Origin of the sequence: Leeuwenhoekiella blandensis MED217 (assembly GCF_000152985.1) — a bacterium.
GTDB classification, from domain to species: domain Bacteria; phylum Bacteroidota; class Bacteroidia; order Flavobacteriales; family Flavobacteriaceae; genus Leeuwenhoekiella; species Leeuwenhoekiella blandensis.
Window position 1 is genome coordinate 3,052,208 of sequence record NZ_CH672395.1, and the last position, 57,671, is coordinate 3,109,878.

At 41.6% G+C, this 57,671-nt stretch carries 37 protein-coding genes (2 of these 37 running past the window's edge); 13 read left to right on the plus strand and 24 right to left on the minus strand.

Features of this window, described 5'->3' with window-relative positions; genetic code table 11:
• From MED217_RS13035 to MED217_RS13075, 9 genes are all read left to right on the plus strand, one after another.
• Positions 1 to 1,913, plus strand: the 3' portion of a protein-coding gene (locus MED217_RS13035; RefSeq protein ID WP_262494763.1) for a SusC/RagA family TonB-linked outer membrane protein. 616 nt of this gene lie to the left of the window's left edge; only the last 1,913 of its 2,529 coding nucleotides appear in the window; the start codon falls outside the window, past its left edge; the stop codon is at positions 1,911 to 1,913.
• 13 nt (positions 1,914 to 1,926) lie between these two features.
• The gene (locus tag MED217_RS13040) at positions 1,927 to 3,807 is read left to right on the plus strand and encodes a RagB/SusD family nutrient uptake outer membrane protein (protein WP_040533594.1); all 1,881 of its coding nucleotides are present in this window, start codon (positions 1,927 to 1,929) and stop codon (positions 3,805 to 3,807) included.
• Between the two features lie 18 nt (positions 3,808 to 3,825).
• Positions 3,826 to 4,515, plus strand: coding sequence for a DUF3823 domain-containing protein (locus tag MED217_RS13045; protein ID WP_009781005.1), 690 nt, complete (start codon positions 3,826 to 3,828; stop codon positions 4,513 to 4,515).
• Between the two features lie 211 nt (positions 4,516 to 4,726).
• A complete protein-coding gene (locus MED217_RS13050; RefSeq protein WP_009781006.1) occupies positions 4,727 to 6,175 on the plus strand; it encodes a Gfo/Idh/MocA family protein in 1,449 nt (482 codons plus the stop codon).
• 191 nt (positions 6,176 to 6,366) lie between these two features.
• Entirely contained in the window at positions 6,367 to 7,341 is a 975-nt protein-coding gene (locus MED217_RS13055; RefSeq protein WP_009781007.1) for a glycoside hydrolase family 43 protein, read from the plus strand.
• 26 nt (positions 7,342 to 7,367) lie between these two features.
• Complete coding sequence (locus MED217_RS13060) at positions 7,368 to 9,539, plus strand: beta-L-arabinofuranosidase domain-containing protein (RefSeq protein WP_009781008.1); 2,172 nt, start codon at positions 7,368 to 7,370, stop codon at positions 9,537 to 9,539.
• Positions 9,540 to 9,572: 33 nt separating this feature from the next.
• Complete coding sequence (locus MED217_RS13065) at positions 9,573 to 11,864, plus strand: GH92 family glycosyl hydrolase (protein ID WP_009781009.1); 2,292 nt, start codon at positions 9,573 to 9,575, stop codon at positions 11,862 to 11,864.
• Between the two features lie 20 nt (positions 11,865 to 11,884).
• Positions 11,885 to 14,200: a GH92 family glycosyl hydrolase gene (locus tag MED217_RS13070; protein WP_009781010.1), complete on the plus strand. Its 2,316-nt coding sequence runs from the start codon at positions 11,885 to 11,887 to the stop codon at positions 14,198 to 14,200.
• Positions 14,201 to 14,204: 4 nt separating this feature from the next.
• Positions 14,205 to 14,897 carry an SGNH/GDSL hydrolase family protein gene (locus MED217_RS13075; RefSeq protein ID WP_009781011.1) on the plus strand — a complete coding sequence of 231 codons (693 nt, stop codon included), beginning with the start codon at positions 14,205 to 14,207 and terminating at the stop codon, positions 14,895 to 14,897.
• Positions 14,898 to 14,966: 69 nt separating this feature from the next.
• On the opposite strand, the gene MED217_RS13080 is transcribed toward MED217_RS13075, so the two are convergent.
• The 8 genes from MED217_RS13080 to MED217_RS13115 form a co-directional block, all read right to left on the minus strand.
• Positions 14,967 to 16,094: an ROK family protein gene (locus MED217_RS13080; RefSeq protein WP_230199273.1), complete on the minus strand. Its 1,128-nt coding sequence runs from the start codon at positions 16,092 to 16,094 to the stop codon at positions 14,967 to 14,969.
• A 149-nt stretch (positions 16,095 to 16,243) separates the two neighbouring features.
• The gene (locus MED217_RS13085) at positions 16,244 to 17,059 is read right to left on the minus strand and encodes an alpha/beta hydrolase (protein WP_009781013.1); all 816 of its coding nucleotides are present in this window, start codon (positions 17,057 to 17,059) and stop codon (positions 16,244 to 16,246) included.
• Between the two features lie 10 nt (positions 17,060 to 17,069).
• A complete protein-coding gene (locus tag MED217_RS13090; RefSeq protein ID WP_009781014.1) occupies positions 17,070 to 19,019 on the minus strand; it encodes a glycoside hydrolase family 97 protein in 1,950 nt (649 codons plus the stop codon).
• A gap of 17 nt (positions 19,020 to 19,036) precedes the next feature.
• On the minus strand, positions 19,037 to 21,220 hold the full coding sequence (locus MED217_RS13095) for a GH92 family glycosyl hydrolase (RefSeq protein ID WP_009781015.1): 2,184 nt from the start codon (positions 21,218 to 21,220) through the stop codon (positions 19,037 to 19,039).
• A 13-nt stretch (positions 21,221 to 21,233) separates the two neighbouring features.
• Positions 21,234 to 22,664 carry a glycoside hydrolase family 125 protein gene (locus tag MED217_RS13100; RefSeq protein ID WP_009781016.1) on the minus strand — a complete coding sequence of 477 codons (1,431 nt, stop codon included), beginning with the start codon at positions 22,662 to 22,664 and terminating at the stop codon, positions 21,234 to 21,236.
• A 277-nt stretch (positions 22,665 to 22,941) separates the two neighbouring features.
• Positions 22,942 to 23,742: a discoidin domain-containing protein gene (locus tag MED217_RS13105; RefSeq protein WP_009781017.1), complete on the minus strand. Its 801-nt coding sequence runs from the start codon at positions 23,740 to 23,742 to the stop codon at positions 22,942 to 22,944.
• Between the two features lie 10 nt (positions 23,743 to 23,752).
• Positions 23,753 to 25,372 carry a RagB/SusD family nutrient uptake outer membrane protein gene (locus tag MED217_RS13110; RefSeq protein WP_040532836.1) on the minus strand — a complete coding sequence of 540 codons (1,620 nt, stop codon included), beginning with the start codon at positions 25,370 to 25,372 and terminating at the stop codon, positions 23,753 to 23,755.
• 10 nt (positions 25,373 to 25,382) lie between these two features.
• Positions 25,383 to 28,397 (minus strand): SusC/RagA family TonB-linked outer membrane protein, encoded by a 3,015-nt coding sequence (locus tag MED217_RS13115; protein ID WP_009781019.1) that lies wholly within the window; start codon positions 28,395 to 28,397, stop codon positions 25,383 to 25,385.
• Positions 28,398 to 28,654: 257 nt separating this feature from the next.
• On the opposite strand from MED217_RS13115, the gene MED217_RS13120 reads away from it, so the two are divergent.
• Both MED217_RS13120 and MED217_RS13125 read left to right on the plus strand, forming a co-directional pair.
• Positions 28,655 to 30,373, plus strand: a complete 1,719-nt coding sequence (locus MED217_RS13120; protein WP_009781020.1) for a GMC family oxidoreductase — start codon at positions 28,655 to 28,657, stop codon at positions 30,371 to 30,373.
• 3 nt (positions 30,374 to 30,376) lie between these two features.
• Positions 30,377 to 31,090 carry a gluconate 2-dehydrogenase subunit 3 family protein gene (locus MED217_RS13125; RefSeq protein ID WP_009781021.1) on the plus strand — a complete coding sequence of 238 codons (714 nt, stop codon included), beginning with the start codon at positions 30,377 to 30,379 and terminating at the stop codon, positions 31,088 to 31,090.
• A 73-nt stretch (positions 31,091 to 31,163) separates the two neighbouring features.
• Here the strand turns inward: MED217_RS13125 and MED217_RS13130 are convergent, their stop codons facing one another.
• The 11 genes from MED217_RS13130 to MED217_RS19255 form a co-directional block, all read right to left on the minus strand.
• Entirely contained in the window at positions 31,164 to 31,463 is a 300-nt protein-coding gene (locus tag MED217_RS13130) for a type II toxin-antitoxin system RelE/ParE family toxin (protein WP_009781022.1), read from the minus strand.
• Complete coding sequence (locus MED217_RS13135) at positions 31,460 to 31,702, minus strand: type II toxin-antitoxin system ParD family antitoxin (protein WP_009781023.1); 243 nt, start codon at positions 31,700 to 31,702, stop codon at positions 31,460 to 31,462. The genes MED217_RS13130 and MED217_RS13135 overlap by 4 nt, the downstream gene beginning before the upstream one ends.
• A 53-nt stretch (positions 31,703 to 31,755) precedes the next feature.
• Complete coding sequence (locus MED217_RS13140; protein WP_009781024.1) at positions 31,756 to 32,943, minus strand: Gfo/Idh/MocA family protein; 1,188 nt, start codon at positions 32,941 to 32,943, stop codon at positions 31,756 to 31,758.
• Positions 32,944 to 32,949: 6 nt separating this feature from the next.
• Positions 32,950 to 34,287 carry a Gfo/Idh/MocA family protein gene (locus tag MED217_RS13145; RefSeq protein WP_009781025.1) on the minus strand — a complete coding sequence of 446 codons (1,338 nt, stop codon included), beginning with the start codon at positions 34,285 to 34,287 and terminating at the stop codon, positions 32,950 to 32,952.
• A 1-nt stretch (position 34,288) separates the two neighbouring features.
• Positions 34,289 to 35,665 (minus strand): 3-keto-disaccharide hydrolase, encoded by a 1,377-nt coding sequence (locus MED217_RS13150; protein ID WP_009781026.1) that lies wholly within the window; start codon positions 35,663 to 35,665, stop codon positions 34,289 to 34,291.
• Positions 35,666 to 35,778: 113 nt separating this feature from the next.
• Positions 35,779 to 37,827, minus strand: coding sequence for a glycoside hydrolase domain-containing protein (locus MED217_RS13155; RefSeq protein WP_009781027.1), 2,049 nt, complete (start codon positions 37,825 to 37,827; stop codon positions 35,779 to 35,781).
• A gap of 46 nt (positions 37,828 to 37,873) precedes the next feature.
• On the minus strand, positions 37,874 to 39,193 hold the full coding sequence (gene fucP, locus MED217_RS13160) for an L-fucose:H+ symporter permease (RefSeq protein ID WP_009781028.1): 1,320 nt from the start codon (positions 39,191 to 39,193) through the stop codon (positions 37,874 to 37,876).
• 236 nt (positions 39,194 to 39,429) lie between these two features.
• Positions 39,430 to 40,245 carry an alpha/beta hydrolase gene (locus MED217_RS13170; RefSeq protein WP_009781030.1) on the minus strand — a complete coding sequence of 272 codons (816 nt, stop codon included), beginning with the start codon at positions 40,243 to 40,245 and terminating at the stop codon, positions 39,430 to 39,432.
• An 18-nt stretch (positions 40,246 to 40,263) separates the two neighbouring features.
• Entirely contained in the window at positions 40,264 to 41,976 is a 1,713-nt protein-coding gene (locus MED217_RS13175; protein ID WP_009781031.1) for an arylsulfatase, read from the minus strand.
• 115 nt (positions 41,977 to 42,091) lie between these two features.
• Complete coding sequence (locus tag MED217_RS13180) at positions 42,092 to 43,348, minus strand: glycoside hydrolase family 2 protein (protein ID WP_009781033.1); 1,257 nt, start codon at positions 43,346 to 43,348, stop codon at positions 42,092 to 42,094.
• Between the two features lie 39 nt (positions 43,349 to 43,387).
• On the minus strand, positions 43,388 to 43,900 hold the full coding sequence (locus MED217_RS19255; protein WP_009781034.1) for a sugar-binding domain-containing protein: 513 nt from the start codon (positions 43,898 to 43,900) through the stop codon (positions 43,388 to 43,390).
• Positions 43,901 to 44,154: 254 nt separating this feature from the next.
• Here MED217_RS19255 and MED217_RS13185 point away from each other — a divergent pair, with 254 nt between their 5' ends.
• The gene (locus tag MED217_RS13185; protein WP_009781035.1) at positions 44,155 to 48,117 is read left to right on the plus strand and encodes a hybrid sensor histidine kinase/response regulator transcription factor; all 3,963 of its coding nucleotides are present in this window, start codon (positions 44,155 to 44,157) and stop codon (positions 48,115 to 48,117) included.
• A 48-nt stretch (positions 48,118 to 48,165) separates the two neighbouring features.
• Here MED217_RS13185 and MED217_RS13190 read toward each other — a convergent pair whose 3' ends face one another.
• From MED217_RS13190 to MED217_RS13210, 5 genes are all read right to left on the minus strand, one after another.
• On the minus strand, positions 48,166 to 49,677 hold the full coding sequence (locus MED217_RS13190; RefSeq protein WP_009781036.1) for a rhamnogalacturonan acetylesterase: 1,512 nt from the start codon (positions 49,675 to 49,677) through the stop codon (positions 48,166 to 48,168).
• 8 nt (positions 49,678 to 49,685) lie between these two features.
• Positions 49,686 to 52,547 (minus strand): glycoside hydrolase family 2 TIM barrel-domain containing protein, encoded by a 2,862-nt coding sequence (locus tag MED217_RS13195; protein WP_009781037.1) that lies wholly within the window; start codon positions 52,545 to 52,547, stop codon positions 49,686 to 49,688.
• 18 nt (positions 52,548 to 52,565) lie between these two features.
• Positions 52,566 to 53,855: a rhamnogalacturonan acetylesterase gene (locus tag MED217_RS13200; protein WP_040532839.1), complete on the minus strand. Its 1,290-nt coding sequence runs from the start codon at positions 53,853 to 53,855 to the stop codon at positions 52,566 to 52,568.
• 3 nt (positions 53,856 to 53,858) lie between these two features.
• Positions 53,859 to 55,373, minus strand: coding sequence for a sialate O-acetylesterase (locus tag MED217_RS13205; protein ID WP_009781039.1), 1,515 nt, complete (start codon positions 55,371 to 55,373; stop codon positions 53,859 to 53,861).
• A gap of 98 nt (positions 55,374 to 55,471) precedes the next feature.
• The gene (locus tag MED217_RS13210) at positions 55,472 to 56,518 is read right to left on the minus strand and encodes a GntR family transcriptional regulator (RefSeq protein WP_009781040.1); all 1,047 of its coding nucleotides are present in this window, start codon (positions 56,516 to 56,518) and stop codon (positions 55,472 to 55,474) included.
• Positions 56,519 to 56,668: 150 nt separating this feature from the next.
• Here MED217_RS13210 and MED217_RS13215 point away from each other — a divergent pair, with 150 nt between their 5' ends.
• A protein-coding gene (locus MED217_RS13215; RefSeq protein ID WP_009781041.1) for a bifunctional rhamnulose-1-phosphate aldolase/short-chain dehydrogenase crosses the window boundary here: on the plus strand, positions 56,669 to 57,671 show its beginning. The gene runs 1,094 nt beyond the window's last position; 1,003 of the gene's 2,097 nt are visible here — the first part of the coding sequence; its start codon is at positions 56,669 to 56,671; the stop codon falls past the right edge of the window.

The following is a 57,671-nucleotide window of genomic DNA, read 5'->3' on the forward strand; positions in this document are numbered from 1 at the left end:
ACCCGGAGTATCTTAATGATATTGGGCATAATGAAACCAACTGGGCATTACACAACTTTGAAACCGGTGGGTATTATGAGGAAAACTGGAGACAGTTGCAAGCCAATTTTACTGCAGAATATCAAATCCCGGGAGTTAAAGGTTTAACCGCAAAAGGAACCTACTCATACTACATCGCAGACCGTTTGCAAGATGGTCACGAGTATACGTATGAAGCGTTCACTTACAATCCCGATACCGATGAGTATAACGTAACCGGTGGTAGTACTAACCCCTTTAGAGAACGTGCAACCCGTAAAGTATTTAGAAACACCTATCAAGGTCAACTACAATGGAAACGCGATTTTGGCGATCACTCTTTTGGAGCGTTGTTTATCGCAGAACGTCAGGAATTCAGATATCTGGGACAATATGTCCACGCAGTACCCAGTACCAATACACTTCCGCTGATCTATTTTTCTGATATGGATCAATACGATGACAGCGATTCTGAAGAAGCACGTATTGGCTATATTGGACAATTCAATTATAACTTCCGCGATAAATATTACCTCGAACTTTCTGCAAGACGGGATGCTTCCTGGAAGTTTGCTCCAGACAAGCGCGTTGGGTATTTCCCCTCGGCTTCTGTAGGTTGGAGAATCACCGAAGAGCAATTCTTTAAAGATCTTATCGGTGAAGAAAGCATTCTGGACAACTTCAAATTCCGTGGTTCTTATGGGGTACTGGGAGATGATAACGTAGGAATTGGTGCTTTTGATTATTTACCCGGTTACAACTACAACGTAAACAATGGAACGCCGGTGATTCTTGATGGGCAAGCGGTGATTCCTGCGCGAGACAAAGGACAACCTATTTCTAACATCTCTTGGTTTAAAAGTAAAATTCTTGACATAGGTGCCGACTTCTATATGTTTGGAAGTAAACTCTCTGGTACCGTTGATTATTTCTACAGAAAACGCACCGGCTTGAGAGGTCGTAAATACGATATTCTGATTCCTAATGAATTGGGCTACGGACTTCCGGATGAAAACGTAAACTCTGATGCACGCTATGGTGTTGATGGTTCGTTATCCTATTCAGATGAAGTTGGCGAGGTTTCTTTTAGTGTTACCACGAGTGGTTCGATCTCCAGAAGTAAATTCTTATCGTCTTATAAGCCTCGTTTTGACAACTCGTATCAACGTTACCGTGCCTCTTCTGAAGACCGTTACAATACGATCTTTTGGGGATACACTACCGTTGGACAATTTCAGTCTCAGGAAGAAATTGACAATTATCCGGTTGATATTGACGGTCGCGGAAACAGCACCCTATTACCGGGTGATTTGATTTACGAGGATGTAAATGGTGACGGTCGTATAGATGGGTATGATGAGACTCCTATTGGGTATAACAACTACAACCCGTTGATCAATTTCGGTTTAAACATTTATGTAGCCTATAAAGGATTTGACTTTACAGCAGACTTCTCAGGAGCTTCAGGATTCTCGTGGAACCAGAGCTGGGAGCAGCGATGGGCGTATCAAAATAACGGTGCTTTAAATAAAATTTTCTTAGACCGTTGGAGACGCGCAGATCCTTTTGATCCTAACAGCGAGTGGATTCCGGGTAAATATCCTGCATTGCGCTTTAACGATGGCGGACACAGTAACTACAACAAGAATTCTACATTCTGGTTACACAACGTGACCTACTTGAGAGCTCGTACGATTGAGTTAGGATATTCATTACCCAAAACCTTCCTAGACAAGATCAACGTACAAAAAGCGCGATTCTACGTAAACGGATACAACCTCTTCTCTATTGATAATGTAGCAGAATACGGCATTGATCCTGAAATCTCAGACGATAACGGGTTGCAGTATCCTCAGAACAAATTCGTCAATGTTGGGGTCAATGTTTCACTATAAAAAAATGCACGCAATGAAAAAATACATATACTTTTTAATGATACCCTTTCTGTTGGGCAGTTGCTCTTCAGACAGCGAATTCTTAGACCGTGAGCCTACCAATGTTCTCAGTCAGGAACAGGCTTTTGGAAGTCCCGATCTTGTAATATCGGTACTGGCTGACCTCTACAACCGCTATTATGATTTTGGTACAGTAGAAGATTGGTCATCCTTAGCGCAATTTAATGTCGCATTCTGGTCTGAAGCCGGAAGGTACTGGTACTTTCAGAACGGCGGATACGGCTACGGCGATTGGGGCACTTGGGACTATGGCTACATCAGAGAGATGAACCTGTTCTTAGAACGTCTTGAGCTTTCTGAAGAATTAGACCCGGAAGAAAAAGCCCGTTTTGCAGCTGAAGGTCGCTTCTTGCGCGCCTCATATTATTTTACGATGGTAAAACGTATGGGAGGAGTTCCGCTAATTTTAGAATCTCAGACTTATGATTTTAGCGGTGACGCTACCTATTTGCAGTTCCCTAGGGAAACCGAAGCTGCACTTTATGACTTTGTAATTAGTGAGGCAGATGCTATTGTTGCAGATCTTCCCGGAGATTCAGGCATAAAAGCACGCGCTACTAAAGCGGCTGCCATGGCGATGAAAGCAAGAGCGGCATTATACGCCGGCTCTATCGCAAAATATGGTGCGAGCACGCCACAAGTTTCACTTCCCGGTGGAGAGGTTGGCATTCCCGCTTCTCGCGCAGATGAATATTATGCAACAGCTTTAGATGCAGCCCAAGCTATCATCAATGGCGAAGTAGGAAGCTATGCCCTTTATGAGAAAAAGCCAGATTTGTCTGAAAACTTTGCAAGCTTATTCTATGATAAGTCTAATAATTCTGAAGCGATCTTTGTAGAAGATTTTATGCTTCAAACGCAGAAAACCCACGGCTTTACGATTGCCAATCAACCGCGATATGGTGCCGAAGAAGAAGAAGGTGGCCGTATCAATCCGGCACTGAGTTTGGTGCAGTCTTTTGAAACTTTAGATGGAACCTATGCGCCTTTACCCATAGAAGATGCTTCTGGAGATCCCATACATTACGATACACCAGAAGCTTTATTTGCCAATAGAGATGCGCGACTTATGGGTACTGTGATCGTACCTGGAGCTTCTTTTAAAGGTCGTGAGGTAGATATTTTTGCAGGTGTTCAACTTTCTGACGGAACGGTCATAAGCGGAGATTCTCGTGGTCAACAAAAAGAAGTATTAGGCAATGACATTCAGGTTGTAGGTTTTGACGGTCCCATTGACGGATTAGAATTTACCGCACAAACCGGTTTTTATATTCGTAAATACCAAGACCCTAAAGCAGGCTCCGGACAGCGTGGGACGCGTAGTGACGTGTGGTTCATTCGCTATCGCTATGCAGAAGTTTTATTGAATGCTGCAGAAGCGGCTTTTGAACTCAATCAAAATGAAGTTGCTGCAGGCTATCTCAATCAGGTACGTCGCCGTGCAGGAATCACTACAGATCTGGCTGCCGCAGAGGTAACCTTTGATCGTATCGCTCACGAGCGTTTTGTAGAATTTGCTTTTGAAGGACTACACTTCTTCGATTTAAAACGCTGGAGAATTGCACACGAAGTCCTTGATGGCACTCCAATGGATGCTACATCTATTACTGAAAACATTGGAGATGCAACTAAGAGGTTAACGCAACCCTTTGGTCTTTGGCCCTACAAATATTACAATCCGGGTGGACCCAACGACGGTACCTATATCTACAAAATTGTGAAGCCAAACCGAGTAACCGGGGCAGATCGCTTTCAGTTTGGAAATTACTACTCAGAGATTGGAGCAGGTATTTTAAACAATAACCCATTGATCGTTAGAAACCCTAACCAATAATTTTAAAAGCCTAAGATTATGAAAATCACAAATTATATATACCTAGCAGCGATAGCATTGCTTTTTGCATCCTGCGAAATTGACAATTATGAGGAGCCAGAATCCTTCTTTACCGGAAACATCGTATACAATGGTGAACCTATTGAAGTGGGTGCACGCGAAGTGCGTTTTCAACTTTTTCAGCCGGGTTTTGGAGCTTTAGCCCCCTTAGATGTTCACCTAGATCTGGATGGTTCGTTTAGTGGCCGCTTTTTTGACGGAGACTACAAATTGAAATTCATCAATGGTCAGGGACCGTTTAAAGCCTATGAAGTAAACGAGCAACAGGGCGATACGATCTTTATTTCGCTACGCGGAAATACCAATTTAGATATTGAAGTACTTCCCTATTATATGTTGCGCAATGAAGCTTTTAATGCGGGTACTGCTGCGGTCGACGCTTCAGCAAGTTACGAGCAGATCATCACGGGTGCCGATGCGCGTAATATCGAGTTCGCCAGATTATACCTCAACGATACCGAACAAGTCTCTAACAATGGAGATTATCACATGGTATGGAGCGATATGACCGTAGGTGACGGGACCCTTAACGGAAGCACAGCTTTACCTGATGGGTATTCCAAACCATACGTTTTTGCCCGAATTGCCTTAAAAATAGCAGGCGTTGAAGATATGCTCTTCAGTCCGGTTCAAAAATTAGATTTATAAAGAGCGTTTTAGTTGAATTTGTAGTAAAAGTCCGGTGATTGTAGTTGCCGGGCTTTTCTTTTGAAGAAAAAAAATTCAGTAAAATCTAAGCTAAGTAAAACGTTTTATCTATATTGAACCTAAATTTTACTTCAAACGTTATAGTTTCTCTTTTAAAAGTTTATAAATTTCCATAGTGAGAACCTTTAACGCACTTAACACCATCAGAAACATGAAAGAAAAACAGAATTCCCATTCTTCTAAACGAAGAGATTTTCTCAAAAAAACATCTATTGCTTCTTTAGGTATTTCTATAGTACCCAGACACGTATTAGGCGGTGTAGGCTTTACTGCACCTAGTGACAAACTTGTTGTTGCCGGTATAGGTGTAGGCGGAAAAGGAGAAAGTGATATTAAAAGTTTTGCCGATTCTGGCCTGGCTGAAATTGCATTTTTATGTGATGTTGATGACCGCAGAGCAGCCAATTCAAGAGCACGGTTTCCTAAGGCGAAGTACTACAAAGATTATCGCGAAATGCTAGAGAAAGAAGGCGATAAAATAGATGCGGTTTCTGTTTCTACACCAGACCATAATCACGCAGTACAAGCTATGGCCGCTATGGAAATGGGCAAGCACGTTTATGTACAAAAACCCTTAACTCACGATATTTATGAAGCACGCCAGCTTACCGAAGCAGCAGACAAATACAAAGTGGTGACGCAGATGGGAAACCAAGGCGCTTCTAATAACGGAACACGTTTAATGAGTGAGTGGTTTGATGCCGGTTTGATCGGTGAGATCGAAGAAGTGTATTGCTGGACAGACAGACCCGTATGGCCACAAGGAATTCCTTGGCCACAAACTTCTGAAGCTGTACCTAGCGAATTAGACTGGGATCTTTGGTTGGGTACCGCTCCTTATAAAGAGTATGTAGGTGGCTTAGTACCATTCAACTGGCGTGGCTGGTGGGATTACGGTACCGGCGCACTAGGTGATATGGGGTGTCATCTGGTTGAAGTTCCTGTGCGTGTGCTTAATTTAAAATATCCTAAAGACGTACAATGTAGTGTAGGAAGTGTGTATGTAGACGAATTCAAGCGCGGCTATTTCCCGGAGAGCTGCCCACCTTCAAGTCACGTAACGATGACCTTCCCAAAAACTGATAAAACCAAAGGCGATATTAAATTACATTGGATGGACGGTGGTATTCAACCTACCCGTCCAGAAGAATTGGGTCCTAACGAAGTATTTGGGGATGGAGGCAACGGTGTGCTGTTTGTAGGAACTAAAGGAAAAATGATGTGTGGTACCTATTCTGAAAATCCACAGTTATTGCCTACTTCTAAAACAGAACGCACTAAAGTTGCAGAAAAATATGAGCGTGTACCCGGCGGTGCAGGCGGTCACTATAAGCAATGGGTAGAAGCTGCTCTTGCCGGTTATGGTAAGAAAGAAGTGAGTTCGCCCTTTAGCGTTGCAGGCCCACTTACAGAAACTTTATTGATCGCAAATCTTGCTATCAGAGGTTTTGACATTCGCAAAGAACTTGAGAATGGTAATGTGGAATATCCAGGTCGCTATATCGAAATGCTTTGGGACGCAAAGAATATGCGGGTGACTAATTTTGAAGAAGCAAATCAGTTTGTAAAGCGTAACTACCGAGAAGGTTGGACGCTATAAATGAAGCTAAATTTACAAGCTGATTTTTAAAAACAGAATCTACTTTCTCGATTCCATAATGCAATTAATGGGTCTAGAAAGTAGATTTTTTTTGTTTTCAAGTAGAAACTTAAAAAAATATTAAAATTCTTTAGTTAACTAAAACGTTTTACTGAAAGATATACTTATATTTAAAACCTCAATTTGCAATTATGAAAAAACTCTTTACACTTTTGCTTCTTCCAGCACTTTTCACCAGCTGTGCTCAAAAAAAGGAAGTGGCTAACAACAACCCTGTTTTTCCAGGCTGGTATGCAGATCCTGAAGGGATCATTTTTGACGACACCTACTACATCTACCCTACTTACTCGGCTCCTTATGACAAACAAGTTTTTCTTGATGTGTTCTCTTCTCCCAATCTAACCGATTGGACAAAGCATGAACGCATATTAGATACTTCAGCGATCAAATGGGCCAAACGTGCGATGTGGGCTCCTTCCATCATCAAAAAAGACGATAAATATTATTTGTTCTTTGGTGCAAACGATATTCAAAGTGATGAGGAATTAGGCGGAATTGGCGTTGCTGTAAGTGACTCTCCAGAAGGTCCGTTCAAAGATCATTTGGGTAAACCCTTAATCGATAAATTTCATAATGGCGCGCAGCCTATTGACCAATTCGTGTTTAAAGATAAAGATGGCTCTTATTACCTGTATTATGGAGGTTGGAGACATTGCAACGTCGCCAAATTAAATGATGATTTTACCGGCTTCATTCCTTTTGAAGATGGCACAACCTTTAAAGAGATCACGCCAGAAAGCTATGTAGAAGGTCCGTTCATGTTTATCAAAGACGGTAAATATTATTTCATGTGGTCTGAAGGTGGCTGGACCGGTCCTGATTATAGCGTGGCCTATGCCATTTCAGATTCTCCTTTTGGGCCCTTTAAAAGAGAAGATAAAATCCTTCAACAAGATCCTGAGATCGCTACAGGTGCCGGGCATCACAGTGTGATTCACCCTAAAGATTCTGACGATTACTATATGGTCTATCACCGCAGACCTTTAGACGAGACCGATCAGAACTCACGAGAAACCTGCATTGATAAAATGTACTTTGATGAAGACGGTCGCATTAAAACCGTCAAGATCACCAATGAAGGCGTTGAGGCTCACCCGCTCAACTAACCGGATACCACCAGAAACAGTTAATAATGAAAAAGTGCAATGTATTTGGCATTGTCGCAAGTTGTTTGTTGATTCTTTCCTGCGATGATGCTTCAAAACAAGAAATGACTCTTACTACCGTAGCTAAACCTTCGGTAGCACAGACCAATACCAATTATGTGAGCAACCGCGCACCGCTTGCTCCAAGTGCTTTGATTAAACTTCCGCTAGGTGCCATTAAACCGGGAAGCTGGCTCAAAGAAAGCCTGCAGCGTCAGGCAGAAGGTCTTATGGGTAATTTGGGCGAAATAAGCGCTTGGTTACAAAAAGACGATAATGCCTGGTTGTCTGACGATGGCACCGGTGCCTGGGGCTGGGAAGAAGTCCCTTATTGGTTAAAAGGTTATGCCAATACCGGCTATATTTTGCAAGATTCTTCTATGATCAAAGAATCACAGATCTGGTTTGAAGCTGCGCTTAAAAGTCAGCGGGAAGACGGGAATTTTGGTCCAAAAATGTTTTCTGATCGCGACGGTTCTCAAGACTTCTGGTCTAATATGATTATGCTGTATTGCCTGCAATCCTATTACGAAGCTACAAAGGATGAGCGTGTAATCGACTTGATGACCAAATACTTCAAGTATCAAAACAGTGTACCTGATGATAAAATGCTGTCTGGCGTTCACTACTGGCAAACCTTGCGCGGTGGTGACAACCTCTATAGCGTGATCTGGTTGTACAACCGTACCGGAGATAAATTCCTTTTAGATTTAGTCGAAAAACTACACCGTACCAATGCAGATTGGTCGAAGCGCGACAATACGTTAGACGAAATTCACAACCATAAAGAAACCCGTGAAGGGATGGAATTCCCGGACTGGTTTAGCAAATTGGTAGACTGGCATAATGTAAATATTGCTCAAGGATTTAGAGAACCGGCTCAATATTATCAGCTAAGCAGAAATGAAGCAGATTTGCAGGCTACCTATGACAACTTTAAGATCATAAGAGATTATTTTGGTCAGGTTCCGGGCGGAATGTTTGGTGCTGATGAAAATGCACGTCCCGGTTATAGCGATCCGCGTCAAGGTGTTGAAACCTGCGGAATGGTAGAACAAATGAATAGCGATGAGCATTTACTGCGTATTACCGGTGATATTTTCTGGGCAGACCACGCTGAAGAAGTAGCTTTTAACACCTACCCTGCTGCGTTAATGCCTGATTTTAGATCGCTGCGCTACATCACCAGCCCCAATATGGTATTAAACGATGATGCCAATCACAGTCCGGGGATTGCGAATGCTGGTCCGTTTTTAATGATGAACCCGTTTAGCTCCAGATGCTGTCAACATAATCACGGGCAAGGCTGGGCCTATTTTACCGAAAATCTGTTTATGGCAACTCCAGATAACGGTCTTGCGGCTGTTCTTTATGCAGCAGGTTCGGTTACTGCAAAGGTGAGCGATGGTAAAGAAGTGACGGTAACTAACAACTCAAACTACCCGTTTACTGAACGTTTAGACTTTACCGTAAACACTTCAGAGGCTGTGGAGTTTCCATTATACTTTAGAATTCCGGCGTGGGCTAAGCAAGCTTCGGTAGCTTTAAATGGCGAAGCTCTTGATGCTAACCCTTCAGCAAATACTTATATACGTATTGAGCGTGAATGGAAAGATGGTGACCAAGTTACGTTGACCCTTCCGAAGGAATTAGGTTTAAGAACCTGGGAAGCCAATAACAACAGTGTAAGTCTTGATTATGGCCCGCTTACCTTTTCGCTTAAAATAGAAGAGGAATACCCCACAAAAAACAGTTCGCAAACTGCAGTTTGGGATTCAAAATGGCAAAAAGATGCCGATGTAGAAAAATGGCCTTCTTTTGAGATTCATCCGGCTTCGCCGTGGAATTATGGCTTAATTTTAGACAAAGAGCATCTTGAAGATTCGTTCACCATTGAAACCAAATCGTGGCCTGAAGATAATTATCCATTTACGGTTGATGCAGCACCTATTGTGATCAAAGCAAAAGGAAAGCGCATCCCGCAATGGACGATTGACCAATATGGTCTTGCAGGGGAATTGCAGCCAAGTCCTGTAAAATCTGATGAACCGGCTGAAACTATTGAATTAATTCCTATGGGTGCCGCGCGTTTACGCATCAGTGCCTTTCCGGTGATCGGAGAAGGCGACGCTGCAACCACCTGGAAACCTACTAAATAAACCTTTAAACTTGTTAATCGCAAATTCACACTTATGAGAAAATTACTTTTGGGATTATGTACCGGATTGCTATTTACTGCCACGCAAGCACAAGAAACGCTGGTAGAAACGGTGCACAACCCTGTTGATTATGTAAACCCGTTAATGGGTACCGACTCAAGCCCTGGATTATCTAACGGAAATACCTATCCTGCAGTAGCAGTGCCTTGGGGAATGAACCTCTGGACACCGCAAACCGGACCTATGGGACACGGTTGGGCGTATACGTACAACGCCAATAAAATTCGTGGCTTCAAGCAGACGCATCAGCCTTCTCCTTGGATGAACGATTATGGTCAATTTTCATTAATGCCCGTTACCGGTGGTATGAAATTTAATCAGGATGATCGCGCAAGCTGGTTTTCGCATAAGGCGGAAGAATCTACGCCATACTACTATAAAGTGTACTTAGCAGATCACGATGTAACGGTTGAGCTTACGCCGACTGAGCGCGCTGCACAATTTAAAATGACATTTCCAAAGGCCGACAGTTCGTATGTAGTGATCGACCCTTTTGATAAAGGATCGTATGTAAAAGTGATCCCTGAAGAAAATAAGATCATTGGATATACGACCAAATATGCACGTGGTAGACTTACGAATTTCAAGAATTATTTTGTCATCAAATTTGATACACCTTTTAGCGATGTAAATACTTGGCAAAGCGATACCCTAGCAAAAGGTCAAGCTGAAATGACAGCTGATCACGCCGGAGCGATCGTAGGATTTGACACTAAAAATGGTGCTGTCGTTAATGCTAAAGTCGCTTCTTCTTTCATCAGTTTTGAACAAGCCGAATTGAATTTGGAGCGCGAAATTGGCGATAACGATTTTGAAACTACCAAACAAAATGCACGAGCGCTTTGGAATGAAAAACTAGGCCGCATCGATGTAGGTGGCGGGACTATTGATCAGGTAAGAACGTTTTACTCGTGTTTGTACAGAACCTTATTCTTCCCCAATAAACTTTACGAGATCAATGCTAAAGATGAGATCGTACACTGGAGCCCATATACTGGCGAAATCTTACCCGGATATATGTTTGCCGGTACCGGTTTCTGGGACACGTTTAGAGCGCTTTACCCATTCTTAAACCTGGCTTACCCATCGATCAATAAAGAAATGCAAGCGGGTCTTGCCAATGATTTTAAAGAAGGCGGCTGGTTACCAGAATGGTCAAGCCCGGGATATGCCAATATCATGGTAGGTAATAACTCGGCTTCTGTAGTTGCAGATGCATACATTAAAGGCTTGAGAGGTTATGATACTGAAACGCTTTGGGAAGCATTAGTTAATGGTGCGAATAACGAAGGACCTATGACTGCTGTAGGTCGTGCCGGTGCGCCATACTACAACAAATTGGGCTACGTACCGTACGATGTTGGCGTCAATGAAAGCGCCGCAAGAACGCTAGAATATGCCTATGATGATTTTGCTATTTATCAATTCGGAAAAGCTATCGGAAAACCTAAAAAAGAGATCGAGATCTATAAAGAGCGTAGTATGAACTACAAGAACCTTTTTGATCCTAGCTATGGCTTGATGCGTGGTAAGAATGAAGACGGAAGCTGGCAAGAAGACTTTAACCCGTTCAAATGGGGTAACCCATTCACTGAAGGAAACAGCTGGCATTACAGTTGGTCTGTATTTCACGATGTACAGGGACTTATCGACTTGATTGGCGGCGAAGAAAAGTTTGTTAAGAAATTGGATTCGGTTTTCTCTATGCCTCCTATTTTTGACGAGAGCGTTTATGGGGGTGTGATTCACGAGATCCGTGAAATGCAAATCGCAGATATGGGACAGTATGCACACGGTAATCAGCCTATTCAGCATATGATCTATTTATACAACTATGCCGGTGCTCCGTGGAAAACACAATACTGGGCGCGTGAAACGATGGACAGAATGTATATGGCAACTCCAGATGGTTATTGCGGTGACGAAGACAACGGGCAAACTTCGGCTTGGTATGTATTCTCTGCAATGGGCTTCTACCCTGTTGCCCCTGCTACAGATCAATATGTTCTGGGTGCTCCTTTATTTAAAAAGCTTACGCTGAAGCTCGAAAACGGAAAAGAGCTGGTGATCAATGCACCTAAAAATAGCGATGAAAACCGCTATATTGAATCGATGAAAGTCGATGGTAAAACCTATAATAAAAACTGGTTAAGCCACAAGGCGATAATGGATGGAATGACCATTGATTATGATATGAGTGAAACTCCAAACAAATCACGCGGAACCAAAAAATCGGCGTACCCGTATTCACTTTCTAATGAATAAATACAGAGACCTTTAAATACATGACACGAATTACACTAAAGGGTTTATGCACCGTCGCAAGTATACTTGCGGCTGGTGTTTTTAACACCCAAGCACAAGAAGACCTTGCCAAATATGTAGATCCGATGATCGGGACTGCAAAAATGGGACACACCTATCCCGGTGCAACTGTACCTTTTGGAAGCGTTCAGTTAAGTCCCGATACCGATACCATTCCGTATGCGGTTAACGGGCGCTACAATCCCGACGTTTATAAATACTGCGCCGGTTATCAATATGAAGATTCAACAATTGTTGGATTTAGCCACACGCATTTTAGCGGTACCGGTCACTCTGATTTGGGTGATTTTTTAGTAATGCCAACGGTAGGAAAACTACAACTCAATCCGGGAACAGAGACCAATCCCGACAGCGGTTACCGCTCACGCTTTTCTCACGATGAAGAAACAGCAGAAGCAGGATATTATGCCGTTAACCTAAAAGATTACGGCATCAAAGCCGAAATGACAGCCACCACACGCGTAGGTGTGCATCAATACACATTTCCAAAAAGTGATCAAGCGCATATTATCCTCGATCTTAAATCAGGAATCTACAATTATGATGAGAAGAATGTGTGGACGATCGTGCGTGTAGAGAACGATTCTACCATTACCGGATATCGCCAAACCAGCGGTTGGGCGCGTACGCGTAAGGTGTACTTTGCGATGACCTTCAGCAAAGCTTTTAAGAGTTATGGTCAGGAAAAACAACCCGGACAAGTATATCGCGGATTCTGGGGACGTTTTGATCAGGAGCATAATTTCCCACAAATGGCAGGAAATGACCTGCGACTGTATTTCGATTTTGATACGGAAGCAAATGAAGCGATTCAGGTTAAAATGGCGCTATCTCCGGTAAGTACCGAAGGTGCGCTAAAGAATATGGAAGCTGAAGTTCCGGGTTGGGACTTTAACGCTGTAAAGCAACAAGCGCGCGACACCTGGAATAAAGAATTGCAAAAAGTTACTGTAGAAACTTTAGAAGAATCTGACAAAGTAAATCTGTACACCGCAATGTATCACGCCTTTTTAGGTCCAACCGTTTATATGGACGTAGACGGAAAATATATGGGTCTTGATCGCAATGTGCACGAAGCCGATGGCTTTACCAATTATACCAGCTTTTCGCTTTGGGATACGTATCGTGCGTTGCACCCCTTATTCAATGTATTGCAGCCACAACGCAATCAGGATATGGTGCAATCTATGATGGTGCATCAGGAACAAAGTGTACATCATATGCTTCCTATCTGGTCGCATTATGCTAATGAAAACTGGTGTATGATCGGTTATCATTCAGCTTCAGTAATTGCAGATGCTATTGTAAAAGGCAATGCTGATTTTGATCAAAACGCTGCTTTAGACGCTTGTGTGGAGACGGCGCGCGTTCGTTATTTTGACGGTATTGGGGACTATATCGATATGGGCTATGTACCTGAAGATAAAAGTGGTGCTTCGGTATCTAAAACTTTAGAATATGCCTACGATGACTGGGCGATTGCACAAGCTGCTAAGAAATTAGGTCGTGACGAAATCTACAAAGAGTTCATCGAGCGTTCTACGTATTGGAAAAACGTGTACGATAAATCTATCGGATTTATGCGTCCTAAATTGAGTGACGGAAGCTTTAAAAAAGAGTTTGACGCATTGAACACGCACGGTCAAGGGTTTATTGAAGGAAACAGTTGGAATTATAGTCTTTATGTTCCTCAAGATCCTGCAGGAATGATCGATCTTATGGGCGGAAAAGAGAAATTCAGTACGCACTTAGATTCGTTATTTACGATGGAATTGCCAGATAAGTATTTTGAAAATACCGAAGATATTTCGCGTGAAGGAATCATTGGAAACTATGTACACGGTAACGAACCTTCGCATCACGTGGCTTATTTGTACAACTGGACAGACGATGCTTACAAAGCACAGGACAAGATCAGAATGATCTTAAAAGAGAAATATATGACCGGTTCAGATGGGTTGAGTGGTAATGACGATTTTGGTCAAATGAGTGCCTGGTATCTATTCAGCAGTTTAGGATTTTATCCTGTTGCGCCGGGATCTGTAGATTATGCTTTAGGAAGCCCTGCGGTTAAAGAAGCAACGCTTAACTTAGATAACGGAAATACCTTTAAGGTTGAAGCTAAAAATCAGTCTGAGAAGAATGTATACGTGCGTAAAGTAGAATTGAACGGTCAAGAACTTACCGAGCCATTCATCACGCACGATCAGGTTATGAACGGTGGAACGCTTACTTTTTATATGAGTAGAAAACCTAATAAGAATCTTTATAACTAAGTTTATGAGCAAATTTGTCCAACTTTCGGTATGTATAGTTTTTATGGTTTGGGGTAGTATTTTTAAGTCAACGGCACAAGATTGGCCTAATTTAAAGCGCTATGCCGAAGCCAATGCACAAGTAGATTCAATCTATGCAAAAGAAAACAGAGTGGTCTTTATGGGTAACTCCATTACCGAAGGTTGGGTCAATAGCGATCCTGATTTCTTTACCAAGAATAACTTCATCGGTCGCGGAATTAGCGGTCAGACCACGCCTCAGATGCTGTTGCGTTTTAGACAGGATGTGATCGATCTAAATCCCGTGGCGGTAGTGATCCTTGCCGGAACCAACGATATCGCCGGAAATACCGGCCCGATGACTACAGCCCAGATTTTTGACAATATGGTTTCTATGGTTGAACTGGCAGAAGCAAATGGCATTGTTCCTATTGTTTCTTCTATTCTTCCTGCGTCTAAATATCCGTGGAAGCCTGAAGTGGATTCCGTAGGTCCCATTTTAGAACTGAATATGATGCTGAAGTATTACTCCAAAGGAAAAGGCCTGGTATATCTGGATTATTTTTCTGAAATGGTAAATGAAGCAAACGGTCTTCCGGAAGCACTTTCTTATGATGGCGTGCATCCTACAGATGAAGGCTATAAAGTGATGGAACCGTTGGCATTAGCAGCGATCAAAGAAGCTTTAAAGCGCTAAGGCTTAACTATAAATTGAAACAACAAAGCCTGCTCGATGAGCAGGCTTTGTTTATTTATTAATTATGTTTTATACAGATTCCTTATATAAATTCCTTTTTTCCAAATAATCTAAAGCCAGCGCGTAAGCTCCTAAACAAACCGCCGTACTGGTTCCCAATTTACTTACCCCGATCGCAATACGCTTTTCTTTGGTATAGACTACCTTTTTAGTGCTAAACGGAACCTCAACTTCAAATTCAGAATCGGCTAAAAAGGCTTTCAACTGCTCCTCATCATCAATATTGAACACTTTAGAAATCGCACGCGGCATTCCCTGATCTTCCAGATTATAAATACAACCTGATAGATGCGCTATAATTTTAGGCAGAATAAAGCGTGATGCTCCGGCAATTCCGCCGCCGATAACAATGGGTCCGTCTACGAGTGCCAAGGCATTTGCCAGCGATTCGGCAGCTGCGACGGCCATCTCTTCAAAGGCATTAATTGCAGCCTGTTTATTACCTTCTTGCTCTCCGTTGGCTATTTTGAAAATTTCGCGTGGCGAAATCGCCTCTACCTCTCCAGATTGCTCCGCATAAACACGTTGAATCGCACGTATACTCACACTTTCTTCTACAACCGTCTTGGGCTTTATAAAATTACGGGTAAGCCAAATTTCGCCTGCGGCAGAATTGTCTCCTTGACAGATTTGGTTATTCACCACGATACCGCCTCCAAAGCCGGTTCCCAGAGTAATCCCGATCAAATTCTTATAGGTACGGCTCAAGCCTGCATCAGCAAGGGATTCATTGATAAACGGAAGCATCCCGGCTACAGCTTCGCCATAGGCAAAAAGATCTCCGTCATTATTGATCAAAGTCGGGATTTTAAAAATCTCCTCAAGCATTGGACCTAAAGCTACTCCACCTCTAAATGCAGGTAGATTAACAAGATCTCCTATGATTCCGTTTTTATAATCTGCAGGCCCCGGAAACGCAAAACTTATCGCGTCGGGCTGATTTCCATCTAAGTTTTCTTTAACCTGATTAAAGCCATCAATAATGGTTTTAAGACAAGTATCTAAGTCATCAGAATGCGATGCTAATGTAATAGGCTCTATAATTTCTTTTCCAGATTGTAATGCAGAGAACACAAAATTGGTTCCTCCTGCATCTAGAGTCATAACAATCCGTCGATCAACGTAAATATTCTTCATATTTCGGTTTGTACTCTAAAAACTAATAATAATATCGCCCTGGTGAATCTGCAAAGATACACAACTAAAAGGTTTTACTACACGGAATTCTATTAGATTTGATAATACACGCTTTTTATAATTCCTGTTTTAGAAGTTCTGTTTAAGTTTTATCGCTTTTGTTCTGCTACAAAGTTGAGCAACAGCGGGAAAGCAGGATGTGTCATATTATGACCGTAGCCTTGCATCTCGTATTGTTTGATCTTTTCTTGACCGGCAACCTTCATCATTCGGTAGAAATAGGCATTCTCTTCATATCTTCCCAGCATTTCCAGCTCGCGATCTCCGGTGATCAAAAGCGTTGGCGGTGCGTCATTGCGTACAAAATAAAGCGGCGCAAATGCATCAATTATTGGTTGCTCTCCCGGTATCCCACGCTCTGCCCGAATGGTAAAATGGGTGATCGTGTGACCACTAAACGGAATCAGACCTGCGACCTCGTTAGCATCAATATCGTATTTAGCGAGTCGGCTTTTATCCATCACACTCATCAGTGCCAAATAGCCTCCTGCAGAATGACCGCTCACAAAAATATTGTTAGGATCGCCCTGATATGCCGCTATGTTTTTAAAGGTCCAGGCAATCGCCGCAGTAGCATCTTCAATACAAACCGCAGCTTTGACCTTAGGTGAAAGTCGGTAACCCACTCCTACAACGCAGTAGCCTTTTTCTTTTAAGGCTTGCGGAAGTTCCTTCACTCCACCGGTTAGACCGCCGCCGTGAAACCAGACAATTACCGGAACGTCTTTTTTCCCTTCAGGATAATACACATCTAAGCGGCACTGCTTGTTTCGATATTCGGTTGCTCCTTCAGTATTCTCAGGATAATAAGCAATATTTTGAATGGTTTTATAGGCCGTTTCCTGTGCAAACGCAGGAACACTAAAAATCATTAACGCTAAAAGAAAGTACTTTTTAAATTTCATAATACTGATTTTACTGTGCTTTAGGTTTAAAAACAGCTGCCCAGCCTCCGTTTCTAACCAAAGTAATGGTTAATGAGTCCTCATTTTTAACTGTACCTCCATTCTTTTTGTAATCCATTCCCTGTCGCCCGGCATTGATACCGTCTTCAAAGGAGGTCATTTCATACAAAGCTTCAGCATTGAGAAAGTCTAAGTTGATCTCAAACTCTCGTGTATTCTCGACTCCATTTGTGATCGCACCGGTGTACCACGTATTGCCTTTTCGCTTTGCGATCACTACATACTCACCAATTTTTGCATCGAGTACCACCGTCTCATCCCAGGTTGTGGGCACCTGAGTAATAAAGTTGGTACACTCCTTTTCACGAAAATAATTGGTAGGATTGTCAGCCAGCATTTGCAAACCGCTTTCAAAAACCACAAAAAGTGCCATTTGATAGGCTCGCGTTCCCAGCCCAGCAGAATTTGGTCTACGGCTGTAATACACCTCGGGCTGCATATTGATCATCGCCCCGGGAGTAAAATCCATAGGTCCAACGGCATTGCGCATAAATGGCAAGTACAAACTATTTTCTGTGGTGGCGCGTTCCATTTGTTCGAGACCTAGAACGCCCTCGTACGACAACACATTGGGGTATTTAATCTCGAGTCCCGCAGGTTTAAACGAACCGTGAAAATCTACAAACAACTCATGCTTTGCCGCTTCGGCAGCAACACGCTCGTAGAAATTTACCATCCACTGGTCGCTGCGATCCATAAAATCGATTTTTACACCGGCGATTCCCCAATCCTGAAACTTTTCAAAAAGCTCAAAATTCTTTTCAACGGTAAGCCAGGTAAGCCACAGCACAATTTTTACATCGCGCGCTTTGGCATACTCAATCAATTCAAAAAGATCGATATCGGGATTAGGCGTATAAGGATCGGTCGTCGTTTTTGCCCAACCTTCATCCATAATGATGTACGGAATGTCAAAAGAGGCAGCAAAATCAATAAAATACTTATAGGTTTCTTCGTTAAAACCTGCTTTAAAATCTACGTTGTACGGCGAAGCGCCATTCCACCATTCCCAGCTCACCTGCCCCGGTTTTAACCAATCGGTATTCTTTAAGGTGTTGGGCGTCGCCAATTTGGTGGTTAAAGTATTGGTTAAAATATCGGCATCTTTTGTAGTGATCTGAAAATAGCGCCAAGGAAAATTACGCTTGCCCGAAGTCTTTGCTATGTAATTGGCCTCCTTCAAAATTTTGACACTGCGATCCCCGTCATCCCCAAACTCAAGCGGATATAGCGGAAACACTCCTGAAAGTGTATTCGCCTTTTCAGTATTGAGGAACATCGCGGGATAATCACTTAGATCTGATTCTGAAATAAGAATGTTTACCATATCACTTTCTAGCAACACCGGCAGCGTAGACATCTTATTTCCGTCTTTAAATGCTGAAGTTTTAAGATGCGTATACGGGTATTCATACGAAGTTTTAAAGGAAGGCGTTTGCTGAAGATGCGCTGTAAATTCATCAACCAGATGCACATCAAAAGTTTCTGAAATCACCTCAACATCACCTTTTTTATCGGTAATGAAGCGGTAAGCGAGACCTTCATTAAATACTCTGAATTCTAGCGAAAAATCCTCTCTAAATTCGATTATAATGCCGTTATACTCATACTCGAGCATATTGAATTTAAGCGGTACCGCCGGAGCATTTTGCACCTTAGCCTGTGTAGTTTTTGTAGCCTTTATTTTAGGATTTTGACCTAATGTTTTGTCTTCAAGTTGCAAAGCGGCTTTATTGTTTTGCATTACGACCTGCCCCTTTTTTAAAACGCTGTACGCAATCTCATCCTTTACAGAAATCTGAAGCTCCAAATCGCCTTGAGGCGACATCACTTGATACTCCTGACCATAACTCAAGCCCAGACTGAATCCAAAAATTAATAATGCTACAACCTGCTTCATATTTTAAAATTGTTGTTCTAGTTTGTTTTTAAATTAAGCGTTCCGCCTTGCATCAGTTGCTCTTGATCAATAAAATAACCATCAATCGCTTTGCCATTGTATTGAATTTGCTTCAGGTTTCTTGATGTTCCGGCTTTAGTGATCTCTAAAGAATTTCTACCTAAATTCCATTTTACGCGATCAAAAACGGGAAGACTTACTAGATACTCATTATCTGCCGGTGACAGCGGATACAATCCGGAAGCTGCAAAAACATACCACGCACTCATCTCGCCCGCATCGTCCATTCCGCTAAAGGCCAATCCGGTAGAACCTACCCCATAATAATCTGCTAAAAGCGTATCGATTATGTGCTGGGACTTTTCGGGCTTATCTATAAAATAATAGGCAAAAGGCGCCTCGTGATCGGGCTGATTTCCGTGGCAATATTGACCTAAAAATCCGCTTACATTGCGTGCGATATGTTTTGGGTTCCACGGTAAAGTGAATAACGAATCTAACTTTTGCTCAAACGCTTTTTCACTTGGATATAAAGCTACCAAACCTTCCATATCATGCGGAACAAAGAAAGAAAGCTGCCACGCATTGGCCTCGCGATACATATACTCATAGTACGGATACTCGGCATCAAACGGACTTATAAACGAACCATCAGCCAGCTTACCGCGCATAAAATGTGTTTCGGGATCAAAGACATTCTTATAATTTTTTGCACGCTCAGCAAGTTCTGAAGCGTGATCCTGATCCTGTAAAGCTTTTGCCAACAGCGACAAACTGTGATCATCATAAGCATACTCCAGCGTTTTTGAAACTCCTGCTTTTGCTTTGGTTTCTACATGCGGATTTTCAACATCAGGGTCTGAAATAAAGCCTTTCTCTATATACTCTGCAATATGTGGTCGCGTACCACCTTCTTTATACGCATTGTTTAGAAGAAGTTCGTATGCTTTTTTTACATCAAAATTGGTTATTCCTTTTCCGTAAGCCTGTGTGACAAAAGGCGCGGCGTGATCTCCATGAAAAAAGGTTGGCATAAATCCGCTGTGAGTTCCTTTATCGATTAACGACTGAATGATATCACCGGTAACCTCAGGCGCCAGCAAACTCAATACAACCAATTTGTTGCGATACGTATCCCAAAGCGACGGATTGGTATAATACCGAAATCCTTTATTTTGAACCGTTCCCTGAGCATCTGTAAACTGTCCATTGTAGTCACTGCGCAAAGCCGGCCATTGCATGCTTCGGTATAATGATGAATAAAAAAGCTCTTTTTCTTTTCGGCTTCCGCCGGAAACCTGAATTTTTGACAACACAGCATCCCACGTTTTTTCTGCAGCCAGATGTACTTCTTCAAAGGTTTTATTTCCTATTTCTTGCTGAAGATTTTCACGTGCATTTTCGGCACTTACAAAAGACAAACCGATCTTTAAGCTTACCGGTTTTGGCGAAGCTTTTAAATTTAGAAGCGCATAGCCTTTATCGGTATTTGGATTCACTTGTTCCAGTTCGCTTATCGCCTCACTGAGCTCCACCGAAAAATACACCTTATCACCGCCCGTACGTTGAAAACCTTCGAGTGTTTTACGCCCGGTTTGGCGCAGTTGCCACGCATCAACGTGATGATTTGCGCGTCCCAGATCAAACAGAATATTGTGAGCAGCATCGTCATCAAAAGTATATTTATGAAAACCTGCACGTAAGGTAGTGGTAACCTCAACTTTCACCTTATAATCGTTCAAGTAAACACTGTAATAACCCGCAGAAGCAGTTTCATCTTCCTTATCAAAAGAAGATTTAAAAGGTGCCGAAGCCTTTTCTGCGATTGGCAAAATCGGAATATGACACAAATTCCAGTGGCCTTTATTGGTATGTGTAAAGCCCAGAATTTCTTTGTCTTCATATTCGTAGCCGGCGCCGCTTCCATATTGTGTAATAGGACTCAGTTGTACCATTGCATTGGGCAGGGTTGCACCGGGATAGGTTAGTCCTGCCCAAACACGCCAACCTTCGGGCGGCGTGTACCCTATAAAATCTGGATCTGTAAGCGGTGCTGTACCGTGAAATGGATTGACATAGGCTACAGGATTTTCTACATATGCCTCTTGTTGTTGCGCTGTTAAAACCTGAGGTATGCTCAACAGCATCACTGCAAAACTGAATAGTATTTTCAAACGGAAGGCGCTAGCAAGGTGTTTCATCAACTTCTATAATTTAAATCGAATTGAGTAATTCGGGTTTCTCTTGGTAGGTTTTCCATAGGAGTTCGCCAAACAAAGTATTTGCCCAGGCAAACCAAGAACGGGTAAAATCGGTAGGATCATCTTTATGAAAAGTCTCGTGCATAAATCCTGTCCCGCCGTGTGTATTTTTAAGCATTTTAATACACTCTTTGATCTCTGCATCTGAAGTGCTGGTAAGACCTCGCATCGTAATCGCCATCGGCCAGATCATATTCATACCTACGTGCGGTCCGCCAATACCTTCGGCAGCCGTTCCTTTAAAGAAAAACGGGTTATCTAACGACCAAACAAAATCACGGGTGTTCTGATAAATAGGATCATTTACATCTACCGCATCCAGGTAAGGCAAGGAAAGTAAACTCGGCACATTGGCATCGTCCATCATCAAATGATTGCCAAAACCATCGGTCTCAAAGGCATAAATCTTACCGTATTTTTCGTGTTCGGTCACGCCATATTTAGCGATCGCCTGTTTAACTTCTGTGGCCAAAGCCTTCAGCTCGTTAGCAAGTTTCGTTTCATCCTGAAGTGTTTCAACCATTTCTGCAGCTTGATTCAAACTCACCACCGCAAAAAAGTTAGATGGAATCAAAAAGGAATACACCGTCGAGTCATCACTAGGTCTAAAAGCGCTGCAAATCAGTCCCACCGGTTTTACAGGATAGCCTTTACCACGAAGGAAGCGCGTATCTGTCCCGTTAGAAGTATTTCGACTGAAAGAATACGGGTTAGTGCCATCTTTCTCCTGCTGCTCCTTGAAGGTTTTTAAAATGTTCTTGATCGCCACAAGCCATTGCTTATCAAATGGAGCCGTGTCTCCGGTTGTTTTCCAATAGTTGTATGCGAGACGAATGGGATAGCATAAAGAATCGATCTCATATTTACGCTCATGCACTCCCGGAAGCATATCGGTATTATCAGACGTCCACTCCCCTTTTTTCTCCGGATCGTCATAGAATGCGTTGGCATAAGGATCTTTTAAGATCTGACGTGTTTGCCTATTGATCACACCGGCAATAAGGTTTTTCAGGTCTTTATCTTCGTCTGCAAATTGCATATACGGCCATACTTGAGCCGAACTATCCCGCAACCACATAGCATCAATATCACCAGTGATCACATACGTATCTGGCGCTCCTTTATAGGTTGAATAGGTAACCGTGGTATCTAGCGTATTTGGAAAACAGTTGTTGAATAACCAAGTCAACTCCTCATCATTGACATTTTTTGAGAATTTTTTGATCGCCTTCTCGATGGCTTTACTCTCAAAATTACGCGCACCTTCGGGCACACGTACGGTTGGAAATTTTTTACAAACAGTATTTGCAAAAATACCTGTAGGATTAATCATGGTTAAACCCCCTGCCATCGCAGTATTTTGAATAAACTTTCTTCTTTGCATTTTAGAACTATTAATCTGCTTCGAGGGCTGATTTTACCTAAGTAAACCTGCTCAAAGCGAAAACGTTATCATTTTACACAGTGAAAATAAGTAAAACGTTTTAGTTATTCAAGAAATAATTAAGAATAAATTCATTTTCAAATCGAAAATTTATTTGTGAAAAGTTGAATGAGAAATTAGCTTTAAATAAAAAGCCACCTACTGAAATCACATAGGTGGCTTTGGCTAAATAAAAGACTTTCAAATAAATATCAGGTCTTTGTACTCGTATATTTAGTTAGAACGGAAGCAAAAAGAGTCTCCATTCTGTCATTTGAAACAAACTACTTCCGCCATTACTCGTAATATCGAGGCGATAGTACTTATATGCTGTATTGTTATCAAAATAGAATTCGCGAGTCTGGGTACGGTCTGAAAATCTGTAATCTTCTCTGCTATCAAGCGTGGTCCAGGTTTCACCATCTTGCGAACCTTGAATCTCCCAATCTTGTGGGTCTCGCCCAGGCGCATCATTTCCTGATGTAAATGAGTAATACCCTGCAACAATAGGCTCTTCAAATTCTAGATTGATCCAGAAAGGCGTTACAAAACCAGAAAGATATTTGGTGGTCAAATCACCGTCTATCAGTTTTGTTGAACCTTCACGTCCTTCTGCCCCACCGCTGTATTCGCGGTTTACGCTAATCGTACTTTGATCTGTAATATCAACCGGAGGACCTGCGATCACTTTTACCGGTGCAGTAGCTGTAAGTGAATTGTCATCTGCTGCTGTGATACGCAATAAAGTTTCTCCAGATCCGGTTGCTGTAAGTGTTACCGATTTATCTTCATTCATCTGCAAATCTGCAACGCTGGGATCTTCTACTTCCCAAATATAATCGCGTTGCGGAACCACATTAGGTTCAAAAGTTGCAGTAACATCAAGCGAATTTCCTGATTCTAATAAAATGATATCATAATTATCAAGATTAACGCCGTTCTCTACAATAGCATCAAACTCTCTTCTTCCTTCGCAAGATGAAACTGCTACCAGAAGAAAAAGCAATGCCGGTTTTATATACTTTAAAATTGTTTTCATAATGTTCTATTTAGTATCCAGGATTCTGAACAAGATTAGGATTAGCTTGTAATTGTCTGAAAGGAATAGGATAAAGCGTAAGATTAGGATCTCCTGAAGGATCATGATCCCACCAAGAACCTGTGGTAAATTCACCAAATCGAATAAGGTCTGTACGACGCATACCTTCAAAGATGAACTCTCTACCACGCTCTGCAAGGAGTTCGCTCATAGTGAGCGAAGTTGTGGTATAGGCCTCCTCAGCCCAGTCTTCTTCAGTGAAGTAACGCATTTTACTTTCATTGATAAGGTCTACAGCCTCTTGCGTAGCATTACCTCCGTTTAATCGCATCAAGGCTTCCGCTTTATTAAAATAAAGTTCTGTAAGTCTGTAAACCACATAATCACCTTCTAAATAATTAGGATCATCTTGTGTTCCTGAACGGTATTTATGAAAACGCGCACCACTATTCTCTTCTCCGTCGGTCATAGAACCTTCACCGGTTTGTCCCTCTGTATTTCTACGAATGTTGTTTACATAAACAAAAGGCTGCCCGTTATACTCTTCAGACCCCAAAATAGGCTCGTCTGTTCCTAATTTGTATTGAGGTCCAAACAAGAACCATTCTTGCTTACGAATGTCATTTTCTTTGTAGGCGTTAAATGCTGTAGGAATCACTACAAAAGCATTGTTACCGCTATAATTAACATCTAGCGCTGCGGTCATATTTGAGAATCCCATATAGAAGGATCTCCAGTCATAACCGAAATCATTTTGACGGCTGAATGGAAACTGAAAGATATTCTCAGGAGAATCTTCGTTGGTATTATTAAAAGGTCCTAATGGGTCTTGATCTAAAGCGATCTCACCGGTTAAAGAACCTCCTTCTCCTGAAATAACCTTATCTGCATATGTGATACTTTCTTCCCATCTAGGAGTACCAGACCACACTTCTGCATTTAAGTACAACTCAGATAAAATCGAATATCCAACAGCTCTACTCATACGTCCTATAAGTTGTGGTGAAAGCGGCTGAAGCTTTTCTACATTATCTAACAATTCCTGCTCGATAAAAGCAAAAACTTCTTCTTGAGAAGCAGTCTCCGGATTATTAGGAACCCCCACTGTAGTTACAATAGGCACATTACCCCACATATCCATTATTTTCATATAATGATAGGCGCGCAATACTTTTGCTTCTGCAACAATCGATGCCAGACGCTCTGGAGTTACTCCAATAGTTTCTGCATCTACAGCTTCGATACTTTCTATCGCTGTATTTACAAAGCCGAGACCGGTCCACATCAATCTCCAAGCATTATTTAAACGCCCCTCTTGCGGTGTCCACGTATGATAATGCTGTCGTATATGATCTGCATTATCATAACCGTGACGCCCTTTTTGAGGCCAAGCGGTTTGATCTGCAGACAGCTCGTTATGATAGTAATATCCATTTTGCCCAGACCAAGCCAGCCACGCCTGCATATGCGTAAACGGTCTTAAATTGGCCTGTACCAGTTCTAATTCGGTTTTATAAAAATTTGATTCTGAAAGTTCTGAATATGTAGTTTCTTCAAGATCTGTACATCCGATAGTCAATAACATTCCCATCGCACATGCAGCTTTCTGAAATAAGTTTATCTTCTTCATCTTCTAAATATTAAAAGTTAACATTAACACCTGCAGTTACGGTAACTGTTCTCGGGTAGAAGTTTCTTGTGTCTATCCCCGGATAAAGTCCTGTATCTTGAACTTCTGGATCGCGACCGGTATAACCGGTAAAGGTTGCCAGGTTTCTCGCACTACCAAAGAGGCGCAACGCGCTAAACGGACTGTTCTCTCCCAAATTGAAGTTATAGCCTAAAGTAAGGTTGTCTAACTTTATGAAGTTTCCGTTCTCAAGGTAGTAGTCTGAATATTGTGGCGCTTCGGTAATATTGCTATACTGTCCTAAAGCAGAAGTAAGCACGTTACCCGGCAATAAGCTTGGGTTACCATAAAAAAGGTCAACCGTGTTTAGAATATCGTATTTGAATTTACCACGTAGAAGAATGGTGAGATCAAAGTTCTTGTATTTAAACGTATTGGTTAACGAAGCATAATACTTAGGCAAACCATTACCTATGATCGCCTTATCCTCTTCGGTCATATCGCTTGCGCGACCAATTGTACCGTCTGCTTTATGGAATAACCATTTGCCATCAACAGTAAAACCTACAAAGCGTTTTCCGTAGAAATTTCCTATTGGGCCACCTTCGGTATTTCTAATGGCAGAACCTAGGTTACCTGGGTTTCCAATATTTCCTCCAAACAATTCACTTACCGAGAAGATCTGATTTGAAAGTGTAGTAAGCTCATTGTTTTGATAACTTCCTACAAAATCAACATTCCATTTAAAATCGCCTTCATCAAATACACGGTAGCTAAGCGCAAGTTCTAAACCATTATTGGTAATATTTCCTACGTTAGTATAAATACTTCCTTGAACAAACGGAGGTTGTGGCACGTCATAACTCAACAATAAGTCTTCTGTACGGCGCGTATAGTAATCTATAGATCCGCTTAGTTTATTGAACCAGAAACCAAAATCAAGACCGATGTTAAATTCCTTTTTGGTTTCCCATTTAAGATCTGGATTAGGGTTTTTAACCGGCCCATACGTTTGATAATAGGTAGCACCATCGGCTCCATCTAAAAAGACAGGATATTTACCTCCTGTTCCCAGCGTCACAATAGATTGGTAATTTGGAATCCCTTGATTACCGGTAACACCAAAACCTGCACGCAGCTTAAGGTTGTTTACCCAGCTTGCACCTTCCATAAAGTTTTCGTCAGAAATCAACCAAGCTCCAGAGATCGCAGGGAAACTCGCCCATTTATTATTGGCTCCAAAACGCGAGGAACCTTCGTGACGCACAGATGCCTGTAAGAAGTAACGATCGAGGTAGTTGTAGCTTAAACGTGTAAAGTAGGCAATAAGCGTATTGTCTTCTTTAAAACTAGACATATTTGGCCTTGGTAGATCAATATCGGTGATCGCGTTACCCGCACCAAAATTCCAGTCCTCAAAACCATCTGTGGTGAAACCACTGTTATCCATAGAATAATTCTCGGTAGCCGAATACTGATAACTATACCCACCAAGCAATTCAAAACTGTGCTCCGCAATTTCGGTTGAATACGTAATCGTAGGCTCTACTGTTTGTGTAAAGTCTAAATGACTTCCTTTATAAGCATAACCGGTTCCAAAATATGGGCTACCCGAATTGTATTGCTGGTAATCTTGAGTAGAACGATAGTAACGGTCATCCCAAGAATTTCTCTGATACGAACCAAATACCGAAGCTATCAAGCCCTTAGTAATCTCATAACTCAACTTTGCATCACCAGAAAAGGTAAGTTGTTTACGCTGGTTGAAGCGGTTTGCATATTCAGAAAACGGGTTATAACCATTTTCTGGCTGGTAATAACCATAACGCCCTTCATTATAAAGAACCCCTTCTTCTGAAGTATTGAAAGGTGCAAAAATTGGCGCAGTCGGATTCCAATCGGTTACGATACCAAATTGCCCACCACCTAAAAGGTTGGCGTCATTGATATTTACCACAGCACTTGATGAAAAAGTCAATTTATCATCAAGACCTGTCTGGTTAAAACTTGCTCGTATACCAAACTGCTCGCGACTGTTCTCTAAAGCAATACCTTCTGAGTCTTTATAATATAATGAAGCCCTGTAGTTGCTCGTTTCATTTCCACCAGAAGCAACAAAGTTGTGATATTGTGTAAGATTTGACTCGTTAACCAATGCATCAAAAATATCTGTAGATGCTCCTAGATCATTGTTTTCTCCAATGATTCCATCTGCAATTGCAGCTCTAAACTGTTCTGCAGATAAGAAATCTGGCTTACGGTTAACATAGTCACGTGATACAAAGGATGAATAATTAAAGGTGCTTTTTCCTTTCTTTCCTTTTTTGGTGGTAATTAAAATTACCCCGTTAGTTCCTCGTGTACCATAAATTGCAGCAGCAGCACCATCCTTTAATACATCAAAGGATTCGATATCATTTTGCTGTAACAGATCTAAATTACCTCCCGGTATACCGTCGATAACGATAAGCGGCGAAGTCGAACCTGTAATAGAGGTTACCCCACGAAGTTGAATCGCTGTTCCACCATTTGGATTATTACCTCCGGCACGTGTGATTTGAAGACCGGCTACTTTACCCTGAATCAATTCAACCGGAGAGGACACCTGCCCTTGATTAAAATCTTCTGTCTCTACTTTAGAAACAGCAGTAGATACTGCTTTACGCTCTTGAGAACCATAACCTATTAGAACCACCTCATCCAGTGATTCCTCATTAGATTCCATCGTTATCGTAAATGCATTTTGAGAACCCACAGTTTGTTCAACACTCGTCATCCCTACATAGGAGAATACCAGTACTGCATCGTTTGAAGCAACGTCGATGCTAAAGTTTCCATCAAAATCGGTCGCTACTCCATTGGTAGTTCCTTTCTCTTGAACCGTAACTCCCGGCAGAGGCATTCCTCCGGGATCTGTAACGGTTCCTGTCACCGTTTTTCCACCTTGAGCATAGAGCGTATGTGGTGAGCTCATACCTAGCGCAAGGAAAAAAACCAGAATAAATCTTGTAAATGTTTTGTACATAATTGTTTCTTGTTTCTGGAATTTTAAATTCCCATTAATTGAAGTTTTTAAGTATTAATAATTTTCGCAAACGTTAAAGTAAAACGTTTTAGCAATTATAATAAAACGTTTTACTAAAATTGCATTGAAAGTAAATAATTTTACATAAATTAACATAAATTGCAGTTTTTGTAACCCATTTACAGAATTCTACAGTTTTTAACACCTTTTACACCAGTTAACTGAAAATAATTTAAAAAATTTATCAAGCTTTTTCCATGCAAATAAAAGAATCTTCAAAAATGTATGATGTCATCATCGTGGGCTCTGGTGCCGGCGGCGGTATGGCAACAAAAGTTTTGGCTGATGCCGGACTCAAAGTAGCAGTGGTTGAAGCAGGACCTCATTTTGATCCTGCAGATCCTAAACAGCGTACCCAACTCAAATGGCCCTATGAATCTCCCAGACGTGGTGCCTCTAACCGTAGACCTTTTGGAGATTTTGATAGTGCCTACGGTGGCTGGGAAATTGAAGGCGAACCTTACACTCAAAAAGATGGAACCCAATTCGACTGGTTTCGATCTCGAATGCTAGGCGGGCGTACCAATCACTGGGGACGTATTTCACTGCGTTTTGGTGAGCGCGATTTTAAACATAAAAGCTATGACGGGCACGGCGATGATTGGCCTATAAGCTATGAAGATGTAAAACCTTACTATGATAAGGTAGATAAGCTGATTGGCGTTTTTGGAACTAAAGAAAACATTGAAAACGAGCCTGATGGCTTTTTCTTACCTCCGCCAAAACCCAGATTACACGAACTTTTCTATATCAAAGGAGCGCGTAAATCTAACATTCCTGTAATTCCATCACGTATGTCTATGCTTACCAAAAAGCTCAACGACGATCGTGGTATTTGCTTTTATTGTGGGCAATGTTCCCGTGCCTGTGCGGTGTATGCCGATTTTTCTGCAGGGACTTGTTTGATCTTTCCGGCGCAAAAGAGCGGCGGTCAGGTAGACCTTTTTGTCAACGCAATGGTGCGCGAAGTGACTACAAATGATGAAGGAAAAGCTACCGGAGTTTCATATATCAGTAAAGATGATCGTAAAGAATATAAACTGAAAGGACGCATTGTCGTGCTTGCAGCTTCGGCTTGTAGTTCGGCACGAATTTTATTGAATTCTAAAAGTGAGCAACACCCTAACGGATTAGGAAATAGCAGCGATATGGTAGGCCGTTATCTGCACGATTCTACCGGTGCCAGCAGATCTGCATTCATTCCAGACTTGATGAATCGCGATACGTATAATGAAGATGGTGTAGGCGGAATGCACGTATACACACCGTGGTGGGGCGACAATAAAAAGCTGAATTTCCCGCGTGGTTATCATATTGAAGTTTGGGGTGGTCTTGGAATGCCGAGCTACGGTTTCGGCTTTAACCCTAATGATCTCAACCGTTTCTTCAATCAAAAAGTGGGTGGTTATGGAAACAGTTTACGTTCAGATATTAAAAAATATTACGGTTCTACCATTGGTATGGCAGGTCGCGGTGAGTCTATCGCGATGAAAGGTAATTATTGCGAGATCGACCCAACCACGGTTGATGAGTTTGGGATCCCGGTATTGCGTTTCAACTATAAATGGTCTGAATATGAAGTGAATCAAGCCAAACACATGAATGATACTTTTGAAGAAATTGTGCACAATATGGGTGGAACGATGCTTCAGGATGCACCTTCCAAAGAATCAAATTACGGTCTTGAAAATCCGGGCCGAATCATTCACGAGGTGGGAACAACCCGTATGGGAAGCGATCCTAAAACTTCTGTAGTTAATGAATTTCAGCAGTTACACGATGTAGATAACGTCTTTATCGTAGATGCCGGACCGTTTGTTTCTCAAGCTGATAAAAACCCGACCTGGACCATTCTTGCGCTTTCGTGGAGAGCTTCAGATTATATTATTGAACAATTAAAACAGCAAAACATCTAAACCATGGATAGAAGAGATAGTTTAAAATCGATGTTTTTAGGTTCGTTAGGAACCGGACTTTTACTCACCGGGTGTGATCCTAATCTTGGCGAAAAGGAAGTTGAAATCGCGAAAGCTGCTGAAGATTATTTTGGCCGTACACCTGAAGAACTTGAACTTATTGAAAAGCTACAATCAGAGCAGTTTTTTAGAGAACACGAGATGGACACGTTGAATGTTTTATGTGCGCTTATTTTACCTGCAAATGAGGAATACGGAAGCGCTACAGATGCCGGTGTTCCAGACTTTCTTGAATTTATTGTAAAAGATATGCCGTATTTACAAACGCCCATACGTGGTGGTTTGATGTGGCTGGATCATACTTCTAATTTAGAATACAACACTGAATTTAAAAGTGCTTCGGAAGAAAATCAGAAAGCTATTTTAGATACGATTGCATTTCCTGATCCCGAAAAACCCAGCTGGGAACAACCGGTACAAGTACAGTTCTTTAGCTTGATGCGTAACCTAACGATGACCGGTTATTATACTTCAGAAATGGGAATTAAAGATCTGGACTACAAAGGAAATCAACCCAATATCTGGGATGGCGTTCCTGAAGAAGTTTTGCAGAAACACGGCGTTAGCTACGATCCCGAATGGATCGCAAAATGTGTTGACCAAAGTCAGCGTGGCGTCACCGCCGAATGGGATGACGACGGGAATTTGATTACCTAAAAACAGGCTATAAATCAACAAAAAAACCTCCTAAAAACAGGAGGTTTTTTATTTCTAATTACTTTCGGTAGAATCAAATTCTATCTTTAATATTCATCCTCTGATGTAAAATTCTTACTATTTCAACAGTATTGGTATCATCTTTTCGGTAGAAAATAGTGTGAGATTCGATGACACTTATCCTGTAGTGCTTTCTCAAATGCCCAACAGACTTTCCCGTCATAAAATTAGCAGCAATAAATTCAATGCGATCTATTAAAAAGTTGTAGTAATTATCAGCTTGCTCTTTTGACCATTTATGAAAGGTATGTACCCAGATATGCTCTAAATCTTCAATCGCTTGTTGACTTATACGATATCTGGCCTCACTCATAAATACTTCTTGTGTAAAGCTTCAAGTTTTTTTTCAGAATCAAAATCATCAACAAAACCACTCTGCTCCCCCGCCTCTAAAGCTTTAATCAATTCACGTTCTTTAAGTTCCTCATGTTCAAATAAGCGTAATGCAGATCTGATTACTTCACTTACCGAACTATAGCGCCCCGATTTTACTTCTTCATTTACAAAATCTTCAAAATGACTCCCCAATGAAATTGACGTATTCTTTCCCATTTTTTTGATATTTTAAATAAAAGTACCAACTTTTGGTATCGCAACCAAATGTTCTATATCGAATGCTCAGGGTTCCATTTAACGACTTCATTCTTCAGCATCGAGTCAATAGCCATTTGCACGCAGATTGCGGTATTGGCTCCGGTTTTTAGGTCAGAAATCGGTTTGCTGTTATTTTTGATCGCGTCTCTAAAGTCCATTAAAGCCTGCTTGCTAGGATCTGCGTGGGTAAATTCAAACGGAATTCCCTTTCCTGCTTCCCAAGGTATTGTAGCCCCCGCGACACCATCAACCTCAGCGCGCTTTTTTGTATAATTCCCTTCCGGATAAAACCAGCCATTTACATAGTCTAAAATGATGGTTCCCTTGTCACCCATTACCTTGATCTGATAATCGTCCTTCGCATTGGTCGTTAAACAAGTAAAGGTCGCCTCTACTCCACTGGGATACGAAAATAAATGGTGTACATTATCAAAGGTTTCTCTACCGTCTTTCCAATAATCAATACCGCCGGTACCAAAAACCTGCGAGGGTGTTTCTCCTAAAACCCAATTGGTAAAGTCGATCTGGTGAGAACACAATTCAGCGGTCAATCCGCCGGAATATTCGCGATACATACGCCAGTTGATCATACGCTCCAGCTCTGGTTCGGGGACGGGTCGTCGCCAGTTTCCGCTGCGATTCCATTGACATTCAAAAGCAGTGATCTCGCCTATTTTTCCATCTTTAATCAAATCAACTACGTGCGTATACAAACGCGAACTGTGGTACTGATGTCCGGTTTGAAAAACCAAATTTCCCTGAGCCGCATCAACAACATCCAACACGGCATCATAACCTTTTGCCATTGTTTTTTCGCCATACACGTGCTTTCCGGCGGCAAGCGCATCAAGTTCAATCTGAGCATGTGTGCTGAAAGGCGTAGCCACCAAAACCGCATCAATACTTTTATCTTCGAGCAATTTTCGATAATCGGTATAGGCTTTTGCTGAATCTCCCGCGCGCTTAATTCCGTTAGCTAACCGAAACGGAATAACATCACAACAGGCTGCCACTTCAATCCCTTCAATATCTTTCATCACCGAAATTAAACCGCCACCGCGATCGCCGGTTCCTATCACACCAATGCGTATTGGTGCACTTGAACCCACATATTTATTAATATAAGCAAACCCCGGACTAGCAGAAGATACCGCCGCTGCTGCCAGACTACTCTTGATCACAAAATCTCTACGTTTCATAGTCTCTTAAATTTTTGGTTCCCAATTAGGAGCGTACTCGCGTCCCCAAAGTTGCATCGCTTCCCGATCATAAATGCGACCTGATTTAGCATCAATATCAAAACCGCGCCCTACACGGTACGCCATATTTGCATAATGCACCATCGCCATACTTACCGAAGCATCTTCAATAGGTGCTTTTAAAGTTTCTTTACCGCGAATAGCCTCAAAAAAGTTTACCATATGCGCTGTCGAAGAGTCGCCACCTCCGCCGAGTGCGAGTCCGCTTTCTGCGGTTTCTTCACTTTGTTTGATCACTTTTCCGCTGCGGTCCATAAGCACATAGTTAGAACGATCTACCAAAACCGAACCTTCGGTACCAAAAATCAATGTACCACGACCGCGACCATAGGTATTGTAACCGTTTCGGCTTTTTCCGTCCCAATTGATCACTTTATCATCGTCGAATTTGAACGTGGCATACATCGTATCATACATTTCCCAACCGTCATTCTTGAAATGGCGTTTTTCAGCTTGCACCTCAGCATAATTAGGAAACTCAACGCCCAAAGCCCATCGTGCGATGTCGAGTTCGTGCGTAGCATTATTTCCGGTTTCTGCGGTACCGTAATTCCAGCCGTACCAATGCCAGTTGTAATCCCAGGTTTCGCTGGTATAGGCTCTGCGCGGAGCAGGCCCTTGCCAAAGCTCCCAATCTAATCCGGTAGGTACAGCTGCCTGTTTTTGCACCGGTGTTTCCCCACGTGTATTGGAATAAAAAGCCACCGCTTTGTATACATCGCCAATCACGCCTTTATGAATTTGATCTATGATCTCTATGGTATGCAACGAGGAACGCTGTTGGTTCCCCATCTGCACGCGTTTGTCAAACTTTTTTGCCGCTGCAACCAGGAGTTCATTTTCATTCATATTGTGGCTGCACGGCTTCTCGACATAGACATGTTTACCCGCTTTCAAGGCCATAATAGAACCTGGTGTGTGCCAATGATCTGGTGTGGCATTTACGAGAATATCTACCTCCTTATCTTCGATCACTTTGCGAATATCATTTTCTAATGCCGGTGTGTAATCAATATGTTCTTTAAAATTCTTAAGCGCGTTCAACCGGCTTTTTTCCATCACATCGCAGAGGTAGAGTAATCGTACATTAGACTCCTTGCGGGCGATGGGTGCATAATAGGCGCCCAAACGTCTGCCTAATCCCGCGACCGCAACATTTAGCCGATCATTAGCACCTATGATGTTGCGATAACTGCTGGCAGCCATTCCCATTGTGGTGTTGCTCAAGGCTAAAGCGGTACCGCCCAAAATTGATTTGTTGATAAACGATCTACGTGTTGTCATACTACAATACTTTGATTTTGATGTTTTTAAATGCTACGCGATCTCCGTGATCTTGCAATAGAATATTCCCTTTTTCAAAAGTGCCGAAGCCGGGCCAATCTTTGTATTTACTCTCTTCAACCAATTGTAAAAACGCATCACTGCCTCGGTCATATTCCAATACTTTCACGTCGTTTAAATAATGCTCTACGTGCTTGTTTTTACTAACGATTCGAGCTGTATTCCATTCACCGATAGGATTTACCGGTTTATTAGGATCTGCCTGAATCAGATCGTATAAAGATGCTAGTGTGCGGCTTCCCTCGTGATTGCCCAGCTTGGCATCGGGATGGTGCGCATCGTCAAGAATCTGGTATTCTAAACCTATTGAAGAACCTTCGCCTTTGTTCAATTCGGTATCTACATAATATTTGATCCCGCTGTTGGCGCCTTCTGTAATTTTGAAATCTATTTTAAGTTCAAAATCCTGATACTGCTCTGTGGTCACGATATCGCCACCGGCAGCTGATTCTTCACCTCCGGTGGAAAGCACGATGAGTTCGCCGTCTTCAATGACCCATCCCTTTTCAGGAAAATGATCGAGTTTTCCTCCGCGCCATCCTTCGGTAGTTTTTCCATCCCAAAGCAATTGCCACCCAGATGCTACTTCTGCTTGTGTCAGATTATTTTTAGTATTGAAAGCAGGCAAGCTCATTTGTTTACTGTATTGCTGCGGATTCTCTGTAATGATCTTAATGTTCTTCCATCTAATTTCCTTTCCGGGTTCATCCTCTGCGCCTATCGCGTGCACTTGTAATGCAATAAATCCTGAAGCGGTCTGGTCATCTACCAGATGCGCCGCTTCTACGCCATTGATCCAGGTTTTTAACGTATCACCCAAAGCTTCCACACGGTAATGATTCCATTCATTTTGCTTGAAAGCCTGTTGTGCTTTAGGATTGTTCTCTAATGAATACAACCAACCTCTGCGGGCTTCATCATAAATACCAGCACTCCAAGCACGCTCTGAAGGATCGATTTCTATCTGATAGCCGTGCACGCGTCCATTCCTAAACTTTGGCGTACTAAGGCTGCGTATTTGAATACCGCTATTCATCGAAGGATCAACTTTATAATCCAATTCCATAATAAAATCTCCATAATCCTGTGTCGTTGTAAGAAACGAATTGGGCGTATTCGCCACAGTGGTCCCAACTATTTCATCACCTTCTATGCGATACGCTGCTTTACCATTGAGTTGTTTCCAACCGTCGAGTGAAGTCCCATTAAACAAGCTTTGCCAAGGTTCGTCTGCCGTTTCTGATTCATTTTTACAGCCTGTAAAAACCAGCAAACCTAGTGCTGACAAGACTAAATACTTAAATACTATAGTATTCATAAATACGGTTTATTAATTAACTGTTAGTTATACGTTTAAATATACGCAATCGATATAGCATACGACTAAAAAAATAGCGAGACTTCAATTAAGAAGCCCCGCTATCACACACACTAGTTTAATTCAACTTTTGATATAAACTTATCTTTGGTCCCCCAATCTTCATTGGGCGTAGCTGCTGTTTCGATGATCAAGTTTCCGCCGGAAGTCAACTCTTCATGCGTGAGCCAATTTCGGTTTAAAGCCTTTCCATTAAGGGTCACCGATTTCACATAGAAATGCTCCTTGTTATAATTTTTTACTGAAATACTGAAAGTTTTACCTGGGGCAAGATTCAGTTTTACTTCTTTAAAAATAGGTGCTGTTAGATAGTAAACCGGACTTCCCACATTTGCCACCGAAAGCCCCATACTGTGAAGCACAAACCACGAAGACATCGTTCCTGCATCATCATCCATCGTACGCAAGTAGGCTTTGGGTTTGTTCTGATAAATGCGGCCCACATAAGGATCTATCCCTTTGCTGTTGTCGTTAAAGTAGGTTTGCACCACGGTATCCAAAAGAATTTCTCTAAAGAGCTTTTGTGATTTCCAAGGCTGGCTGGTCGCATTGTACAATCCCGGAACTTGCAAATCTGGCTGATTGGCGTGATTGTAATTAAACTCTTCAAAAAACTGGTCTAATTGGTTCTCAAAAGTTTCGGCACCACCTGCCAATTCTTGTAACCCGTTTACATCCCAAGGCACAAACCAGCGGTATTGCCAGATCGTCCCTTGATACAAGCCACGTGCTTGCATTCGATCTACATCACTTTTTGACAGATCTTTAAAATCTTTATCCCAATAGGCTTTATAATCTAAAGCTTTATCTAGATACTTTTTACTCGCTGTTTGGTCACCTGTCGCTTTGAGGATTTCACTCATCGCCCAGAGATCGTAAGACGACTCTAAAGCTTTATCAGGAGCGCCAAAATCTAAATGATCTGCTTCATAAAGCAGTGAATCTTTGATAGCTTCAAAATCGACGTCATAGCCTTTTTTATAAGCGTCGAGTAACACCACCATCGCGTGTTCTGTGCGTACCGTAGGTGAAGTCTCGTGCTCTGTAGCCCAATTCTTTTTCCCAAAACGGTATAAATTGGCAATACTGGTCGTGATATCCTGATAAACTTCAGGATGCGCTAACGATAAAAACGGCAACTGCTCGCGGTAATTATCCCAAATCGCCCAACCATTATAGACTTTATAATCCTCATTTTGCACAGAACCATCTGTGGCTCTAAACGTGCCGTCTTCTTCGGAAACTAAAAACGGAGATTGCGCAGTTCGATACAACAGCGAGTAGAATAATTGCAGGCGATCTTTTTCACCAGAAACTTCAATGGTGTTCAAATAAGCATTCCAACTTGCGGAAGCCTTTCCTTTTAAAGTCTCAAAATCATCTGAAGTAATGCGTTTTTTAGCGTAGCCTTCATTTACTGAAGAAAAACCTACCTGAACTTCAGCAGCATCCCCCAAACCTTTTACCATCAATTGGTGCTCCCCTACGTTCTGAATCTGAGCTTCTTCCGGTAATTTAATCGCATAATAAATGCGATAGGTTCCGGCGTGGCAGGTAGTTTTGGTGTCCATATATCCTGAGATCAAGTTGCGACGTATCTCGTGTGTTTCAGCAACAAAACGATTACTCAGCGCAAAAGAAAGGTCGATATACAGTCCGCTATTCGCATTAGGAAAGCTGTATTGATGCATCCCTAAATTTTGGGCTACGGTGAGTTTGGCGTCAATTCCATTTTCAAAATTCACATGGTAAAAACCGGGAACTGCATCTTGCGTTTTTTTGATAAGCTTGGTACTTACTTCTGCATTTAAAATGGGTTTAATGAGAATATTACCACCGCTACCTGTACAGCCCACACCTTCCATTCGGGTATGTGTAAAACCGTCAAACTGCTTTGCATAATACTCGTAACCCGTATGTTGATGCGGATTGGTTTGCGGGCCTAAATTCATCATATTGAACGGCGTAGTCGCCGATGGAGACATCTGCCCGTGGTCACCGCTGGTTCCCAAAAACACATTGACATAATCTGTTAATGACTCTTGCGCAACGCTCGTAAAGGCCAATACTAAAGTAAAAAGTACCGCTATATAATTTTTCATTAAGAAGGCTTCAGTGGTTATTCTTTAAAGTTAGGATTTAGCAACATTAAACTGTTTCGGCAATGTTATGTTTTCTATGAATCCAGACTCCGTAGATCGCGATAAGCGTAAAACAAAGCACCGGCAGTAAGAACGAAAGGTTCATTTCAGAAAGGCCTAAAACGGTGATATCGTTAACACCAACGCCACCAAGGTCGATAATCATTCCTTGAAGTTTTGGTAAAAGCGCGCCACCTACAATGGCCATAACCAAACCTGCGGCACCAATTTTTGATTGATCTTCTTTTAAACCCTCTAAAGCGATCCCATAAATCGTAGGGAACATTACCGAAAGGAACAAGGATACCATCACTAAACTATAGAGTCCTACGGTTCCCTCTAAAATCACAGCTCCTAAGGTGAATACCCCACCAAGAGCTGAAAAATAGCTCAGGAGTTTCCCTGAACTCATAAACTTGAGCAAATAGGTACCTATAGCACGCCCCACGGTGAACAAAACAAAAGCTCCTAATTGATAATTTGCAGCGGTAGAACTGGAAATTCCTTTAGACTCGGCATATTGATAAATATAGGTCCAGCAGCCAATTTGTGCGCCCATATACAGCACCAGAGAAAGTACTCCGAGCGTATATTTCTTATTTTTAAAAAGCTCTGCAAAAGTATCTTTAACACTAGGTATTTCCCCATCTCCTTTAGCCTGAGGCATTTTATTTACGGCGATAAGAATCAAGATCGCTAAAACAACCAGACCTAAGATCACGTATGGATTACGAATTACCATAAGATCTGCAGATTTGATCAATAACTTTTGTGCTTCGGGCAGAGCCGAAAAGTTCTCAACATCATCAGACTGCAATAGATCAAGTACAAAAAACTTTGCCGCGAGTAAGCCTACGATCAACCCTACGGGATTAAAAGCCTGTGCTAAGTTCAAACGTTGGGTTGCCGTTTTTTGATCACCCATCGCTAAGATGTAAGGGTTTGCTGTAGTCTCTAAAAATGCCAGACCAAAGGTTAGAATATACAAGCCCAAACAGAAAAACCAGAAAAGTCCTGTAGTTGCTGCGGGATAAAATAATAAGGCGCCGCCGGCGTAGAGCGTGAGACCAACCAGAACTCCAGATTTGTACGAGAACTTACGTACAAATAAAGCGGCCGGAAGCGCCATGCAAAAATATCCTCCGTAAAAAGCCATCTGTACCCAGGCGGCTTGTGAATTGGACAACTCTAACACCTTTTTAAAAGCCTGAACCATAGGATCTGTAACCGCATTTGCAAAACCCCAAAGGGCAAATAACGAGGTCACCAAAATAAAAGGAAGTAGTAATTTTTTAGGTACAACCGGAGTTGCTTGCGTTTTATTCATTATAAACTATTTGAATCTGTGCTTTTTAAAATCATCGCACTACACAATCGTTGTAGTACAAGAATTCTAAATTTTAAAACTTTTTATACTTGTTTGCTTTTTAACGAAAACGATCTCGATATCGTTTTCACTAAAACGTTTTACTTTTGTAAATCTAAACGTTTTTCTTTAAATCAAAAATTAAATGTTGAAGCTTGATTTAAATATGCTGTTCTAAGATCAAAGTTCTATAGTGATCAAGGCTTGAAATAAGCATCAAAAAACAGCAAATGATACTTGATCGCATCCCGCCAAACATCCCACGTATGACCACCGGGCGTAGTTAAAAATCGGTGCGGAATATTCATATACTCCAGTTTGTTATGAAGTTTTACATTGGCATCATAAAAGAAATCTGCCGTCCCGCAACTAATTATGAGTTGTAAGGCATTGGGCGTTAACAATGATGTCATATTGATCACGCTATTGGCTTCCCAACGTTCTTGATGCGCTGCATATGTTCCCAAATATTCTGAAATTTCCCAGTTATTTGGAAAGGGTGTAATGTCTACGCCTCCACTCATACTTCCCACAGCGCCAAAAACATCCTGATGTTTAAAAGCCAGATACAACGCACCGTGACCGCCCATACTCAAGCCGGTAATGGCTCTTCCGGTTCGGTCTTTTATGGTATTGTAGGTCTTGTCTATCCACACCACTAATTCTTCAGCTACATAAGTCTCATATTGACTTTCAGGTTTTATCTCGCTGTCAAAATACCAACTGTTATAATTTCCGTCAGGACTCACAAAAATCATCTGATACGTGTCTGCCAATTCCAGCAATTGTGGAGCTCGCTTTGGCCACTCGGTATAATTTCCGGAATGGCCGTGGAGCAAATAAACCACAGGATATTCTTTTGAGGTATCGTAAGCATCTGGAGTTATAACCATTGCTTTAATGTCTTTATTCATCGCAGCGCTGTGCGTGGTAACCGTTTCTAATTTACCTGCATACGTAAGCGTAGAGATAAGCAAAAACAAAGCTAGAATGACTTCACGTATACTTCTCATACTTTTCAAATTTTCAAATTAATTCGGGAATACATCTGTTGCCTTGGCCATAGTATTCCATTCTTCTTGCATCGCTTTTAAACGCTCAGGATATTTTGCTGCGAGATTATTCATTTCTGTACGATCTTCTTTCAGATTATACAATTCCCAATCTGCATTACCGTCAAGCTTAACGAGTTTCCAATCGCCCTGACGTAAGGCTGCTGCACCAAAATGCTCCCAAAATAGCGTTTCATTAATCGGTGCTTCTTCTGTATTTGTAAAAGCCGAAACCATACTTTCTCCCATATACGGGTCGATCGTATTTCCATTGAATTCCTCCGGATAAGTCGCTCCTGAAAGCTCCAATAAGGTAGGCATAATATCAATAATATGCGCTGCCTGTGATTTCACAATGCCCTGTTCTTTGATTCCTGCCGGCCAGTGTACAATGAAAGGCGAAGTGATTCCACCTTCATAAACGCGGGCCTTCCAGTATCTAAACGGAGTGTTGGCCACATTTGCCCAAACCGGACCAATACCAGACATCACTGTTTCTGGTCCCGGAAGATGTTCTTCACTTTTCTTTACAGGATAGTGAATTTCGCGCCCATCACGTGTTTCTGAAGGACGGTCAAAACCAATGCCGTATTGTGAAGGACGCTCAGAACTTGCCCCATTGTCTGACATAAACATAATTACGGTATTATCAAGTTGGCCGGTTGCTTCCAACTTGTCAATGAGTTTCCCGATGTTTTGATCCATTCGATCAATCATTGCGGCGTGAACCGCCATCGCACGGGAATCCCAGTTTTCATTCTCATTTTCTGCCCACTTCAAGTCGGGAAACATAAACTCAGAAAGTTTGGTTGTGTCTCCTTTAAAAATACCTTTCTCAATAAGTTTTTTATAGCGTTCTTCTCTAATTTTTTGCCAGCCTTCGTCGTAGACCTGCTCATACTTCTTGATTTCTTCCTCGGGTGCCATTAAGGGCCAATGCGGTGCACAATGGGCCACATAAAGAAAAAAGGGCTTTTCTTCTCTTACAAAATGGTCAACATAAGCAACGGCAGAATCGCCGATGGCATCAGTATAGTAGAAATCTTTTGGAACCTCTTTTACCGGCTCTGTACCATTTACCAAAGCAAACGGATCAAAATAATCTACCACTCCCCAAATGTTTCCGTAGTATTTATCAAAACCACGCGCTGTAGGATAGGTATCTAAATCTGAAAACGTTTCCTTTTCTGTCTGATGATTTAACCACTCGAGCTGCTCATTTCCACCCAAATTTTCTGTTGGTGAAACGTGCCACTTCCCCACCATTCCGGTTTGATAGCCGGCAGTTTTTAAAACTTCAGCTAGGGTTACGGTTTGTTCATCAAGTCGACCTCGATATCCCGGAAGGTTACGATCCATCGTCATCTGACCTATCCCCGCCTGATGCGGATATTGCCCGGTGAGTAATGCCGCGCGAGAAGGGCAACATCTCGACGTGTTATAAAAGGCATTGAAGCGTAAGCCATTTTCTGCAAGACCATTCAAGGCCGGAGTATCTACTTCCCCACCGTAACAGCCTAGATCTGAAAAACCTAGATCGTCTGCCATAATTACTACAATATTGGGTTTTTGTGGTGTTTCTAAAGCAGTCTGATTTTCAGAAGCCGAATCATTTTTACAATTGATGAAGAAAAGTGAAAGTGTAGAAAAAAGACAAATCTTTCTACCTAATGGTTGTATCTGGTGTAACATGTTTAAAAAACTAAAACGTTTTACTTTTGTTGTAAATGTATTCTTTTCAAATCAAAAAATCAGGATTCCCGTTTTAGAAAATCCTGATTTCCAATTTTAAATGTTATGCTGAAGCCTATTCATTAAGCGCATTGATCACTTCGGTATTGATCTTATTAACGCGCTTGACATCTAACTTATCTATATCGCGATCGTAAGTCATTAAACCGTTAATCTCTCCTTCTACATCGGTAGTTTGTGTGTAGATCGCTCCAGAGAATCCGGCGCTTACAAGTTCTTTCAGCTTTTCTGCATAAGCTACATATTCATCAGTTACCTCTTTTGAGTTATTGAATTTTACATAACCCCAATTGTTTCCGGTTTTCCAAAGATGTCCTTCCAGTGGAAGTCCGATTCCTCCATACTCTCCTATTACATTCACACGATTGGCATCGTACAAATACATATTAGGCGCAGGATAATGGTGTAAATCCAGAATGTCACCGGTCTGGAAGAAATTACCTCCACTAGCAGAATTTACCAAACGAGAAGGATCATATTCATTGGTCCAATCTGTAATTTCAACAGTCTTGAATTGCCCCCAAGATTCATTAAATGGCACCCAGATCACGATACTTGGATATGAATAGAGATAATCCATTATTTCTTTCCACTCTTTACGGTAGATCGCTTCTGATTGCGCGCTGCGCTCAAACTCGTTTCCTTTATGGTAATCGCGATTTTGCCAGTCGTGCGAATTATCACCGTTAGGCATATCCTGCCAAACTAAAATACCCAAACGATCACAGTGCGTATACCAGCGTGCAGGCTCCACTTTCACGTGTTTACGTATCATATTATAACCGTATTCTTTGGTTTTTACAATATCGTATTTAAGCGCCTCATCAGTTGGTGCGGTGTATAAACCGTCAGGCCACCAACCTTGATCAAGCGGACCAAACTGAAAGTAATCCTTATTATTCAGTTGCATACGCATAATGCCTTTATCATCTCTTTTCTTAGAGATCTTACGCATTGCGAAATAACCCTCAACCGCATCCTGAGTCTTTCCGTGGTCTAGAAGTGTGATTTTAGTATCGTATAAAAACGGAGATTCTGGCGACCATAATTTAGCATCCGGAACAGCCATCACAATAGGTTCACCAACGGCTGCCTTAGTGGTTGCAAGGGTTTTATTTCCGTCAAGAATACTAACCTCAACAACATCACCGTATGTAGTTCCTGCAGCGGCCACTTCAAAAGAGATCGTGCTTTGATCAATATCTGGAGTCGTGTGTACCTCTTCGATATGCTTTTTACTCACAGGCTCTAACCAAACCGTTTGCCAAATCCCGGTTACCGGTGTGTACCAGATTCCGTCAGGATTTTTCACTTGCTTTCCTCTGGGTTGAGGACCGTCGCTGGTAGGATCCTAAACCTTAACGGTGAGCTCTTGTTTTCCGCTCTTTAAAAACGGACTAATATCAAATGAGAATGGCGTAAACCCTCCGGTATGCGAACCTATTTTCACTCCGTTCAACCAAACTTCGGTTTCCCAATCAACCGCACCAAAATGCAATACTACTTCTTTATTCTTCCAATTTGAAGGAACTGTAAATTCTCGGTTATACCATACCTCTTGATCTGCACCCACTTCTTTCATCACGCCAGAAAGACTTGACTCTACCGGAAAGGGTACCAAAATTTCTCCATCAAAACTTTTAGGAGCAGCAGCTCCTTTTTTCTGAATACTATATTCCCAAAGACCATTTAGGTTTTGCCAAGCATCACGCTCCATAATTGGCCGTGGATATTCTGGCAACACGTTATTGACATCAATTTGGGACGCCCATTTGGTTTTGATCTTGTCTCCGGCCGGTTTCCACTGTGCCGTGAGTGTCGATGTAGCAAAAGCCAAAATGGCTAAAACTTTAATTTTTTTCATCTTAAATACTAGGATTAAAATGGACGTCTCTATAAATTACAACGTTGTAATTCTGAAGAACACCATACATTTGTTTTTCAAAGTACGTTATAGAATCACCTAATTTTATCAGGATTTCGTATCAATTTGGTATTAAATTCATTCAAAATCAGCATATTTTTAAATTTCACGGGTATTGTGAGACGATATGTTGAGATGCTGAACTGTATTATTGTTTTGATAGCTGTATCTTTTAACCCATAAATATTCAGGTTTTGAAATACATTATTTATTCGCTTTTTTCACTCCTATTTTCGACGCAACTGCTCTTAGGTCAGGACTACTATTTTGAACATTACACGGTAGAAAACGGTTTGTCGCACAACACCGTTTTGTCTTCCCTTCAGGATTCTAAAGGATTTTTATGGTTTGGGACCAAAGATGGTCTCAATCGCTTTGACGGATATGCCTTCAAACGATTTCAGAATAAACCCAATGATCAAAAGCATTTATTAGGAAATTATGTAGAATCGCTTTTAGAGTACGACGGCAATATTTATGCAGGAACAGATAATGGTTTATTTAGATACGATTATAAACTTGAGAATTTCACTTTATTAGAGGGAACCGAAGACATCATCATTCAAGACCTGGAGTACGATGGCGACGGTAATATCTGGTACATTGGTAATGGTACGCTTTATAAATACGACACAGCAAACCATAAAACCTCAGACTTTCCTACCAGCAATTATTTTGTTGCGACCAAACTCTTAAAAACTCCTGATGATGGCATTATTGTTTCCAGCCTTGACGAGTTGTACCGCTATGACCCGACTGACGCGAGTTTTAAACATTTAGGCTTTCATATAGACAACATCGAGCTTTCGGCATTTAACATCAATAAATTATTGATGCTTGATGAGCGCACCATATTGATGGGTACGCACAATTTTGGAGTACTGGCTTTTGATTTAAAAACCAAAGAATCACGCCCGTTCCTTCCGGTTGAAAATCCGTTTTACATTCACGATCTGGTGCTAAAAAACGATGATGAGCTATGGGTTGCTTCAGAATCAGGAATTCATATTTTCAACATCAAAACTAAAGCTTATACCAATCTCAAAAAAAACATCAGTGACCGTTATGCGCTTTCAGACAATGCAGTCTATACGTTAACTGTAGATAATAATGGTGGCGTTTGGGCGGGAACCTATTTTGGCGGAATTAATTATTTCGCACCTGCGTATCGCTTCTTTAAAAAATACTTTCCAAAACCCGGTCAAAATGCCATCGTAGGTAATGCGGTAAGAGAAATTAAAGAGGACCAAAACGGGATGTTGTGGATAGGTACCGAAGATAACGGAATGAGTAAATACAACCCTAAAACAGACCGTTTTACCAACTTTAAGTCAAAAGAGGATGGCGGTATTTTAACGCATCACAACATACACGCTTTGATGCCTGATGGTGACCGTATTTGGGTAAGCTTTTTTGATAACGGGATTGATGTTATCGACATTAATACCAATCGCGTACTCAAACATTACCAAGTTGGTAATTTAGGGAAAGAGCGCAATAATTTTGTATTCTCCCTCATCAAGAGCAGTAGCGGTCGAATTTACGCGGCAACCGTACGGGGTGTAAAATATTATGACCCTAAAACCGATAGCTTTATCCTTTGTGATCAGTTTCCTGAAAATTATCATTATACCTCTTTTATAGAAGATCATAATGGCGTGTTATGGGCCGGATCCTATTGGGCTGGCTTGTACTACTACAATCCAAAAACCGGAGAAAAAGGCTATTATCAAGAAGAAAATGCACAAGATAAAACCATAAGTCATAATCATATTAACGGAATCTTTGAAGATGATACGCAGCGCCTATGGGTTACTACTGAAAGCGGACTCAATCTATTTAATCCACAAACCGAAACTTTTGAAACCTTCACCACAAAAGATGGATTTCCCAGTAATGTGTTTTATGCCATCGTCGAAGATGATAAGGGTAATTTATGGGCAACCACTGCCAATGGACTCACCGCTTTTGACCCGGAACTTAAAGGCATTAAAACCTTTACCAAAGCTCAGGGGCTTTTAGGAAATCAATTCAATTACAATAGTATTCATAAAGATGAACAAGGTCGCATTTACGCAGGTAGCGTTAATGGAATGATACGCTTTGATCCTGCCAGTTTTATCCAAGATGCTCATAAAGCACCCTTATATTTGACAGGCTTGCAGATCAACAATAAAGAGATCGCTGTGCAAGAAGAAGGTGATATTCTACTTGAGTCTATGGCGAGTCTTGACAAACTTGTTTTAGGGCCAGAGGACTCCTCGTTTAGTATTGATTTTGCTGCGTTAGATTATACAGCGCCAGAAATGACGCGCTATTGGTACAAACTCGATGGCTTGTCTAATGACTGGATCGATCTGGGAAATAACAACACGGTACATTTTACAAAACTGAATCCCGGCAATTACACCTTAAAAGTTAAAGCGCGTAACAGTAACGGTGTCTGGAGCGAAGAAAGCAAACCACTTGCTATAGAGATCCTGCCTCCTTTTTACCTTACCAATCTTGCTTTTGTGTGTTATGTTGTTTTTGCGATTTTAGGCATTGTAGCCGTTTTTAGAGTTTACCATTTATACCTCGCCCGTAAAAATAACCGAAGAATCAAGCAAGCCAACGACAAAAAAGAAAAAGAAGTATACCAGGCTAAAATTGAATTTTTCACCAATATCTCACACGAGATTCGCACACCACTAACGCTTATAAAAAGTCCGTTAGAGAAAATTCTTAAGTACAAAGATGCTTATCCGGAAATCGCCGATAATCTAAAAATCATGAACAAGAATACCAACCGTATTCTTAACCTGGTGAATCAGCTACTCGATTTTAGAAAGACCGAAATTGAAAATATGAGCCTCTCTTTTGTAAAGACCGATGTGAGCCAGTTGGTACACAAAACCCAAAGTCGCTTTACCGAAGCAATAGCTGATAAGGAAATGCAACTTCATCTTGATCTCGCATCTGACGTTAATGCAATTGTTGATCCTGAGGCTCTGAAAAAAATATTGAGTAACCTGATGAGTAACGCAATCAAATATGGTGAAAAGCATATTTATCTTCAACTGGAAAAGACCGAAACAGACTTTAGCATCATTGTAAAAAATGACGGATACTTGATTCCCGAGACGATGAAGCAAAAGATTTTTGAACCTTTTTATCGCTTATCTGAAGGACAAAATCAGGCAGGTACCGGGATTGGTTTGTCTCTGGCACATTCGCTTAGCGAGATGCACGACGGCAGCCTAAAACTTCAAACAAAGAACGATGGCTTAAATACTTTTGTCGTTACGCTTCCGCTGCATCAAAAGAAACATTTTGAACTCTTCGATCCTAAATCAGAAACCGAAGAACCTCTTAAAACTCCCGAAAAACCGGTTAAACCTTCCGCAGAAACAAAACCTGTGGTAATTGTAGCAGAAGATAATCAAGACCTCCGGGAATTTGTGACCAAAGAACTTCAAGAAACCTATCAGGTTTACGCCGCTCCCAATGGTGAAATAGCTTTACAATTGCTTGAAGAGCATAGTGCGCATCTGGTAATTAGTGATATTGCAATGCCTGTAAAAGACGGCTTTACCTTGTGCCGTGAAGTAAAGACCAATATAGAAACCAGTCATATCCCTGTGATTCTACTCACTTCAAAAAATGCGCTTTCGGCTAAAATTGAAGGTCTTGAGTCTGGTGCAGATGCCTATGTAGGCAAACCCTTCTCGGTAGATTTCCTAAAGAAACAAGTGGCGAACCTCATCGAGAATCGCAAGCACATTATGCAGCATTATGCGACTTCTCCTCTAGCGCATATGCGCAGTATGGCCAATACCAAAACAGACGACGCTTTCATCAAAAAACTAGATGAGACTATTGCCAATAATATGGCCGACTCTAATTTGAATGTTGAAACTCTGGCCGAAATCATGCATATGAGTCGTTCTACCTTGTATCGCAAAATTGCCGAAATCACTAATTTAAGTCCGAACGAACTCATCAATATCTCCCGCCTTAAAAAGGCCGCAGAACTGCTCAAAACCGAGAATTACAAGATTTATGAAGTTGCAGAAATCGTAGGTTATAATTCGGCTACGAGTTTTGGTCGTAACTTTCAGAAACAATTTCAAATGACGCCATCAGAATATGTTAACAGCAATCAATCTATTCTATAAAAAAAGCCCGGAAATCCGGGCTTTGTAAATGCTTTTGAGGCTTAATAACTATTCGTCTTTTTTGATAAAAATGTAATCCCGTAACTCCGACTGGCGTAAGCCTTCGATCAATTCTGCTACGGTGAGCGCATTTAATTTTGCTCCGTCGTGACTCGTGTGCGTATGATCATCCGGGAAAAACTCAGCTACTTTTTCTTTACCCATAGCTTCGTATTTCTGAGCTACCGCTTCATTTAGATTTAAGAAATGTCCGCCGGCCTGATCTACTGCTTCTTTAGCCCATTTCACATAGGATTCGGTTGGGCGTTCCACCTTTCCGTTAGGCCATTCGTTACGCGGAATCATACTCAATACGATTGGTGTAGCTCCGGCTGCTTCGGTCTCTTTGATGTATTGTTTCATATACCAGCCGTAGGTATGCACGGTTTCGATACCTGTACTATCGCGCTGGACGTCTTGAGTTTCATCACCCATCCCTTTTAGAGAACCCCGATATTTAGGCTGATCTACACGCCCGCCATCATTATGCCCAAATTGCATCAACACAAAATCTCCGGGTTCTAAACGCTCTTTCACTTCATCCCAAAGCCCTTCGTATCTAAAAGTACGGCTGCTTCTTCCGCCTCGCGCTTTATTATAAACGGTCATTCTGGTCGTGTCTACATGCTGTGAAAAATACACACCCCAACCTACTTTACCGTCCTGGCCGTTGCTGGCCACTGTAGAATCTCCGATGATGAACAAATTGCGCTTTCGCGGAAGCGTGATCTCAGGATTTTCAAGCACATATTCTTTTAACGAATTATCACTTTCCTGAAGTCCTTCTGCGATCAAAGAAGCTGCTAAAACCGCTCCTTTAGCCGAAGTATGCGTGTGGTCCCGCTTGTAAAAAAGGTTTCCGGTTACTGCATCTTCACCTTGAGCTTCCATTGCAGAAGCCATTTTATCATTAAGATTGATGAAAGTTACTCCCTCTTCTTCAGCGATTTGTTTTGCCCAACCGCCATAGCTTTTATCATTACGCGGTACTTGACCATCCTTCCAGTCATTGCGCGGAATTGGCGCCATAACTACAGGAATAGCTCCTTTAGCCTTTGCTTCGGTAACCACTTTACGAATGTACCAGCCATAACTGTGTACAACTTCATGCTCACCGGTAAGCATATTGTCTATTTCTTCAGTTTCTTCGCCGGTTCCTTTGATGGTTCCGCGTGCGCGAGAATCATCATTAAGCGCTCCGCTATCGTTATGTCCAAACTGAATCAACACATAGTCACCTTTTTGTAAACTGTCTAACACCGGCTGCCAAAGCCCTTTGCTTTGAAAGGTACGACTGCTCGTCCCACCCAAAGCGTGATTTGCTACCTTAACTTTTGTGGTATCTAAAAACTGACCAATAAAATCGCCCCAGCCCCAAAGACCGCCATCTCCTTTACCGCTTCCATTTTTAACTGTAGAATCACCCACGCAATACACGGTAGGTTGTTGCGCTTGCGCAGTGTCACAACTCGTAAAAAGTACTGCTGAAAAAAGCACTAAAAATGCTGAAAGTATTCTCATATCTATAATTATTTAAAGTCTACATCTGTTCTAAAGTCAAACCAAAGTTTCATCGAGATCCCGTCGTCACCACTTTTGATCCTAATATTTGAAGGCTGACTGCTAGGACCTTGTTGCGATAAAGGTTTAAAGGCACGTTGCCCCGGAATCTCATACATAAAAGAGATATTCCCCGGAGGAAATGAAGGCTGAAAATGACTGCCTCTAAATCCGTTTTGAGCTTCATCTGGTGTAAATAAACGCAAGAATAATTTATCGCTCTCGCTAAACACCTTAAAGCTATTGTCTCCTGCCTGAAGATTTCCAGCAAGGAAATTTGCATAAAACCCTTTAAACTCCGGGTAAATCATATTTTCAAAACTCTCTCCTGTAATGGTAGTGTTGTATTCTTTTTCCCAGATACCGTACTCAATACCTTGTAAGCGATTACGCCACGTGTGATAAGGCCCGCGACCAAATAGTGTTATGCCTTCAACGCCTTCTTCAGGAAAGTCAAAGGTGATCCCAAATTTGTCGATATCGCCTTCATAAAATGCCCCGTCAAAACCACTGTTGCGACCTGCATTTTTAAGTGCAATCATTTCCATATGTACACGGCCATCAGGATACATCGTCCAGGTAATGTGATCTATCCCACCGTTATAATCTATTCGGCAAACTGCATTCTTATCCTCCTGGGTTAAGGTAACCTTTTCTACTTCAGCTTTCATCCCAATGGGTTTGGGACCGTTTACAAAAGGAATATTCCTTTTTTGGCTGTTTACTTCTGTGATATACCCTGTTTTGGTATTCAGTTTTAAGGTGACTTTTTCACTTTTTAAAGTAACCAGATTTTCTTCTTGTGTAGCTTTCGCCGATTTCTTAACCGCTTCTTGATAGATCAACTTATCAGCAAAATAATCTGCTTTATGTATCGCCCAAGTCCAGGTATAAATCTCACGCCCATGCTGATCTGTTGCTGTAATTTCAAGCCAATCTCCTTTAAAGAAATCCGCTGCTACCGGCATTGTGATCTTTCGGGTTTCTCCGGGTACGGCATCCGGAAGATCGATCGCTCCAGAAGTTACAACCGTCGCCTTGGTATTGGGATTGTACATTGTTTCGGCTCCGGCTTCCATCACCCGATAATCCATTTTCACCGTATTCAGGTTGGTAAATAAATACGCATTGGTGACAAGGAAACTTCCGTCAAAGGTTTCTGTGATTGCTTTCGGTTTAAATTGTACAGGTGCCCAAACTTCTTTCACCGTATAAAAACTGCCTTCTTTCTCCCGATGCGGACCTAAAACACCATCGGAAGCAAGGTTGCCTTTGGAGTCAAATTTCTCTTCGCCGGTCCAGTCGGTTCTCAGCACAGCTTCATCGCTATATACCCACATAAATCCCCCGGCAAACAACGGACTTTCACTATAATGTTCCCAGAAATCTTTGAGTCCCGCTCCTATCCCGTTGTCATAAGTTCCGTGCATAAATTCGGTAGGAAAAAACACATTCTCTCCACTTCCAAAGCGATGCACACCGGTTAGATAGGTTGGATAATGATGCGTGTCCCAACCGTTATAATCAGACCACGGATGGATTACAATTCGGTTTTGCGGGTCGTGTTGTTGAAAGTCGTCGTCCAGTTCGTAGTTCCATCCGCCTTCATTTCCCTGATCCCAAATGATCACCGAAGGATGGTTTACATCACGATCTACCATTTCTTGAACCAATTGCGTTCCTGTTTTGGTATCGTACCCATTCTGCCAACCGGCGAGTTCGTCGAGCACAAAAAGTCCTAAAGAATCACAGGCTGCCAGAAAATGATCATCAGGCGGATAATGGAAACGCACTGCGTTCATATTCATATCCTTGATCAGGTTTACATCCATCACGCTGATGCGTTTACTGGTACTGCGGCCACCTTCCGGCCAAAAGCTGTGACGGTTAATTCCTTTCATCACGATCTTGGTTCCGTTCAGGTAAATACCGTCACGTTTTCTAAAATCTAAGGTTCTAAAACCAATGCGTTCTGAAACTTCATGCACGGTTTTCCCATTTTTTTGTAATTCCAGTTTCAGCGTATATAAATTAGGATTTTCAGGATCCCAAAGTTTTACGTCGCTCCATTGTGTAGCGATGGTTTGCTCTGTTTCGGCAGTTAGGTCAATGGTTTTTACCTCAAAAGTTTCATTCCCTTCTAACGGATGCAACGAGGCAAGGATTTTTAGATTTTCTGAAGGATTCACCAAATCGACAACAGCTTTTAGACTGCCATCCATTTGCGCATCAACTGCAATATGATCAATATGTGTTTGTGGTTTTACCTCGAGCCAAACCGGGCGATAAATCCCGCCAAACAGCCACCAATCGGCCTTTCGCTCTGCGTTATTAACGCTTCCAATTTCTGAGTGTTTCCAAACGTGAACCTCTAAGATATTCTCTTCTCCAAACTTCAGAAACTCTGTAATATCATATTCAAACTCATAGAAACCTCCGTGATGTTTAGGTCCCACGACTTCTCCATTCACTTTCACTTCGGTATCGGTCATCACACCTCCAAAATGAATAGTAACAAGCTGTCCTTTTGCTGAAGCCGGCATTTCAAAATCAAGCTTATAAAAACCTTCTTCTTTACTCGGTTCATCTTGCTCCAATTCTTTATACCACCTACCGTAAGTATACTCACCAAACCCTTGTAATTCCCATTGTGAGGGAACTTCTATGGTAGACCATTTACCGCTGTTATTACCTTCAGAAACTTTAAAATCCCAGGTTTTAGGATGTTCAAAATCGGGACCCGAAAGCATTATTTTATCGGTTTGCTGAGCAAAAACAAAGGTGCTCGTCGCCAGTAAAAAGATAGAAAATAAGCGTGTTTTTAAATTCATAAAGTGGTTATTAGATTTTTAATTTCCGTCAGGTTTTAAAGCTTCAAACAAGCTGCTGAAGGGTATGGTATACGTTTCTGGACTGTTGGGTCTTTTAGGATTGTATTTTGGGGTATCTTCTGCGATATAATTTTTCAATTCTGAATCACTCGCTCTTAGTCCACTCACAACCGCAAGGGCAACTTCATTAGCGCCAAAATTGCTAAAATGCGTATTATCTTCAAGTTCATCACTTTGCCCCGGAAACATATTTGCAGCATACTGTACAAAGGCTTTTCTAGATAATTGTGGCCCCCAGGATTCATACATTTTGGTGGTCATTTTTGTAAGATCTATCAACGTGACCGCTTCCTTTTTGGCTACTTTTCGCATAGCATCGGGAAATTCGCCGTGCGTAGGCGCTAATTCTTTACCGTCAAAAGCTCTGCGCTGTGTGGGTGTGATAAGTATAGGAATACCTCCTTTTTCTTTAATGCGCTGAATAAAATCGGTCATTATTTCGGTATAAAGACCATAGGCACCACCACCCTCGCCCTTGATCTTTTCATCATTATGACCAAACTCGATGATCACAAAATCATCAGCTTTCAACTGGCTCAAGACCTTATCGATTCGACTTCCTCTAAAAGATGCCAGTGAAGCACCCGAAGAAGCTTGATTGGCAACAGCGATCTCCTCGTTTAAATAGGCCGTTATAAATTGCCCCCAAGATGCCCAAGGCTCCAGATCTTGATCTGTCACGGTAGAATCTCCTACCAAAAATAAAGTTCTGGCATCTGCACTTTCAATAGTAACAGACTGTACCGTACTTGTTCCCAAAAACTCTAAAGTGAGTTTGTGATCCCAATCTAATTTTACGAGTTCGCGGTCTTTCAGTTTTACTTTCTTCCCGGTTTCAATGATCGGGTTAAAAGCACTTACGATAAACGACTGCGTAACCTCATCTTTAGTAGTTATCTGTTCCTGCGGAATAAATAAGCGCTTAGATTCTGCTTTTACCGTCATTTCGGTATTTTTTCCTGATAAAGTTACGGTAACCTTATAATTTCCTTCAGGAAGAGCTACCGAAAAGTAAACAGGAATACCCGCTGTAAAACCTTGCTCCTGCATAGCTACGCGATAGGCGGTACCAAAATCAAAGCCATAGCGCATATCTGAATTAAAGGGCAAAGCCGTTCCTACATAAGTTGCTTCAGGCAGGTGTTGCTCTTGGCCAAAATCAAAAACCTTTTTGATCTGTTGTGCCTGTACGTTTATTTGTAAACTCAAGAACACCATTACTATAAGGAACCTGTTTATCTTTTTCATCTTTTATAATTTATGCATTGTAGGCTGCGGCCAATCATCTGTTCTATAGGGTGATGCCGGTAAATCGTGAGCATTAAACAAAAGTACTTCAGGGCTGTTTTTCCAACCGAACCTCACAGCCTTAGGTTGCTCCACCGCTTTGCTAAAGACAACTAGATGATCATTTTCTATTTGCGCTTCGGCCTTATAAAAAACACCATCGGCACCTGCAATCTCAAGGTCTTTTAAGGCATCTCCTTTAATATTCAGCCCATTACTGTGCTTAAAATAGATTTCGATCACTGCATCTTTGATCAAGTAATGATCATAAAGCGGGCCAGAAAACGCGATATTCTTGGAGTAGGTATTGGCTAACGCCCAAGAGGCAAGCCGTTTACCTATAGGTTTTTTATTGCGGGGATGTATATCTTTTGGGTTGCCGTGATCTGCGCTTACGACCATTCCGCTATTTGGAATACGGTTTAAGGCCAGAAGTTGAGCTTCTCGTATTTCAGGAGTCTGCCCATGATGCGGTGCGATTTGCACATAGTAAAACGGAAAATCTCCTTGCTCCCACAGGTCTCGCCAATTTTTTACCATTGCCGGAAATAAACTGCGGTATTGATAGGCGCGATCTGCGTTGCTTTCGCCCTGATACCAAATAGCACCTTTAATTTTATAGTTCAAAAGCGGATGAATCATCGCATTATACAAGACGTAGGGAGCTTTATTTGCTTCTGCTTTTTTGGGTTTTTCAGGTGGCGTTGTCCCTGCTTGTTGTGCGCTATTGTACGCTGCTAAAGCTTGTTTATATGCGTGTTGCTTCAGCTCCTCTCTGTCTAAAATAGGCTGAAAATCTGGGTGCTGCTCCAACACCTCTTTTTGCATCCAGGATTCTACTTTTGTACCACCCCAAGACGAACTGATCAAACCTACAGGTACCTCAAGATCTTCAAGAAGATCACGCCCAAAAAAATAAGCTACAGCTGAAAAATCTGCAGCAGTTTCTGGAGTGCACTGTTGCCAATGTCCCTTAACATCAAGAAGCGGTTCTTGTGCTGCTGCAGTAGCCACTGTAAATAGTCTAAGATTGGGCAATTGAGCTTGAGCGATTTCCTTTTCAGAATCAATAATCCCGGTGCGCCAGGAGCTTCGTGCATCTTTCCCTAGAGGAAAAAACATATTAGACTGCCCTGAGCATAGCCAGACTTCTCCCAGCATCACGTCTTGCAATTCGATGCTATCTTCACCCGAAATTTTGATTGAATATGGTCCGCCAGCTGTAACCGTAGCCACATTTACAGACCAGTTTCCTGAATTATCTGCGGTGGCCTCCAACGCCTCTGCCTGCCAACCAACCTGAATCTGGATTTTTTGGTTAGGAGCGCTCCATCCCCATAAGGTAACGTTTGCGTTCTGCTGCAAAACCATATGATCCCCAACTAATGCGGGAAGTCGCAGCTGTGCGCTAGCAAAACAGCAAATAAAAAAACAAGAAGCAACGAGTACAAGTCGTAATTTTTGGCAAAAATGCATCATACAAATTGATAATTCTGCCTAAAAATACAATGCCCTTTTAAGTAAGGCATCCTGTACTGTTCTGATAAGCGTATTGATTACAGTTATTTAAAAACTACTTATACCGAGTTGCGCTCGATATACTTAAAAACGTTCTTTACTTTTTCCTTTTTATTCTTGAGCACCATATAAGCAGCCGTCTCTCCCATTGCCTTAAAATCTGTACTGATCACCGTGATGCCAAGCAATTCTTTAAGCGGCGTTTCATTATAAGAGATCACGCCAACATCTTTACCCATAGTCAGGTTGCGCTCACGTATTTGACGCACCAGATTTACAAGATCCATTTCTTCAATAGTAATATAGACGTCTTTGCCTTCAAACTCCATATCTTCATAAATCTCGTTTAGAATTTCATATTCAAAATCATATTGCATACAAAATTGTCTAAACCCGTGTAGAATGCGTCGTGGATAAGGATGACTGAGTTTCTCGGGATAAACCAATATCAGTTTTTCATACTTCTTTAGTTTCTCTTTCCCCTCGATCAAGGCATTGTAAATATCCTCCTTAAAATCTTGATAAATAGAACCGTAGTTCCCTTTTATCTCTGGTTTTGTATTGTCTACCATCAACAATTGATCTTTGGGAATACGCTCGATCGCTTTTAAAACTTCAGGAGTAAAACTGACGTGATTAAAATCGTTATCCTTAAAATGAGGCATGATAACATAATAGTTATACGCCCCCAGATTCTTCTCTATCGCATTCACAAACAACGACTCTTCACAATGATAGATGTATAGGTTAACGTGCGCATTAACGCCTAAGGTGTTCACAAAATGATTAAAGATCATCATCTTGTAAGAGCTGGGCTTGTTCACTAAAAAGAATACATTGATCTTAGAGATCAATTCGGTTTTTGCGGTGTAATACCCTTTTCCTTTAACCGAAATAATCACCTTCCGCTCTTTAAGAATCTTATACGCTTTCTCTACCGTATCTCTACTCAAATAGGCAGACTCGCTCAATTCATTAATCGATGGGATCTTCTCTCCTATTTTTAATTTCCCCTTGGCAACATCATCAATAATCGAATCAACAATTTGCTTGTATTTGGGTATACGGGAGTCTTCATTAATACTAATGTGAACATTTTGAGACATAATGCGATAAGCGTGTGTTTGTTTGTGTTTTGTAAAACTAATCAAAAGATTAGCGTATTAAAAGATTTATGTTGCAGTACAGCACAGGATGCTATCCTATTTGTTAACATCTATTTTTGAAACAGATGCTTTAACCTTTACAAACTAAAAATGGAAAAAACTTTTAGCCACGTAGATTATCTTTGGGATGAACAAAAGGCGGCAGAATTAGGCGACGATCAGGTTGCTTTATTCTTATACCGCTCAAACATCCTTGGCGCAGATTTAAGAATAACAAATTACGGCGGCGGTAATACCAGCTGTAAAACCATAGAGAAAGACCCTCTTACCAATGAAGATGTAGAAGTAATGTGGGTAAAAGGTTCTGGTGGAGATATAGGAACTTTAACCAGACAAGGTATTGCAGGCCTTTATACAGAGCGTCTGAGAAATCTTAAAAATGTTTACGGCGGTCTCGAAGATGAAGACCGTATGGTTGGGCTTTTTAATCATTGTATTTATGATTTAGACTCGAAAGCACCTTCTATTGATACGCCACTTCACGGATTACTTCCTTTTGCACACATCGATCACCTGCATCCTGATGCACTTATTGCCATTGCTGCAGCTGAAGATAGTGAGAAAATCACCAAAGAAATTTGGGGAGATACAATGGGTTGGGTGCCTTGGCAACGTCCGGGATTTGACCTTGGTCTTCAACTGGAAAAATGCCTGAATGAAAACCCTGGAATACGCGGAATTGTTTTAGGAAGCCACGGACTTTTTACGTGGGGAGATACTTCTTATGAGTGCTATATCAATAGCCTTGAAGTGATCGAAAAAGCTTCTTCTTATATTGAGAAAAAGGTAAAAGAAAACGGAAGCGTGTTTGGTGGGCAAAAAATTGAAAGTTTACCGGCAGATCAGCGTAAAGATCAGGCTGCTAAATTAATGCCACTTCTACGCGGACTTGCTTCTTCTGAAAACCGAATGATAGGTCATTTTACTGATAGTGACACAGTACTTCAGTTTATCAACAGCAATGATCTTGATAAATTAGCTCCAATGGGAACTTCGTGCCCAGACCACTTTTTGCGCACCAAGATTCAACCATTGATCTTAGACTTAGATAAAGATGCAGATCTTGACGATACCGAAGCGGTGCTAGCTAAAT

What these genes read in the sequence shown, in the direction of transcription:
- MED217_RS13195 (WP_009781037.1), bottom strand. Translation starts at nt 52,547, where the DNA reads ATGAATTTAAAAACACGCTTATTTTCTATCTTTTTACTGGCGACGAGC.
- MED217_RS13050 (WP_009781006.1), top strand. Translation starts at nt 4,727, where the DNA reads ATGAAAGAAAAACAGAATTCCCATTCTTCTAAACGAAGAGATTTTCTC.
- MED217_RS13040 (WP_040533594.1), top strand. Translation starts at nt 1,927, where the DNA reads ATGAAAAAATACATATACTTTTTAATGATACCCTTTCTGTTGGGCAGT.
- MED217_RS13090 (WP_009781014.1), bottom strand. Translation starts at nt 19,019, where the DNA reads ATGAAGCAGGTTGTAGCATTATTAATTTTTGGATTCAGTCTGGGCTTG.
- MED217_RS13200 (WP_040532839.1), bottom strand. Translation starts at nt 53,855, where the DNA reads ATGAAAAAGATAAACAGGTTCCTTATAGTAATGGTGTTCTTGAGTTTA.
- MED217_RS13170 (WP_009781030.1), bottom strand. Translation starts at nt 40,245, where the DNA reads ATGAGAAGTATACGTGAAGTCATTCTAGCTTTGTTTTTGCTTATCTCT.
- MED217_RS13060 (WP_009781008.1), top strand. Translation starts at nt 7,368, where the DNA reads ATGAAAAAGTGCAATGTATTTGGCATTGTCGCAAGTTGTTTGTTGATT.
- MED217_RS13155 (WP_009781027.1), bottom strand. Translation starts at nt 37,827, where the DNA reads ATGAAAAATTATATAGCGGTACTTTTTACTTTAGTATTGGCCTTTACG.
- MED217_RS13150 (WP_009781026.1), bottom strand. Translation starts at nt 35,665, where the DNA reads ATGAATACTATAGTATTTAAGTATTTAGTCTTGTCAGCACTAGGTTTG.
- MED217_RS13205 (WP_009781039.1), bottom strand. Translation starts at nt 55,373, where the DNA reads ATGATGCATTTTTGCCAAAAATTACGACTTGTACTCGTTGCTTCTTGT.
- MED217_RS13175 (WP_009781031.1), bottom strand. Translation starts at nt 41,976, where the DNA reads ATGTTACACCAGATACAACCATTAGGTAGAAAGATTTGTCTTTTTTCT.
- MED217_RS13135 (WP_009781023.1), bottom strand. Translation starts at nt 31,702, where the DNA reads ATGGGAAAGAATACGTCAATTTCATTGGGGAGTCATTTTGAAGATTTT.
- MED217_RS13100 (WP_009781016.1), bottom strand. Translation starts at nt 22,664, where the DNA reads ATGCAAAGAAGAAAGTTTATTCAAAATACTGCGATGGCAGGGGGTTTA.
- fucP (WP_009781028.1), bottom strand. Translation starts at nt 39,193, where the DNA reads ATGAATAAAACGCAAGCAACTCCGGTTGTACCTAAAAAATTACTACTT.
- MED217_RS13130 (WP_009781022.1), bottom strand. Translation starts at nt 31,463, where the DNA reads ATGAGTGAGGCCAGATATCGTATAAGTCAACAAGCGATTGAAGATTTA.
- MED217_RS13145 (WP_009781025.1), bottom strand. Translation starts at nt 34,287, where the DNA reads ATGACAACACGTAGATCGTTTATCAACAAATCAATTTTGGGCGGTACC.
- MED217_RS13210 (WP_009781040.1), bottom strand. Translation starts at nt 56,518, where the DNA reads ATGTCTCAAAATGTTCACATTAGTATTAATGAAGACTCCCGTATACCC.
- MED217_RS13045 (WP_009781005.1), top strand. Translation starts at nt 3,826, where the DNA reads ATGAAAATCACAAATTATATATACCTAGCAGCGATAGCATTGCTTTTT.
- MED217_RS13070 (WP_009781010.1), top strand. Translation starts at nt 11,885, where the DNA reads ATGACACGAATTACACTAAAGGGTTTATGCACCGTCGCAAGTATACTT.
- MED217_RS13105 (WP_009781017.1), bottom strand. Translation starts at nt 23,742, where the DNA reads ATGAAAACAATTTTAAAGTATATAAAACCGGCATTGCTTTTTCTTCTG.
- MED217_RS13055 (WP_009781007.1), top strand. Translation starts at nt 6,367, where the DNA reads ATGAAAAAACTCTTTACACTTTTGCTTCTTCCAGCACTTTTCACCAGC.
- MED217_RS13095 (WP_009781015.1), bottom strand. Translation starts at nt 21,220, where the DNA reads ATGAAACACCTTGCTAGCGCCTTCCGTTTGAAAATACTATTCAGTTTT.
- MED217_RS13115 (WP_009781019.1), bottom strand. Translation starts at nt 28,397, where the DNA reads ATGTACAAAACATTTACAAGATTTATTCTGGTTTTTTTCCTTGCGCTA.
- MED217_RS13065 (WP_009781009.1), top strand. Translation starts at nt 9,573, where the DNA reads ATGAGAAAATTACTTTTGGGATTATGTACCGGATTGCTATTTACTGCC.
- MED217_RS13140 (WP_009781024.1), bottom strand. Translation starts at nt 32,943, where the DNA reads ATGAAACGTAGAGATTTTGTGATCAAGAGTAGTCTGGCAGCAGCGGCG.
- MED217_RS13080 (WP_230199273.1), bottom strand. Translation starts at nt 16,094, where the DNA reads ATGAAGAATATTTACGTTGATCGACGGATTGTTATGACTCTAGATGCA.
- MED217_RS13120 (WP_009781020.1), top strand. Translation starts at nt 28,655, where the DNA reads ATGCAAATAAAAGAATCTTCAAAAATGTATGATGTCATCATCGTGGGC.
- MED217_RS13125 (WP_009781021.1), top strand. Translation starts at nt 30,377, where the DNA reads ATGGATAGAAGAGATAGTTTAAAATCGATGTTTTTAGGTTCGTTAGGA.
- MED217_RS13085 (WP_009781013.1), bottom strand. Translation starts at nt 17,059, where the DNA reads ATGAAATTTAAAAAGTACTTTCTTTTAGCGTTAATGATTTTTAGTGTT.
- MED217_RS13110 (WP_040532836.1), bottom strand. Translation starts at nt 25,372, where the DNA reads ATGAAGAAGATAAACTTATTTCAGAAAGCTGCATGTGCGATGGGAATG.
- MED217_RS13075 (WP_009781011.1), top strand. Translation starts at nt 14,205, where the DNA reads ATGAGCAAATTTGTCCAACTTTCGGTATGTATAGTTTTTATGGTTTGG.
- MED217_RS13190 (WP_009781036.1), bottom strand. Translation starts at nt 49,677, where the DNA reads ATGAGAATACTTTCAGCATTTTTAGTGCTTTTTTCAGCAGTACTTTTT.
- MED217_RS19255 (WP_009781034.1), bottom strand. Translation starts at nt 43,900, where the DNA reads ATGAAAAAAATTAAAGTTTTAGCCATTTTGGCTTTTGCTACATCGACA.